Source organism: Exiguobacterium sp. s16 (assembly GCF_018618115.1).
Classification (GTDB): domain Bacteria; phylum Bacillota; class Bacilli; order Exiguobacteriales; family Exiguobacteriaceae; genus Exiguobacterium; species Exiguobacterium mexicanum_A.
Window position 1 is genome coordinate 111667 of sequence record NZ_JACSLM010000004.1, and the last position, 57671, is coordinate 169337.

Sequence of the window (57671 nt, forward strand, 5' to 3'; positions counted from 1 at the left end):
GTCCCGGCAGTTCGATATCGAACAGCTCTTGGAAGATGACCAAGTGACCGCTTGACGAAATCGGGATCGGCTCCGTGAAGCCTTGAATCAAACCGAGCAGTAAGTAGAACAACCATATTGTCATATCGTAATATCCTCTTTTCTTTTTTACATCAATTCCATTATTTTAGCAGACCGCCTATTCCACTGACCAGCCTTTCAAAAAAAATTCGTTATTTTCAAAACTTTCATTGATTAGTCTGAAAATTAAATTTATTATAGAAGAGTACTCAACTGGTGCAACGGTGATGACCCCATTGGCCAGTTGGGTACTTTTTCGTACAGAATATGACATTTACGCCATCATAAAACTTTTTGTTTACAATTGAACCCATTTAATATTAAATTTGTAATAGAACTGTTACCATTTTTTCAAAGTGTAACCAGGGCTTTAGACCTATCGGTTTATAAAATCGGTTTAAAAAAACTTGAAGAATGCACTTATAAATTGTAAAAACTGGCCGATAGTATGATTGTAGAAGCAACTTCGTCATCTTTGTCGGTTCAGATATGAGTCCATGGAAGGAGGAACCATCATTGAGTCAAACGCTATCCACTAAATCCCACCACTTGTCCACCGAGCAGCAGAGGATGATTCACTGTATCCGTCTACTCGGCGACTTGTTGAAGGAACGTCCACGTCGCTCTGTGTATCGTCGCTTCGCGATGGAACAAAGCTGGCCATCTCCCGAGTCGATTATCCGACAGTTCGGGTCATGGGCCGAGGCGCTCGCCATCGCCGGCTACGAATGGCATGGAGAGGCGACCGTCGACCTCCCGGATAAAATGCCGAAGTACACGCGCGAAGATATCATCGAGACGCTCGCCCTCTACTCGCGTGACATGGGATCGATTATCACGCTCAAAAAATATCAGGAATGGCGCAAGCTTCATCCGAAAGCACCGAGCCATTACCATATCGTCAAGACGTTCGGCTCGTGGCATGACGCCTGTGCCGAGGCCGGACTTGAAGCGAGTGTGACCTATTCCAAATCCGAGCTCTCGAACGCACTCCGTGAAGCGATTCACGAGATGGGCTTCTCTCTTTCCTTCGAGGCGTATCGCGAATGGGCAAAACGGAACAACAAACCATCCACGAAAGCCATCCTTCATCGTTACGGCTCGTGGTCGGCTGCGATTCACGCGGTCGAGTCAGAAATCTTCAATCAGAAATTATAATCTTTCATTCATAAGGAGGACGCCGGGTATCCGGTGTCCTCCTTTATTTTGTAGGTGTACCGTTGTCGCTCGTCCTTTCGGCGCCCACGCTTTCTGCAGGCAATCCCGGAGCCGCATCGCTTACGCTGCTGGGTCTCCGTCGGATTGCTGTCCTGCAAGAGTCGGGGCGCCGAGGGACGAGCGAATCGAATTCGATTTAACATTCGTTCAACGGCGCCTAGGCCGGTGCCCGAACTCCTAGGGGAGAGCGATGCAAGGATGACCCCGTAAAGCGCGGCACGCGCTGCGGAGGCATCCGCATCGCCCCAGGAACGGAGGGCATCGGCCCAAGCATCGTTCATGTTGATCAGACAAAAAAGGAGAACACCGATGAGCCGGTGTTCTCCTTCATCATTGAATCCGTTCCGTCGACGTGTCGCGATAATGGGCGACACGGTCACGGCCGTTGAATTTCGCACCGACGTACATGGCCCGGTCTGCGTGACGCAGCAACGTGTCGAGGTCCTCATACTCGTGAATCGTCTCGATGCCGATGCTCGCCGTCACCTGGACGCGAATTCCTTCCGAGCCGAACGGATGAGTGCGGAGCGCTTGGCGAATCTTCTCCCCCGTCACGATGGCAGCAGCCTCATCCATGCGTGGGAAGACGAAAACGAACTCTTCGCCGCCGTAACGCGTGACGAGATCCCCGCTTCGGATGAGACGCGTGAACAACGTCCCAGCCTCGATCAACACCTCATCGCCGAACGCGTGACCGTACGTGTCGTTGATCGCCTTGAAATGATCGAGGTCGACCAAGAACACCGACAACGGATACGATGCGACATCGTTCAACCGCTCTTTCGCCCATCGCTTGAGCGCCCGCTGGTTCGGGAGACCCGTCATCGGATCGGTCAAACTTTCATGTTGGAGACGGTTCCGTTCGTCGATCCGTTCGAGCGACCAGGACAGTGTCTTCAACAGGCGATGGAGCTCGACGGCGATCGCCCCGTCGTAAGCCCCGTTCGCCGTCGTCGAGATCATACAGCTGACCGCGTTCGTCGTGCTCGACACCGGTTGGATGACGAGTGCCGAATGATGGAGCTCGGTTTGATGTGCCTGCAGGTCGGGATGCCACTCATGAAGCGAATCATACACAAAGTATGGTTCTTCCGCGTCGCGGTGCCGTTCGAGTGTGTAGGCGTCGGCGACGGGGGTGGACGTACGGCCGCTGATATCATAAAACGTCCGGTGCCCGTCCCGATTGACTTGGAGCCAGCCGCGCTCGAGCTCGACGACTTCCCGGAGCCCGTTCCAAAACTTCTCGATGAGCAGTTGCTCGTTGTCGACGCGGTACAGTTGCTCTTTCAACCGTTCGACTTGATCGATCTTCGACTGCGTCTCTTCGGTCTCCGTCGCTTTCGATAATCCCATCTTGAGGAGCGACAGGATGAGGAACGTCGCCATCAGCCCCGTGTATCCGAACAGTTGGAACGCCTCGATGGCGACCATCGTGAACAACAGCTCGAGCGAGATGACGAGCCAGTCAAAACGGAGCAAACGCCACATGATCGGGAGCGGGATCCGTTCCCCAATCAAGAACCGCGATAGCAGGAAACTGAAACCGAGGACGAGGAACAAGACGGCAAAGAACCCAATCAGCGCCGTACCTTGTTCGAGCAGATGAACGTTCGGTCCAATCTGTCCGCCGAGCCGCAAATAGACGAGCCCCGGCAAGACGAGGAGCATCGCCTCGATCAACGTATTGAGCGGATAGAAATGCAAAAAACGCCGACGTCCGACTTTGTTCGTGAACGTCCGGGCTTGAAACGTGAGTAAGAGGAGCTGTCCCATCAACAAGGCCGGCAACAGGCCGTACAAGAAGAACGTCATGAAGACGAACATCTCATGGAACGTAAAGTGAAGGTGCCGCCGCTTGAGCGGGTTCATGACGAACAGGGCGCCGAGCGTGAAGATGAACCAAAATAACGACCAATCAAACGTACCGATGCCGAGCCACATGTAGGCGAGGATTCCCATGAAGACGAGCGACCACGAGAACCAGCTTCTGATGAGGTACTTCCGAAATCGCATCGTCTCCCCCCTTTTCTTTATCATTCCTACATAGTATGAAGGGTTTTGGTGGAAGATTCCAGCCGTTGTTTGAAAGTTGTGACAATGAAAAAAGATCGCGACTCACGTCACGATCCTGTCATCACTTTGCTTTTAAGAACGAAAAACCGATCGAGCCTGACCCCGTGTGGGCCCCAAGGAGCGGTGCGAGTGTGTCGACCCGAATTTTGGCTTTGTCGCCGAGCTCACGTTTCCACGACTCGGCCAGTTCTGGCACGTTCCCGTGGAAAATCGAGACGTCCGTGCATTCACCCGAATCGATGACTTGACGGAGCGCTTCGAACAACTGGGCTTGCGCCTTCTTATACGTCCGAACCGTTTGATACGGAACGATAAGACCGTCTTCGAAGCGAAGCACCGGCTTCAATTGCAACATATTCCCGATGAGCGCTTTCGACTTCGAGATACGGCCGCCTTTTTGCATTTGCGTCAAGTTTTGCAAAATCAATTCGATGTGGACGTCCTCGACTCGTTGTTTCATATACGCTTCGACGTCCTCGAGCGTATCCCCACGCTCGACGCGTTCAATCAACTCTTCAAGCATGAGCCCCATCGTGTAGATGCCGGCCCGTGAGTCGATAGCGAGCAGTTTGAACTCGGCGATCTCTGCACCTTGAACCGATGCCGAATACGTCCCGCTCAAGTCCGACGACAAGTGGACGGCGATGCCCATATCATATTGATCTTTGATGCTCTCATACAAAGTGACGAAGTCGCCGATGGCCGGTTGGCTCGTCGAGACGCGTTCACCTGCGTCGATCCATTCGTACACAGTCTTGGCATCGACCTCGACCCCGTCTTTATACGGCTGGTCGCCTTTGACGACATAGAGCGGAACGATATGGATGTCCGGGTGGTGTTGAATCGAATCAGGAAGGACGACCGTGCTGTCCGTAATATAAGCAATTTTCATGTGTTAGCTCTCCTTCAATCTGAATTAGTACCTGGTAATATTATTTTATCACAGGTGAAGCGGTTTCACTATTTTTTCAAAATTGAAATCCTATGAAGTTTCACATATTCCCGTCCGCGATGTGCTCGAAACGGGTAAAAGATAACATCGGACAAAGGAGGAATCGGTATGATTCACATTCAGCACGTCAATAAAATCTATAAGACCGGGGATGTCGAGACCGCGGCGTTGAAAGACATCGATTTGACGATCAATGACGGGGCCTTCGTCGTCATCCTCGGCCCGAGCGGGAGCGGCAAGAGTACGCTGTTGAACGTCATCAGTGGCCTCGACACGGTGACGTCCGGGACGATCACGTTCGGTGACACCGTCTTGACGGACTTATCGTCCGAGCAGATGACAGCGTTTCGACGCGACCATCTCGGCTTCATCTTTCAACAATATAATCTACTCCAAAACTTGACCGTCTACGAGAACGTTCAAATCGGGGCCGATTTATCGACCGACCCGCTCCCAATCGAAGAGTTGTTGGATCAAGTCGGGTTAGCGGCTGCCCGTGACAAATACCCGTACCAATTATCGGGCGGCGAGCAACAACGCGTCTCGGTCGCCCGGAGTCTCGCCAAAAATCCGTCCATCATCTTCTGCGACGAACCGACGGGCTCGCTCGATGAAAACAATTCAAAACGGGTGCTCGAACTGCTCGAGCGCTTGAACGAGACGTACAACAAGACGGTCGTCGTCATCACGCACAACACGGGCATCAGTGAGATGGCCGATGACGTCATCAAAATGAACTCGGGACGGATCGTGGAGTACACGCACAACCCGGTCCGAAAAGCCGCTCGCGACATCCACTGGGGGTGAGACAGATGCTGTATAAAAACGTATGGAAGACGCTCGCCGGCAAATGGATGCAGCTCCTTGCCATCGCCGTCATCATCGTCATGAGCTCGCTCACGTATACGATGATGTTTTATGGCATCAGCGGCATCGAAGTGCCGACCGAGGAGTATCTCGCCTCATCGAATCAAGAGGATTTTGCCGTCGAGATGCTGAACCGGGTCACGGAAGAAGAGGCGGCCTTGCCTGAGTTGGCGGACTTCATCGCCTCCGGCCGCTACACGCTCTCGGACTTGCAACGTGTCGACGAGGCGGCGTTCGATGACTTGATCGCGGCACGCATCGACGCCGTCGAGGGCGAGATGGACGGCGCGACGCTTGAGCTCCGCGCCTCGAAGCTTTTGACCTACCCGTTCGGCTCGAGCGAACACCGCGGACTCGTCTTGAAAGAAGCGGACACGATCAACGTGTCTTATCTCGAGGCTGGCAAGCGGCCTGAGCAAAACGATGAGGTCGCCATCAATGCGAAATACGCCGAGAAGAACGGGATTGAAATCGGTGATTCGCTCGACCTCGGTACCCCTTTCACGGTGAGCGGATTCGTCTTGTTCCCTGACTACACGCTCCCGCTGTTTGATGAGAACTTCTTCAATTTGGATCCCGGCACGCAGACACTCCTTTTGATGACGGACGCGGCCTACGACGAGGTGATTGGAACCGAATCGTTCCGCCTTGCCGGTGTCACTGACGGGACGGTCGTGACCGACGTCGAGCTCCCGTTCGTCATCTCGGTCATGGAAACGGAAAACATCATGCGCAGCGGCGCCATCTATAGCGAGATCTCATCTGGTAAAGCGATGGCGCTCGGCTTGAGCCTGTTCATCGTCTCGATTGCCGTCATCATCGTCGCCATCCTGATTTCGAACATGCTCGAGGCCGAGCGCGGACAAATCGGACTCTTGAAAGCGATTGGTTACAACCGCCGCCAAATCGCGGTCCCGTACCTAGTCTTTATCTTATTGTTCGCGACGCTCATGCTCGTCATCGGCTATTTCCTCGGGCTCTACTTCGCCGAGCCGCTCAAAAATCTATATCTCGACTTTTATCTGTTGCCGTCCATCACCATCGCCCAAAGTCCGCTCGTGTTTCTCACGGCCGTCTTCGCCCCGCTCCTGTTCTTCGCGCTCGTGGCGGGGGCCGTCATCTATAAAATCATGGGCGAGAGCGCTCTCGCTTTGCTGTCGCCTCGAGACAACGCCTCACTCAATCGACTGAGCCGCATCGTCAGCCGTCTGCTCCGGAACGCCCGCGGCAAGACGAAATTCAAATATTTATACGCCGTCAAAAGCACGGGCAGTTTCATCATCTTCTTTTTCGGTATCCTGTTCTCGACGCTCCTCATCGTCTTCGCCCTCATGATGAACGGGGCCGTCGACCGGATGACGGTCGGCGAGTTGAACGAGGCCGACTATGAATATGAGGCGTACACGACGACGCAACCCGTGCTCGAAGATGGACAAGAGCCGTTCCTCACCTACCCGTTTGCCTTCGCTCAAGACAACCTTGTCACGTTGAAAGGGCTCGATGCGACGAACACACTCTATCCTCTCGAAGACGAAGACGGGAACGAACTGGTACCGAAAGCGGATGAGATCATCGTCAACGCCTCACTCGCCTTGAAGCTCGGCCTCGAGACCGGGGACACGCTTGACATCGAACTCGACAACGAGACGTTGTCGTACCCGATCGGAGGTATCGCCGACGAATATGCGGGCGATGTCGTCTACCTGCCTCGGGTAACGCTCAGCGAACAATTATCGGGCGGGACGACACGTGATTTGTTCAACGGGATTTATGCGACCGAACGGCCGGACGAGACGGACTATCCGACGGTCATCTCACGAAGCGGTCTGATTGAGCAGTCCCAATCGATCAATGAGTACATGAACTTGATGATGAACGTCATGATTGGCGGATCGGCCTTGATCGCCTTCAGCATCCTGTTCGTCTTGACCGCACTCACGGTCGAGAAAAATTATTACGTCATCTCGCTCTTGAAAGTGATGGGCTACGACCGGCGCGAGGTCCGCTCGATGATTCTCAATAGCTACTTCATCTACGCGCTCATCTCGGCCCTGCTCAGCATCCCGATCGCCCTCGTCATCTTGCGGGTCATCATCGTCGTGTTCGCGGAAGATTATGGACTCGTCTTGCCGCTCGAGTTCGAGTGGATTTATCTGCTTTACACACTCGGTGCGGTGACGCTCCTCTTCTTCGCAAGCACGTTCATCAGCCGTCGCAAGATCGATCAGATTCCGCTCCAAGAAGTATTGAAGACGTATCAAGAATAATTTTTCGCCAAATAGGGCATAATAAGAGAAGAGACCAGGCCTCTCCCTGTGAGGGGCCTGACTATTTGAAGAAGAGGATGATTCTTATGAACCGTACACAAGTATTGCTCGCCATCCCAGGAAACTGGTCATCGGCCGAGGCAGTCAGCGAACAAATCAGTTTACATAGCGAAGGCTACACGATGGCTGGCCTACTGCTGTTAGAAGATGAGACCGGAAAAGCGTTCACGGTCGAAGTCGTCGAGCGCGACCCGGCTCTCGCCGAAGCGATGATTCATGCCAGCTCGGGCGGTTTCACGCCGAAAATCGCGAAAGGGCTTACCCGCCACACGCACATCGTCTATTTGATCGTCGACGTCAATGACGTGACGGACATCGCGGCGGCCCGCCGTGCGGCCAATGCGATCTTGAACGCCGGCGGACTCGGCGTCATGGTCGAGACGGCTGGTGTCGCCTACTCGAAAGACGAATGGCAAGAGTCGAAAGAAGAAGACCTCGCCCTCGACTACTCGCTTCTCACAGCCATCACGGAAGAAGAAGACGCCTACGTCTCGTGGGGCATGAAAGCGTTCGGTCACGCCGACGTCGCCGTACCGGCCACGCTCGAAATTGAAGACGCGATTCACGTCGTCCATTCGTTCAACTTCCACCTCATCTCGGGTGGATCGATGTTCGGGGACGGGGACAGCTTCACGTTCGAAGACGGCAAGACGTTCACGGTCGAGATGGGTGAAGACGAGCGGACGTCAATCGACAACTTGCTCCATAACCCGTTCGGCTTGATTTACCTCGTGCCGCAGACAACTGAAGGTTGAACATGGTGATCGATTCGGACTCCCGTCCAAATCGATCTTTTTTGATTAATCGATTATAATCGATTATAATTAATCTATACAAATAATAGATTAGAGGTGAATCATATGAAAGAGTCGCCTACGGTTGAGTTCAAGCGAGAACTTACAGACGCTGTCGTTCACGAAGTGATTGCGTTCGCCAACACGCAAGGTGGTGTTCTTTATATCGGTATAGAAGATGATGGTACCGTCCTCGGTGTCCCTAACGCACATCAACAACTCGAAGCAGTATCAAACAAGCTACATGACAACATCCAACCAGCTATTCTAGTCCATTTATATTTAGAAGTGGTTGAGCTCGACAAAAAAGAGGTCATAAAGATAGCTGTGGCCCGCGGAACGAGACGCCCTTATCATTTGAAGAGAAAAGGCATGAAATCGTCGGGTGTTTTCATTCGGTACGGTACGTCTGTCACAAATGCCTCTGAAGAAAACATCCGCCAAATGATTATCGAATCAGATGGGACGAACTTTGAAACGATGCGTAGTTTGAAACAGGAACTGACTTTCGAGGAAGCTTCTAACTTTTTTGCTCAAACGAACATCAAATTTGGTGTCGAGCAACAACGTACACTTGGCCTGATGACAGATGATGGCTATTACACAAATTTAGGGCTCCTTCTTTCTGACCAATGCGAACACTCAATCAAATGCGCCCGCTATTTAGGGAACGACAAGCTTGAATTTCAAGATCGTAAAGAATTTAGTGGCTCCATTCTCGCACAAGTCGAATCCGTCTATGAATACCTTAGTCTGAACAATGCCACGTCAGCACGCTTCGTCGGTCTAAAACGGCTCGAGACCGAAAGTTATCCTAGTCCTGCTTTGCGAGAAGCTCTTGTAAATGCCGTTACACATCGCGATTATAGTTTTAGCGGTAGCATCTTGATTCATTTATTCCAAAACCGAATCGAAATCGTCTCGGTGGGCGGACTCGTGAAGGGCTTAACGATCGAGGATATCAATTTAGGTATTTCTCAGAGCCGTAATCCAAAACTAGCCAATGTATTGTATCGTCTGAAATGGATTGAAAGTTATGGTACCGGGTTACAACGAATCAAAGAAAGCTACAAAGAAAGTCTCGAACGACCATTCTGGACTACGAGTCCGAACGCCTTTGTCGTGACGTTGCCTAAACAACAGCTAACGACACCAGACTCTGACGAAAACGAACTTGAACAATGGCTTAGTCAACAGTCCGAATTTACGACAAGAGAACTCGAAGCCTATTTGAATAAAAGCAAAGGGACTGTCCGAAAACTGATCGAACAGTTGATAGCTGAACGAAAAGTGACCCGTGTCGGAAACGGTCGAACGACGCGCTACCGTACGTTAAACTAAACAAGAGCTCACAGACTTTCGTCTGTGGGCTCTTGTTTTGGTTGCGCCGGCATGTCGAGCGGCAAGAAATAATGTGCGCGCCCTTCCCACCCGAGTTGATCACTCAACAGGTCGAACGACGTCCGGAAGAAGGCTTGGATGTCATCTGCCCGACTCACGTGCTCAATCGACAAAAAACATTCGCTCATCTTGGCGTCGTAGTAGGCGTCCACAGGTTGAAGCCGCTCCGAGCCGAGGTCGGTGTATTGAAACGGATACGGCAAGATGAAGAACGTCGGCACGTCGACGGACTCGTCGCCGAGCCAAAAGCCGAACTCGATCATGTGCTCGTCGAACGCCGCCTTCTCGATTACCTTGTCCTCGGGGAACGGCTCGAATTTTCCGTAGACGATGAGCGATGACACGTCGAACGTGCCCCAAAACAAGGCCGGCTTCACTTTCCGGCATCGGAGCGGGGCGAGAAACGCCGCTTGTTCCCGCGCCGCGTACTGGAACAGGCGCACCCCTTTCAGGGCCGTCGATGTGTCATAGGCGAGCGGGGTCTCATCGCGGTCGAGCCACCTGATGTCGTGCATCTCTTGCGATTTCGGGTTAATGGTGACGGTGATGCCGGATGCATGGAGTGCGTCGACCATCGCCTCATAATAGGACTTGATTGGCTTCCCGTCCGTCAGCGGAATCACGGTCGTAGCGGTTTCGACCTGCACCGTGATGACCGAGGCCGCGACGTCGACGTCGATCTCGAACAACGTCCCCCCGCTCCAGAGCGGTCCCGTCGAAAATCCATTCACGGTGAGCGGTAACGTGACGTGGGCCCATTGCGGCTCTTGCGGGGCGAGACCGAGTTTGATTTTGCCTAGAATTTGCGACACGAGATGGAGCGTGAGCTTCGTGTCCGCCCATTCGGAGTGGCGTATGATTTCCATCAGCGTTTCCTCATTTCTTCATTCGAACAAGTGACGCAGCTACTCTCCTGATTCCCTGTCCTCGACGCAAACAACCAAAAAAATCCACAGACGAGTGTCTGTGGATTCAACCGCGCATCTCTTGGAGACGCTCGAGTTGATGGGTCAGCTCGCCGATGGGGACGAACCGGGCCCGGCGGAGCGTCTCTCTGCCGTCGAGGAAAAACAGGACGACCGGGACGGTGAAAATCGAGTAGGCACCGGCGATCTCCGGCACCTGATCCGAATCGATGGCGACCGCCTCGATATCGGGGAACTCCGTCAACATCTCCTCGACTTGCGGTTTGAGCGAGTGGCAGACGCTACAGGTCGGATGCGAGACGTAGACGAGCAATTGGTCTGTATTCGCGATCCGGTCGTGTAACGCCGAAAGTGTGGTGACAGCTTCCATCGAACTCCCTCCTTTTTTGATTACGCGTCGAGCCAAAGCACCCCGACCGTCTCAAAGCCGGCGTGGACCGCAATCGATGGGCAGAAGCGCGTCTTGACGACTTCAATGTCTGGCAATTTCGCCTGGATGAGCGCGACGAGATTGTCTTGCATTTCCGGAGCGAGTGCCGTCTGGACGAAGACACGGTTGTGGTGAATCCCGTTCGCGGCGTGGCGGCGTTCAAGCTCGGTTACCATCTCGGCGTACGCTTTTTTGAGCGACCGTGCTTTTTTGAACGGGATGACTTTTCCGGTCTCATCGAGCGTGATGATCGGTTTGATGTTCAAGATGTTAGCAAGGAACATCTCACCAGACGAGACGCGACCGCCGCGGCGCATCGTTTCCATGTTCCCGATAATCATGAAGAAGTTCTTCTTGTCGCGCCACGCTTCGAGCAAGGCAACGATCTCTTCGGCTGATTTGCCTTCGGCCTCGGCGGCGAGCCCGAGTCGGACGAGCTCTTGCTGCGCTTCGAGCGCCGCGTGCGAGTCGACCGTGTATACTTTGAAGCCGGCTGCTTCGGCCGCTGCGCTCGAGTTTTTCACCGTCGAGCTCAACCCGTTCGAACAGTGGACGGCGATGGCACAGTCGTACCCCTCCTCTTTCAAGCGCTCATAGCGCGCGATGAAGTCGCCAAAAATCGGTTGCGACGTCTTCGCCTCTTTCTTTTGGTCGATCATATAGCGGTGCAAGTCCTCGAGTGACAAATCGACTTCGCTATAGCCGCTACCGTCGACGATCAATTGAATCGGAACGATATCGACACCGAGCCGGGCCGCCTCTTCCTTCGAGAAATTGGCCATGCTGTCGGTAATCCATGCGATTTTGGTCATAACAAAAATCCTCCATTGGTCGTTCAATTTTTTCCTAATTCATTATACCTCATTTTTCGGATTCGTTCCTTTTTGACTGATTTGGCCGAAAAAAGACAGCGAGACTCATCGTCGCACTGTCTTCGGCTTCGACTCATCGTGTCGAAATCAACTTCGTATGGGCAAACTCGTCATGCGGCAACTCCGTCTCTTTTCCTGCCTTGATCTGTTGGAGCGCCTTCAAGAGCGGCAGCCCAAGCGTCGCCGGATAGACAACGTCTTTATAAAGCGTTCGCTTCACGACTTGCTCGAGCGAGAGCGGGCGTCCGTCTCGGCTCACGACTTTGATGCCGACGACTTGGTCGCCGATCGTCTGCCCATTTTTGTTGAGCAAGAAATACACTTCTCCGGCGATCGTCACGAGCGTCGGCAAGTAATACCGTTTCACATCTTTTCCGGGAAACAGCTTCTTCCGAATCATCTTCTCGACGAGTTTCGCCGGCGTTTGAAAAATGAATTGATCGATTTGACTGGCAACGGCGCGTTTCCAAATTGGGACTGCCACGTTCATCATCCTCTCGTTTCGGGTCTAGCCTTTTGATTCCTCTTTTGACTTCGCTTGAAACGCAGAAAACGGACAACCCGAGCGGGCGAACAAGTTCGGCGTCACAATTTCGTCATTGTAGTGGCGATGGAACACGTGCGTCGCGGCCGGTGACATGGGCGGGATGAGCCATCCCCATTGCCCGGTCACCTCACGACCTGCGTCCTGTTCGTTCTTCTCGAACCGTTTGAACTGCTTCGCCGCCGTATGGTGATCGACGATCGTCACCCCGGCCCGCTCGAACGACTGTAGGACGGCGACGTTCAACTCGACGAGGGCCCGGTCGCGCCAAAGCGTCCGCTCTTTCGATGTATCGAGCCCGAGCGACGTGCCGACGAGGGGCAATAAATTATAGCGGTCCGTATCGGCCAAGTTGCGCGCCCCAATCTCGGTTTCCATATACCAGCCGTTGAACGGGACCGACGTGAAGCGCAAGCCGCCGATTTCGAGCTCCATATCGGCGATGGCCGGGACGGCGTGCCATTTGACCGTTCGTCCGTCGAATAAGTCGTACGCCTCGTGTCGAATCTCGACTTCGAGCACCGCATCGTCCGGCAGTTCATAGAGCTGGACCTCACGTCCGTCGGTGATGAGAAGCGGCAGGACGTCAAACGCGGTCCCGGCCCCGACCCAGCCGAGCCGTTCGGCTTGCCTCGTGATGGACAGCGAGAGCGGGTCACCAACGATCCCATCTTCCGTCTCATATGCCGCATAGCGGATGAGTTGCGCGTTCAGCAAACGGAACTCGTTCGGGAGCACGGTCATCGTCGAACGGATTTTCCCGTCGTTCGTCGCGTAGCGCAGATGGCCGACGAGCGCCTCAAACACCTCGTCGAACGTCGTCACGCCCCGGGCGTCCCGGACAGTGAGCGTCTGCCAAAACAGCCGGCCGATGCATCGGTTCGAGTTGCGCCAGGCGAGTTTCGCACCTTCCATCAACTCGTCTGTCGTGAGCGTGTACGTCCCGGTCTGCTCCAGCTCGACGGCGATCGCCTCGAGCCGATCTGTATAATCGCCTTCTAGTTGTGAGAAAAAGTGTCGGATTGCCTGCATGTCCATGTTGTCGATCTCCTCTATGTAGTCTGTCCCTCTCATCTTAGAGAAAATCGCTACGGGTTTCTAGTTTTAGCGTACAGAGAAAGCGAGCCGGTGTCGGCTCGCCTTCAGTCTGTCTGATCGATCAAGTCTTTCGCTTTTTGAATCGTGAACCCTCGCGGTTTTTCGCTCTCTAAAGCGGTCAATCGCTTCTCGAGTTCGACCGTCTGTTCATACGACGCCTCATATTGGTAAAGCCCGTTGGCGAGCTCGGTCAGCCGCGTCACTTGAATCGGTAGCGGTGCCATCCCGTCATCTAACAAGATGACGAGGCTCAGGTCACTGTCGACCGGCAGGCGGATTGACGCGTAAAAGGCAATCGTCTTGAAGCCGCGCCGCATGATGACGATCGGTGATGTGCCGACCGCGACGTCTTGGTCGCGCAGGCGTGTGATCGTGATACCGGCGTGAATCAAGCGGCTCGAGGACGGAATTGTCTCGACATATTCCTCGATCGGGGTCAGCGTGCCCGCCTCGAGCGCCTGTTCGAACTCCGGCTCTTTGAGCGGACGGCTGAAAATGAATCCTTGGATGACGTGGCAGCCGAACTCGCGGAGGCGGAGCAAGTCGTCCATCATCTCGACGCCTTCGACGACGACGTTCATCCCAAACTCCTCGGCGATGAGGAGCAGGCTCCGAATGATGCCTTGGGCCTTTCGGCTTTGGTTGACGTTATGGGCGAACACCCGGTCGATTTTAATCGTCTGAGCGCTATACGCCTGCAAATAGGCAAGCGACGAGTACCCTTTCCCGAAATCGTCGAAGGCGATCGGGATGCCGAGGTCGTTCAATCGTTCGAACGCTTGTGTGATCTGTTGGGCGTCTTCTAATAGCGACGTCTCCGAGATCTCGACCTCGAGATAGCTTGCCGGGATGTGATAACGGGAGAGCGTGTCTTCGAGCACATGTTCGAAATGTTCTTGGTACAAGTATTTGGCCGATACGTTGATCGAGATCGGCACTTTCTTCGGAAGCGTCATCAAATACCGGCACACTTCTTCAATCAACCAGTTCGTCAGTTCGAGGTGCAGGCTGCTCTCCTCGGCGAGCGGGATGAACTCGGCCGGCGAGATCGAGCCCCACGTCGGATGCGTCCACCGCATGAGCGCCTCGGCCCCGACGATCTGCCCCGTCCATGCGTTCACTTTCGGCTGATACATCAAATAAAATTCTTTGTTTTGAAGGGCACCGCGCATATCCCGCAACAGTTCATACCGCTTCAACGATTCGATGTCCATTTGTGACGAGTACAGTTCCAGTTGGGCCCCGATTTTCTTATCGGCCCGGTTCATGGCGATACAGGCGTGCTTAATCAATTCGCTCGCCTGTGTGCCATCCTCCGGATATCGGCTCACCCCGATCGAGATACGAGCGAACAAGTCGTACACATCGACGCGGAAACGGTGGGTCGAGAGTGTGCCGAGCTTCTTGCCGAGCGCGAGCACTTCCGGGTCTTCCAAGCGCCGTGGCAACACGATGAGCACGTTATCCGCATCGAGATGTCCAAGGAGCGCGTCTTTCGGCAAGAGACGAATCAATTGGTTCACCGTCGCGACACGCCACTCGTCGCCAAGTTCGTAACCGAACGTATGGTTGATCTCCGCGATCCGGTTGAACGACAGCGAGAACAACGTGAACGGATTGCGCTTCCGAGTCAAATGATACACCGATTCGGTGATCGATTCGCGATTCGGCATGTTCGTGATCGGGTCGAGCGAGGCGAGACGCCAAATCTCTTCTTGCTGCTCTTTCAACTGCGTGATGTCTTTGACGAGCGTCCGGAATCCGACGACATGGCCGCCTTCAGAAAAAATGGGTTCCCGATTCTCTTCAATCCATTTGACGTTCCCTTTGGCGAAAATACGGTACGAGAACGTCGACGGTTTGCCGCTCAGCGTCACTTCCCGCGCCTGCTTGATTTTCGGGACGTCGTCCGGGACGACGACTTTTTGCCAATAGTCCGGATGGGCATTGAATTGATCTTCCGTATAACCAAAGATGAGCGAGAAGCCCGGCGTCAAAAACTTGAATTGCTTCGATTCGAAATAGCGCTCAAAAATGACCGAGTCGACGATTTCACACAACTGCCTCACTTTCGATCGTTCCTTCGTCAGTTCTTCTTCGGCTGTGACCAAGTTCGTCACGTCGAACATCGCCCAGGTGACGGCTTTTCGGTCTTTCGAGACACCGACCTTCACAATCAACTCCAAATACTGTTTCATCTTCGGGTTGAAGGCGCGCAGTTGTGTCTCATACTCGAATTGCGAGTGATCGTGAAGCAACGTCTCGATCGCCGCCGCGAACGCGCCCCGGTCGTCCTCATGAATCAGGTTTCGGAAGTCCTCCCGCTTCATGTCGGCGAGCTGTCGCTTCGTCAAACCGAGCAGGTTCCCAGTCTGCGGGGAATGATAGAACGTCCCGGTGTCGAGGTCGAGCTCGATCAAAATGAGCCCAGGGATTCGCTCGAACAGCACCCGGCTCACTTTCATCCGATTGTAGCGTTCCCGCAACTCCGTCTGCGTCGTCAAATCTTTGACGACCCCGTAAAGGCCCGTGATGACCCGTCCGGTATAGAGTGGCGTGTTCGTGATCGACAGATGAATCGAGCGTCCGTCCGCATTACGCGCTTGCAATTCGTAATGCACCGTCTCACCTTGGAGCGACCGCTGATGGAATGCTTGGACCCGTTCACTTTCGGCCTTCGGCAGCCAAGAAGCCGGATGGACGAACCGCTCTTCTTCCCCGTTGAACAGAAGCGACAGTTTTTCATTTGAGTCGACGAGTCTCAAGTCACAGTCTAGGACGTAGACGGCGTCCGGATACTGATCGAGCAGCAACGGGTCGATATTGATCCGTTCCCCACGTTCCAATTGTTCAACGTTTGATTCCAATGCATGCTTCCATTGTCGGAAGAAGCCCATTTCCACCACTCCCCGGTGTGACGAACGTCACACGAATATCGTATTATCTTGATTATATAAGATGAGGCCAGACGGATACGCTTCTGTTTTTGAAAATAAGGGGAACAATCTCTCTTTTGTACATATTTTCAAATTAATGTCATTATTTTAAGCGCTAAAAAAGACCACGCACTCGATTGAGCCGTGGTCTCCCGTTTTAGCGTTGTTTCACGACGACCGAGCCGTAAGCCGGTACATCGATTGAGCCCGAGACGCGTTTAATCGTCTTCGTGCCCGCTTGTTTGCCATCGACGATGAGGTTCCATTGCCCGCTCGGCAATTTCACTTTGACCGTCTTGGCGTTGGCGTTGTGCGTGATGAACAAGTCTTTCTTCTGGCCTGGCGCTTTGTCATCGATCGAGTAGCTGATGACGTTCGCTTCGGCTTTGTAGAATTTCAAGTTTTTCTTCACGTCCACCGCTTTCGTCATGCGAAGACCTGGGTTGTCTTTACGCATCTCGATCAAGCCTTTCATGTACTGGACGTCCGCCTTGCGGTCAGCGGCCCGTTTCCAGTCCATTTGGTTGATGCGATCCGGTGATTTGTACGAGTTGTGGTCGCCTTCTTTCGTGCGCATGAACTCTTGACCGGCATGGATGAACGTCGTTCCTTGGCTCGTCAAGAGAATGCTCGACGCGAGACGATGCATCTTCGTGCGGTCCGCTTCCGACGTTTCTGGGTTCGTGAGTTCGAGCTTGTCCCAGAGCGTATGGTTGTCGTGCGCTTCGACGTATGTGATCGCTTGCGTCGGTTCTTTCGTGAAGCCTTTGATATCGGCGCTATAGTCGATTTCGCCGACGATTCCCGTCTTGATGCGGTTCTCAAGGCCGGCTTTACCATTGATGAAGCCGTTGTCCGTGTCGACGAAGACACTGCCTTTCAAGCCGTCGCGGATGTTGTCGTTGAAGTGTGCGACGCCTGGCATCTTATACGCGTTCTTTTGGTTCGCTTTCTTCGCCGGGTCGAGTGGCGTGCTGAGGTCCCATCCTTCGCCGAAGACGAGGATGGATGGATCCACTTTGTTCAACGCCGAACGGACTTGGTTCATCGTCTTGACGTCATGGATGCCCATGAGGTCGAAACGGAACCCGTCCCAATGGTATTCTTTTGCCCAATAGACGACCGAGTCGACGATGAGCTTCTGCATCATCTTGCGTTCCGACGCGGTGTCGTTGCCGACGCCCGTTCCGTTCGCGAAGTCGCCGCCTTCAGTGTAACGATAGTAGTATCCTGGGACGATCTTGTGCAAGTTCGACGCCTGCGCATCGAACATGTGGTTATAGACGACGTCCATGACGGCGCGCAAGTTGTTGTCATGGAGCCCTTGGATCATTTGTTTCATCTCGCGAATCCGGACTTTGGCGTCATACGGGTTCGTCGAGTATGAGCCTTCCGGCGCGTTATAGTTTTTCGGGTCATAGCCCCAGTTATACGATGCATCCGGTTTCGTCTCATCGACCGAGGCCGTGTTGTAGTCGTATACCGGAATGAACTGGACGTGCGTGACGCCGAGGTCTTTCATATGGTCGAGGCCTGTCTTCGTCGCTGTCTTCTTGCCGTTGACGAGGAGACGTGTCCCCGGCTCGACGACGCCGAGATATTTGCCTTTGTTGGTGATGCCTGAGTCATACTTGTCTGACGTGACGTCAAAGATCGACAAGTCGCGGACGTGCGTCTCATAGATGATGGCATCTGTCCGTTTCGCCAATTTCGGTTTCATCGAGTTCCAACGTTTCGGCTTCGTCTCGTTCAAGTCGACGACGACCCCTTGGTCCCCGTTCACACCGACCGCCGTCGCGTACGGGTCGACCGCGCGGACGCTGCCTGACGCGTGCTTGACGTTGTACGTGTAGCCAATGCCATCCAAGTCGCCGCGTACTTCAGCGACCCACGTGCCGCGCTCGCCACGCTTCATCGAAATCGTCTTCTTCAAGTCTTTATCTGAAGCAGGACGCGTTTTCGGCATGTTCCATAGTTCGAGCTTGACGTCTTGAGCCGTCGGGGCCCACAGGACGAACTGTGATTTTGAGTGCTTGTACGTCACGCCGAGCTTGCCGTCATAGGCGTACTTCGCATCGAACTCCGGTGAACGGAGGACGTCGCCCGCTTGGAGCACTTTCTCTCCGAACGTCGGATGTTTCGCCGTGATGACCGCCGCCAAGTCGATATCGGCACTGAAACGGACCGTGACCGATTTGTCGCCTGATTTCTCAACCGACTCGACCGTCGCACCTTCGACCGTCAATTCGCTCAAGAACTTCTCATCGATGACGCGGTTGAGCGTGAGCTCCGCTTGACGGAACGTGTCCGCTTCGAATGAGACGATTTTCGGTGAGCGATCAATCTCTGGTTCTGAGTAGTAGATCGTCGAATCGCCTTCGACGAGCCAAATCTCTTTCGCTGTACTGAGCGCGAACCGATCTTCCCCATCTTTTTCGGCCCATTCCCCTTTTTTCGTGACGAGCCCGATGAGTTTCTTCGCGTCCGGGTTCGCGAACTTCACGTTCGCCACGCCACCGTATGCGTCCGTCTCATCGAAGTTGATGCTTTGCCCGTCGCCACCGTCTGGCCATGTCCAAAGACCCCAGTCGGTATATGTATTGTCGTAACGGAAGTAATGAACTTTCATATCCACGTCCGTTGCTGCCGTCTCCCCATCCGGGTTCGACGTATAGATCTTCGAGTCGCCTGACTTGATCCACACTTCGGCAACGCCGTCTTTGATCATATCGCTCGTGATGAAGCGGTCGTTCTCAGACCCTTTATCTTTCTCCCAGTTGTCCGTACGGACGATGAGACCGAGCTTTTCTGGTGAATCGACCGGGAATTCGTAGGCCGCCACCTTTCCGAAGTCGTCCTCGCCGTTGAAGGCGAAGGCTTTATTCGGGAAATAATCTGGGTTATTCGCCCAAAGCCATAAGTTCCAATCCGTTTGATTGTCCGGGGCCTCCTGATAGTGAACGACGACGAGCGTCGATTTGCCTTTATCGAGAGCGGACGATGACATCGGAAACATTGAGAACACTAGTGCAAACGTTAGCACAACTGCCCATGCCTGTTTCCATCGCTTGTTGACCATGTGGGTCCCTCCTTGTAGCATTAATTTAGGAAAACGCTTACACAAAAATTGTAAACGTTTCCTTTTCGGAATTCAATGTTTTTCTAGACAAACACCTAACGCCTTCCACTTTGCGCCATCGGTTGGGAAACCCCCTCTATTTTCCATTTGAAAAACGATTGCATTATTGGCCGATTGGACTGTATATAGAAGTTAGGGGAGGAATTTTAAATATATGTCACTTACGAACCTCATTAACAACTTGATCGCCAACGCCAGTCTGTTGCTGGTCGGCCTCTATATCATCTCGCGCCTCACGAAGCTGGGCGTGACGACGAAGCTCCCGCTCCGGCGTCAAGTCACCATCTCCTTCTTACTTGCCGGGCTGTCGATTGTGATCACCCTCCACGGCGTGTTGTGGAACGCGCAAGCCGACTTTCAATACGGGTTTGTCCCCATCATCATGTCGGCGCTCTACTTCGGCCTGCCGGGTGTACGCATCACATATGTCGCGAGCATTCTCGTTCTGCCGTTCATCTTGACCGAGACGCTTTTGTTGATTGCGTTTCTCGACTACACGCTCGCCGCATCGGTCGCTGTCGCTTTCCTATGGTTCCGCGAACGAATCAAGCCGGCGCGGGACATCCGAATCGTCAATGCGATCAGCCTCGGATTCATCTCGTTGTTCTCATTGTTAAACGTCAGCAATTATAATCAAATCGAAACGTATGTGATGACGCTCCTCGCCTTCATCACCATCGGGTACTCGGCCGGATTCCTGCTCCATATCGTCTACGGGGGCATCCATAAAATCCAACGCTCGGAACGGCTCATCTCGAAATATAAAGAAGCGGCCTTCACCGACGCATTGACCGGACTTGGCAATCGCCGCCGCTTCGAGGAAGAAATGAAGCGCGTCGACGAAGAAGTGATCAATGGAACGCAAGACGTCGCCTTGCTCTTCCTCGACATCGATCATTTCAAATCGATTAACGATACGTACGGCCATGATGCCGGTGATGCCATCTTGATCGAATTAGGCAACCGGTTGACGAAAACCGCCCGGACCGATGACATGGTCTGCCGCAACGGCGGCGAAGAATTCTCGGTTTTATTGGCCGACTGCACGTTGTCGCAAGGGTTCGTCATCGGCAAACGCTATTTGCGGCAAATCGCCGAAACGCCGTTCTTATTGCCAGACGGATCGTTCATTGACGTCACCGTCTCCATCGGCATCGCCAGCACGTCAGAGTCCAAAATCGCCACGTCGAGCCAACTGATCAAAAAAGCCGACGTCGGCTTATATGTCGCCAAACGGAGCGGACGCAACCGACTCGGCAAGTGGAATGAAAAGAAAGCGAACTAACCCCTGATGCGTGGCATCAGGGGTTCATTATAGTTTCTTCCATTCTTCTAACGCCTCTAAGTACCAACGATAGCTCAGCTTGAACGTTTCGTCCTTCTCATGCAACACCCGATAATATCCTGTTCCCCGCACTTCTCAGCACACAAAAAACGACGCCCGAGTGATTCGGACGCCGTCTGTGTTAATTCCCGTACTTTTTAAAGAGTTGATAGTTCTTGTTGCCGCCCGACAAGTTATAGACATCAGTGAACCCGAGGTTACGGAGCACGTTTTGGGCCGCGTTCCCCGTCACACCGCCGTTGCAATAGACGACGGTCGGTTTGGTCTTATCGAGGTCGTTCGATGCCGCACGTAAATCACCGAGCGGGATGTTGACGGCACAGTCAACGCACGCCTTCTCGAACTGCGAGGCTTTGCGTGTATCGATGATTTGCATGTCCTCACCCGCATCAATCCGCTTTTGCAGTTCGGCCGGCGTGATGAGGCGGGCCGCTTTGTCCATACTGTTCGCGAGCACCATGCCCGTGTACATGACCGGGTCTTTCGTCGTCGAGAACGGTGGCGCGTACGCGAGATCGAGATGGAACAAATCATCGACTTTCGCCTTGAACGTAATCGCCGTGACGAACACGTCGATGCGTTTGTCGACACCTTCGAACCCGACGATTTGAACGCCGAGCAATTGGCGTGTCGCCCGGTCACCGATCGCTTTGATCGTCATGTCTTTCCCGCCCATATAGGCCGGCTTATCCGGTTTCGTGTTATGGAGCACTTCGATGTCGTATCCGAGTTCGCGTGCCTCACGTTCCGATAGACCGGTCTGCGCGACCGCTTGGCCGAACACTTTGAAGATGCCCGTCCCGAGGATGCCTCGGTGTTCGAGGTCGCCGCCCGTGATGAGGTCACCGAGAGCGCGCCCCATCTTGTTCGCCGTCGAACCGAGCGGACGCCAAATCGGTTTACCCGTGACGAGCGAGAAGCTTTCGGCGACGTCGCCGGCCGCATAGACGTTCTTCACGTTCGTCTCCATGCGCTCGTTGATGGCGATCGCACCCGTCTCCCCGATCGTCACCCCGATCGCCTTGGCGAGTTCTGTGTTCGGACGGACGCCGACCGACAAGATGACGAGGTCGGTGTCGATCGTCTTGCCGCTCTCTGTGACGACGCGTTCGACGTGACCGTCACCGATGAGTTCCGTCACCGTCTCACCGAGCATGAGCTCGATGCCGTTCTTCTCGAGGTGATCTTCGACCCGGCACGCCATGTCTTTGTCGAGCGGCGGCATCACTTGTGGGAAACGCTCGATGATCGTCACATCGATGCCGCGCAATTTGAGCTGCTCGGCCATCTCGAGGCCGATGAAGCCGGCGCCGATGATCGTCGCGTGCTTCGGATTCGTTGCGTCGACGAAGTTGCGTGTCGCTTCCGCGTTCTGGATGTTACGGATCGGGAACACGTTGTCCGAGTCGACACCCGGGATCGGCGGGATGATGCTCGAGGCGCCTGTCGCGAGGACAAGGCGGTCATAGCTGTCCGTGAACGATTCTCCTGTCTCGAGGTTCTCGACCGTGATCGTCTGTGCGTCGGCATCGATTGCCGTCACGTTATGTCGTGTCATGACGTCAAGTTGATAACGTTTTTTGAAGAACGCCGCGTCACGAGGCGTCAAATCGTCGCGTGACTCGACTTCGCCGCCGACGTAATACGGGATGCCGCAACCTGAGTACGAGATATCGTAATCGCGATCGTAAATCGTTATCTGTGCGTCTTCATTGTTACGACGTGCTTTTGCCGCGACCGACGTACCGGCGGCGACTGAACCGATGATGACCAATTTCATAAAAAACACTCCTTAACTGATTTAGGCGAGAATTCTCCCTCCTCTAAGCGTCTGGGGCGAAGCCCAGCGTAGGTGGGAGATGAATCGCCCGTCCCTTACACCTTCGGCCACCGCTGTGACGAAACGACGAACAAAAGTTCGTGATTCCGTCAGATTTCCTTGCCCCCTCCGCGGGTATCGGAATGGGACGAGCTTCATCCTGGCACCGGGCAAAGGAGGGACGGACATGCTGAAGGGCTATAAATACCGGCTCCACCCGACGGCGGCACAGGCCGAGTTCCTGATCCGGACGATCGGCTGCGCCCGCTTCATCTACAACAAGCTGCTCGAGGACCGCATCGCCATCCACGAGGAGGCGAAGGCGAGCGGCGGGCCGAAGCGGAGGCCGCCGACGCCGGCCTCCTACAAGCCCTTGTTCCCGTTCCTGTGCGAGGCGGACAGCCTCGCGCTCGCGAACGCGAAGCTGCACCTCGACACGGCGTTCGCGAAGTTCTTCGCCGGGACGGCCGGCTTCCCGGTGTTCAAGTCGAGACGGAAGGCGCGCGCCTCCTACACGACGAACAACCAACACGGCACGATCCGCATCGAGGAGGACCGCGTGCGGCTCCCGAAGGTCGGGTTCATCCGGTTCACACAGCATCGCGGCTTCGACGGGGAAATCCGCTCGGCGACCGTATCGATGACGAAGACGGGCAAGTTCTTCGTGTCGCTCCTCATCGAGCAGGCTGACGAGCCATGGGTCCCGGCCGAGCACACGATCGGAATCGACCTCGGTTTGGAACACTTCGCCGTCATGACGAACGACGATCTCGTCACGGAGAAGATTGCGAACCCGCGCAACCTGAGAAAGGCCGAGGCGCGGCTGAAACGAGCGCAGCGCGCCCTCGCCCGCAAGAAACCGGGCAGCAGGAACCGCGAAAAGGCCAGGCTCATCCTCGCGAAGAAGCACGAGCAGGTCAGGAACCGCCGGCACGACTTCCTCCACAAGCTGTCGCGACGCATCGTCGACGAGAACCAAGTCGTCGTGGTCGAGACGCTCCGAACGAGGGAGATGATGCAGGACCGCCGCCTGGCAAAGTCGATCGGGGACGCCGGGTGGGGCGAGTTCGTCCGGCAACTCGAATATAAATGCAGGTTCTATGGACGGACACTGATCAAGGCCGACCCGTGGTTCGCCTCGACCCAGGTCTGTTCGAGCTGCGGCGAGAACGGCGGCAAGAAGGACCTGCATATCCGCGAGTGGACATGCAGCGCATGCGGCGCACACCACGACCGCGACGTCAACGCGAGCCTCAACCTGCTGCGTCTCGCCGACCGGAACACCTCAGGGCAGGGACTCCCCGACGAGCTTGGCAAATAACCGTGGCTGGTCGAAGCACGGTCTTCCCAAGAAGCTCCCACTTCAGGTTGCGAAGCAAGCAAGTGGTGAGTAGTTCACTAAAGTAGTAGGCTGATATATAGTCCGAGCAACGTGATGGCGAGCGTCGGGATCGTCAAGATGATTCCGACTTTAAAGTATTGACCCCAACCGATTTTAAGCCCTTTCGTACGGAGCACATGGAGCCAAAGCAACGTCGCGAGTGACCCGATTGGTGTAATCTTCGGACCAAGGTCGGAACCGATGACGTTCGCATAGATGAGCGCTTCCCGAATCTGACCGGTCGTATTCGTCAAATCGATGGCGAGCGCGTCAATCATGACGGTCGGCATATTGTTCATGACCGATGACAAGATGGCGGCCAAGAAGCCCATCCCGAACGTGGCGCTGAAGGCGTTCACGGCGAACCAGTCGATGAAGTTGGCGAGCACTTGCGTCAGTCCCGCGTTTTGCAGACCGTAGACGACGATATACATCCCGAGCGAGAAGAAGACGATCGCCCATGGCGCCCCGCGTAGGACGGACCGGGTCGGCACGGCCGGTGAACGGTTCGCCATGATGAGGAAGAACAACGAGATGACGCCTGCGACGAGCGAGACCGGGATGCCGATGATGTCACTCGTGAAATATCCGATGACGAGAAGTGCGAGCACGACCCACGACAAACGGAACATTTTATGGTCTTTGATGACCGAGGCCGGATCGACGAGTTTCGATAAATCGTATTGCTTCGGAATGTCCTTTTTGAAATACAAATACAAGACGAGCAAACTTCCGGCTACGGCGAATACGTTGACGAACACCATCCGCGCCGCATATTCGGCGAAACCGATGCCGAAGAAGTCGGCCGAGACGATGTTGACGAGGTTCGAGACGACGAACGGCAGACTCGCTGTATCGGCGATGAACCCGGACGCCATAACGTATGCCAACACGACCGCGTCCGGCAGCTTGAGCGCCCGCACCATGGCGAGCACGATTGGTGTCAAGATGAGAGCCGCTCCGTCGTTGGCGAACAACGCCGCGACGAGCGCACCGAGCAACGTGATATAGACGAACAGCTTCACGCCGCCGCCTTTGGCGATGCGGGCCATATGTAAGGCAGCCCATTCAAAAAATCCGATCTCGTCCAAGATGAGCGAGATGATGATGATGGCGATAAATGTGAACGTCGCGTTCCAAATGATGCCCCACACGGTACCGACGTCGTCCAAATTGACGACCCCGGTGAGTAAGGCGATGACCGCCATCCCCATCGCCGAGTAACCGATGCCGAGGCCTTTCGGTTGCTTGATGATGAGGAAGAGCGTCACCAAAAAAATCAAACTAGCAATCCACTGCACAATGAGTTCCTCCAATAATTCTCTATTTGTTTAGCACGTCTGTTGTAAGCCGCGAAGCACGAGGCTGACGCCGTCTTCTGTCGACTCGACGTCGAGCGTAACGTTCTCCGCCATCGCTTCGGCATCTTTCGCGACGGCGAACGTGAGTCCGTCAAAATCTTTCACATCATCTGTCGTTTCCGGAGCCGCGACGACGAGACCGAGTGTCGGGCCACAGCACCCGGCTTCCGTACAGATGCGAACCGATCTTATTTCCTCTTCAATCAGTGCATCTTTCATAAAATCGATCGCTTCATTCGTAACGTTCATGTAACTTCCTCCTTGAGTAGTTGTGACAGTGCCGGATAACCGACCGGCAGCTGTTCTTGCCATGCGAGTAACGTCGGGCGCGGATAGGCGTTCACACGCTCGAGCCAAGGCGCCTCGCTTGCGACTTTCGCCGTCAGCAGCTTGCTCGTCACGTCGAGCGGTGTGAACGATTGGTTGACGACCCAGGCGAACGGTTGAATCTCAGCCCGTTTTAAGTCAGCGACGAGCCGCTCGGCTTCATACACTGGGGTCGCTTCAGGAAGCGTCGTGATGACGACGTGTGTCTGTTTCGGGTCGCGCAGTTTTGGTAACAGCTCGCGGACCGCTTCCGGGACGACCCCGGTCGACCGTTCGAGTTCGCGGTGATAGCTCTCGGTCGCATCCAAGAGGAGAAGCGTGTGACCCGTCGGCGCCGTATCGATGACGACGAAGCGGTCTTTCGCTTTCGCCACTTGATCGGCGAAGGCGCGGAAGACGGCAATCTCTTCGGTGCACGGCGAGCGCAAGTCCTCTTCGAGCATCATGCGCTGCTCGTCGTTCATTTCCCCCGCTTCCCGGAACACATCCATCCGGTACTTCTCAATCTCAATTTTAGGGTCGATCGCATCGACGGTGAACGTATCCGGGACGTCCAACCCGATCGTAAAGGCGACATGCGCGGCCGGGTCCGTCGTCGTCAAATGGACGGCGTGCCCCCGCTCACTGAGCGCGACGGCGACGAGCGAGGCGAGCGTCGTCTTGCCGACCCCGCCTTTCCCCATCGTCATGATGACGTTTGGTCCGTCCATCTCGATTTCGTCGACGAGACGATCGATGGATCCGTAACGGTTCGTGTCATAACGTGTGTCCGGGACGGCGACCGTCTCTCCGTTCACAAAACGCCGGAGCGCCGGGACACCGACGAGGTTCTCATAGGCATATGGGAGCGTGAACGTCTCGAGGTTCGCGACGCCGTCTGGAAGTTCGCGGAGCGCTTGTTGTTGACGCTCGATGAACCGTTTCGTATAGTGGTCCGTCCCTTCTTCGACTGCGACGATGCCGTTGATGACGAGTTGCATCCGTTCGATCCCGATCGCGTGAAGTTCGGTCGCGGCTCGCGCCGCCTCGACGAGCGTCGACGTCTCGGGACGGGCGACGAGCAACAGCGTCGTTTCCTGGCTGTTGGTGAGCGTCTCGACGGCCCGTTTATACTGCAGTTGCTTGTCAGCCAAACCAGCGAGCGGACCAAGGCAAGACGCACCGGTCGTGTTCGTCTCTAAAAATTCATCCCACGCACTTGGCAACGTCAATAACCGTAACGTGTGACCGGTCGGTGCCGTGTCGAAGATGACGTGATCGTACGTCTCACGTGCCGACTCGGACGTCAACAGCTCGGTGAACTGGTCGAACGCCGCAATCTCGACCGTACAGGCACCGGACAGTTGCTCTTCCATCGACTGGATGGCCACGTCCGGCAACACGCCGCGATAAGGGCCGACCATACGTTCCATGTATTGTTGCGCTGCCTCTTCCGGGTCGAAGTTCGCGATGAACAGACCGGTTTCCGGGACGCGACGCGGTATCTCGTCAAGCCCCATCTCAAACACGTCTTGAAGGTTGCTCGCCGGGTCGGTCGAGACGAGCAAGACACGTTTTCCTCGGTCAGCGAGCGTCAAGGCGAGGCTCGACGCCGTCGATGTTTTGCCGACACCGCCTTTCCCGGTCAAAAATACGTAACGGGTCGGCTCGATTATCGTGAAGTCAAAGCGATTCATCATGACGCGCCTCCTTATTTTTTGAGCGTGATGCGCACTTTCGGTTTCTCGCCGTCTTGCGTGGCGAACGCCTCGACCGGGAGTTCTGTCAATCGGGCGATCTCCTCGTTCGTCATATAGGCACCTCGTTTGACGATTTCACCGTCGACGACCGTGAGCGGAAGCGTCTCGAGGCCGTTCGCGATTTCAGCTTGGACGTGGGCGTTCTCGACGAACCGATTCGGCTCGGAGGCGAGGTTATAACGGGCCACATCAAAGCCGCGTTGTTTCAATACGTAATGGATGGTGGCGATCCGCGTCAGTTCGGGATCGATTGACGGACCACACAGTCCGGTCGGGCAGCACATGGCTGGTTCGAACACTTCAAGTCTCATCGTTGACTCCTCCTTAAATCGCACACTCAGCGTCACAGTCACAACTCGCATCGACCGTCTCGATGTTGTCGAGCAACTCGACGACGATCGCATAGAACGGGCTCGTCTCATTCAACCGATAGTGAATCCACTGCTTGTCGCGGCGTTCTAACAATAGCCCCGCTTGGCGCATCATCTTCAAATGACGGCTGATGGCCGGCTGCGAGATGTCGAAACAGTCGACAAAACTGCAGGCGCACTGCTCTCCTGCCTGCATTTGCTTGAGCATCGTCAAGCGGGTCGGGTCGGCGAGCACTTTGAGCACTTTACTTAAATCATCTACCGTATGCATCGTCATTCTCCTTCTCTGTATAACAAATCCGTTATATAACCTTTACGTTATGAAATTACCATAGTTTTTCATTCGAGGCAATTGTCATTTCAGAAAAAGTTCGGTATGATGAAACACGTTGTGAAACCATGTGTCGGTCGAACGACTTCTTTCATATAATGCGGCGTTTGATCTTCGTGAGACTCGGAGATCAAAGTCAAAAATATATAGAGAGGTGTGTTCTTTTGGAAAAATTGAATACGATTAAACAAGATTGGCTCGGCAACGTCCGGGCTGACGTCCTAGCTGGCTTCGTCGTCGCGCTCGCACTCATCCCTGAGGCGATCGCGTTCTCACTCATCGCGGGAGTCAACCCGATGGTCGGACTGTATGCCTCATTCATCATCGCCATGGTCATCTCGATCGCGGGCGGTCGTCCGGCCATGATTTCGGCCGCGACCGGTGCGATGGCCCTCGTCATCGTCTCGCTCGTCGCAGACCACGGACTCGAGTACTTGCTTGCAGCCGGGATGTTGGCCGGAGTGTTCCAAATCGCGCTCGGCTATTTCGGCATCGCCCGATTGATGAAATTCATCCCGCGCGCCGTCATGGTCGGCTTCGTCAATGCGCTCGCGATTTTGATTTTCCAAGCGCAATTGTCGAACTTTGAAGGCGAGAGCTGGATCATCTGGGCGCTCGTCGCCGGTTCACTCGCCATCATCTTCTTATTCCCGCGTATCACGAAAATGATCCCGGCCCCGCTCGTCGCCATCGTCGTCATGACGGTGCTCGCTATCACGCTCGGTCTCGATACGAAAAACATCGGTGATATGGGAACGATTTCAGCAACGCTACCGGAATTTTTATTCCCGAACGTCCCGTTGACGTTTGACACGTTGATGATCATCCTTCCTTACTCGATCTCCCTCGCATTCGTCGGATTGATTGAATCGCTGTTGACGGCACAAATCGTCGATGACATGACAGGTACGGACTCGAACAAAAATCGTGAGTCGCGCGGTCAAGGGATCGCCAACATCATCGCTGGTTTCTTCGGCGGGATGCCAGGTTGTGCGATGATCGGCCAATCGGTCATCAACGTATCGTCTGGTGCTCGCGGCCGTCTGTCGACGTTCGTCGCCGGACTCGCGTTATTCATCATGATCATGACGATGAGCGATGTATTGATGCTCATCCCGGTCGGCGCTCTCGTCGGTGTCATGTTCTTCGTCTCGTATGCGACGTTTGACTGGGGCTCGCTTAAGGCGATGCGTACCGCTCAAAAATCGGATACGGTCGTCATGCTCGTGACGGTGCTCGTCACGGTCGTCACCCACGATTTGTCACTCGGTGTATTCGCCGGGATTTTGACGGCAGCGATCCTCTTCGCCGCAAAAATCTCGAAAGTCGAACTCGATCGCAGTGTAGACGCCGATCGTGCCCGTTACATCGTGAACGGTCAGCTCTTCTTCGCTTCGACATCTGAGTTCGTCAATCAGTTCGATGTGACCGAAGACGCCGAAGCCGGTGTCAAACACGTCACGATCGACTTCTCGAACACCCATCTTTGGGACGACTCGGCCATCGGTGCCATCGATAAAGTCGTCTTCAAGTATCGCGAAGTCGGGATCGAGCCGGAACTATTGAACTTGAACAAAGATTCAGAGAAACTGCTCAATACGCTCGCGCTTCACTTGAAACAACAAGAAGCAAACGCTGGCCATTGATTTGGTCTCTACGGGAGTGGACATTCGCGTTCACTCCCATTTTTTTATCCATGGCTCTACAAAATCGCATATACTAAAAATAGATTGTGTGAAAGAGGAGGACGTTTCAATGGGAAAGGTATTTTTAGCGGCAGACGGGTCTGCCCACTCGAAGCGGGCGCTTGAGAAAGCGATCCAGCTCGCCAAAGCATCAGACGCATCGATCGACATCGTCCATGTCGTCAGTGCCAAAGAATCGAAAGAAGCCGCGCTCAACTCGACCGGAAAACTCGATCTCGAAGCGAAGCGAAAATTGATGTTACAACCGCTCTTCGATCAAATCGTTGCAGCCGGGCTCGAATATGAATATATCGAACTTCGCGGCGAACCCGACGTCGAGCTCGTCAAATACGCGAACCATCAGCCGTACGAGTACGTCGTCGTCGGTTCACGCGGACTGAACACGTTCCAAGAGTTCGTGCTTGGCAGCGTCAGTCATAAGCTTGCCAAACGCGCTCTCGCCCCGGTCATCATCGTCAAATGATGGTCACCCTTTCTTTGCGGAGAAAGGGCTTTTTTTCTGTTCCATACAGGAAATAAGTACTAGATGTGGAATGGGATAGTGAACTCATTTATGAAGGAGGAACATACTTGGATATTGCCAACGACTCAAATTTATTGCTCATTTTATTGCCGCTCCTCATCCTACAACTCATCTTGCTCGTCGTCGCCTTGATCGATTTACTGAAGCGACAAGAAACGAACGGACCGAAATGGGTGTGGCTTCTCGTCATCCTGTTCATCAACATCCTCGGCCCGATCGTCTACTTCTTATGGGGACGGACGAAGCGATGAACGTCACCAAACTGACGAAACGATTCGGCACGTTCACCGCGCTCGACGACGTCAGCTTCTCGCTCCGACCGGGTTGCACGTCGCTCCTCGGTGAGAACGGGGCCGGAAAGACGACATTGCTCAACATGATCGCCCGCGTGACGACACCGACGTCGGGTCAAATCGTCGGCCACGACGCCATTCGCATCGGTTATTTGCCGCAGCGGCCAGCGCTCTATCCATCGCTCACCCCGGTCGAGACGATCCGTTATGCGGCCGAATTGACCGGGGTAACGGGTGTCGATCCGGTCAATCTGCTGAAACGGGTCGGACTCGAGCCCGTCGATCGGCCAGCAGCGCACTTGTCCGGTGGCATGCGGCAACGGCTCGGCATCGCTCAGGCACTCGTACATGACCCGGAGTTGTTACTGCTCGATGAGCCCGTCTCGGCGCTCGACCCGCGCGGCCGCCGGGAAGTGCTCGATCTCTTAAGCGACTTGAAGCGGGAGCGGATGATTCTCTATTCGACGCACGTGCTCCCTGACGCCGAGGAAGCGAGTGACTGGGTGCTCCTGCTCCGGCAAGGGCGCCTGCTCATGGAAGGGACGGTGACCGATTTGCTCGGTTCGAAGTCCTCGATCCAAGTCCGTCTGTTCAACGACGTCTTGACGGAAGAGGAATGGCGGACGCTCCCCGGTGTCAGTCACGTCACCCGCTCCGGGACGACATGGGAACTGGAGACGGACGCGAAAGACGTGACGGAACGAGCGATGCTGCAGCTGCTGCTGGAGCGCGGTCTAAGACTCCAATCGCTCCATGTCGGGCATCCATCGCTCGAGTCACTCTTTTTGGAGGTGAACGCCTGATGAAACTGGCCATCTTCAAACAAGAGTGGAAAGAGTCATGGCGCAATAAACGGATGATTTGGGTACCGATCGCCTTGATGTTGCTTGCGGCGATGCAACCGCTCACGCTCTATTTCCTCCCGGACATCTTGGCCTCGGGCGGCAACTTGCCGGACGGTGCGGTCATCGAGATCCCGACCCCGTCACCGGAAGAAGTGCTCATGTCGGCGAGCGAACAGTTGCGGCAAATCGGACTGCTCGTCGTCCTCTTGTCCGCCATGCATACGTTCAGCCACGAACGGTCGCTCGGAACGCTCGCCTGGCTCAAATCACTGAAAATCCCAGCCACGCGAATCGTCCTCAGCAAATGGGGACATTACTCGCTACTCGCCGTCGTCGCGATCGGACTTGCCCAACTGAGTGCCGCCTACTACACGATCGTCTTGTTCGATTCGTTCGATGTCACCGACTTCTTGCTCGCGACCGGACTGCTCATGCTCCATTTCGTCGTCCAGCTGTCGATTTTCTTCATGCTTGCGGCGTTGCTCGAGAGCGGACTCGTCGCCCTCGTCATCACGCTCGGTCTCCACTTCATCATGTCGCTCCTCCTCGGCTGGCTCGAATGGGATTGGATGCCATGGCGGCTCGGCTCGTTATCGGCCGAAGTGCTCATGGGCGAGAGCTTACTCGTTTGGCCGATTGTCAGCGGCATCTTATTAATCGCCGCCACGTTGTTCATCGCCTCGAGACGGCTCTTATTCATCAGCCGTTCATCTTGAGTTGCAAGCATCATGTGAAAGCCATCGGAAAATTCCGATGGCTTTTTAGGTACAATGAATCAAATTAAGAAATATAATTTCCTATTTATGTTACATATCATTGAATTAAAAATACAAAATGGTACACTTTCGAGTAAGTAGTGAAGCGCTTACATTTTAGAGGAGGAACTGTTATGAAGAAATGGATTGGCGGTCTCGCCGCCCTCACGCTCGTCACGTCATCAGTCGTATTGCTCGATGCCGATGCCAAGTCTGTCCCGAAAAAGCCGAAAGTCGAGCTCGGGGTCGACCGGTTGATGGACAATCCTGAAATCTTGGCGGGTAAACGAGTCGGACTGATCACGAATCCGACCGGGGTCGATGCCAACATGACGAGCATCGTCGACTTGTTCCACAACTCCGATGATTTCGAACTGACGGCACTGTACGGACCGGAGCACGGCGTCCGCGGTGATGCACAAGCCGGATCGACGATCAGCTCATACATCGATGAAGTGACGGGGCTTCCGGTGTATAGCCTGTACGGCGCGACGAAGAAACCGACGGCCGAGATGCTCAAAGACGTCGATGTGCTCGTCTTTGACATTCAAGACGTCGGCACCCGCTTCTACACGTACATCTACACGATGGCGTATGCGATGGAAGCCGCGGCCGAGAATGACATCCCGTTCGTCGTCCTTGACCGGCCGAACCCGCAAGGCGGGCTCCGCGTCGAAGGACCGGTGCTCGACCCGGCCTATTCGAGCTTCATCGGCCTCTATCCGATTCCACTCAAGCACGGCATGACCGTCGGTGAGCTGGCACGCTTGTTCAACAAAGAATATCAGCTTCAGGCCGACCTCGAAGTCGTCAAGATGAAGGGCTGGAAGCGCTCGATGCTATATGAAGATACGGGACTTCCGTTCGTCATGCCGTCCCCGAATATGCCGACGACGGATACGGTCAACGTCTATCCGGCGACCGGTTTGTTCGAAGGGACGAACTTTTCGGAAGGACGCGGCACGACGAAGCCGTTCCAGTTGATTGGTGCCCCTTACGTGAAGGCGCATGACTACGCCAAGACGTTGAACGAACTCGAGCTTCCGGGCGTTACGTTCCGCGCTGCCTCGTTCACGCCGACGTTCTCGAAGAACGCGGGCAAACTGTCGCACGGCGTCGAAGTGTATGTCACCGAGCCATCGAAGTTTGAAGCGGTCAAGACCGGCATCGCCATGGTCAAGACGGCGCACGACCTGTATCCGGACGACTTCGAGTTCCTCGCCAACGACTTCATCACGAAACTGACTGGGAACGCCTACGTGAAAGACATGATCCTCGCCGGTGAGTCGCTCGAGGCGATCATGGACAAAGTCGACGCCGAGCGCGATGCGTTCTTGCCGATTCGGAAAGAGTATTTGCTGTACAAATGACAACTAGGCAGGCTCAACGGAGTCTGCCTCTTTTTGTAATCAAATGGTAATACCCATCATCGCCCTATTCAATATATTATATGGTTATATTATCGAAAAAGGAGCTTCCCATTTTGAAAAAACCTGCCTCAGTCTTGCTCGCTGCCGCCTTGGCGACTGCGTTCACATTTACCCCGCCGATACCGCTCACCGTCAATCCGACGACGGTCGAGGCGTCTTATCGTGAGACGGCCGTCAATACGAAAGGTTCCGTCACGGGAATCAGTCAAATCAACGTCCGGAAAACACCATCAAGCTCAGCGACAAGTTTAGGTAAACTTGATCGGAACGGCACGATGATGGTCCGGACGTCGTTCACGACGAACGGGGCCCGATGGTACAAAATCCAATGGGGCACAGGTTACGCATACGTTCCGGCCGCATACGTCAAGCTATCGACAGCCGAAGTCGCGTTCACGAAGACAACGTACGTCGCCCCGTCGAGCGTCTACTTGAAGTCGCGTCCGCTCACGACCTCGCCGAACGTCGTGTTCCTCCGCCAAGGGATGAAGCTCGAGACGATCTCGTATCGGTACACGGGCACGACGCGCTGGTATAAAGTACGCGTCGGGACGAAGACGGGTTATATCTTAGCGAAGCACATCACGTTTAGAGCACCGGCGAGCGGGGTCTTGGCCGAGACGAATGAAGAGCGCCAGGCGGCCGGTTTGTCAGCGCTCTCCGCGTCGAGCGAGGCGAACCGCGTCGCCCAAGTCCGGGCCGACGAGATGGCACGGACGGGACAGTTCTCGCACCAGCTCCGTGAGAACGGAAGCCCAGGGAATACGCTCGACGCCTACAACGTCAGCTATCGCAGTTGGGGTGAGAACATCTACATGGGATCGAGCGACCCCACGCAAGCCGTCAGTGCCTGGATGAACTCGACAGGTCATCGCGCCAACATCTTGAACGGAAACTTCACCCACCTCGGTGTCGGCGCCGCCAAGAACGCACAAGGGTCGACGATTCACGTCCAAGTCTTTTTGACGAAATGAAAAACCGGGAAGTCGCATTGATCGCGATTTCCCGGTTTTTTTAGCGGCGTTCGTCTTTCAGGCTTTCAAGGTTTTGTTGGGCCTGGCCCGTCTTCTCTTTGGCCGTCCCTTTCACCTGGTCTTTTTGTCCTTCACGTTTGAGCGATTGATTGTCCGACGCTTTGCCGACCGCTTCTTTCGCTTTGCCTGCCGCCTTATCGATTAAGCCATCGACTTTTTTGTTAAGTCCGTCTTTCATGTGAATCTCCTCCTCGTGATATCATGTCTAATTCATGTACCACTGTGAGAAAAACTCAAACATAATGCTCTTTGACGAGCACCCGGAAACGCGGTCGAACGGTCAGCTCGATCGTCGTCACCGTGCGGTTCCGATCCTCGTTCATGACGATCAACAGCTCGCCGTGGTCGCGCCGATCCTCAAGCACCTCGACTTTCCCGACCGTGCGGAGGAGCTGATAATAGAGCAACTCCCCCGTCGCGTCTTTCACGTTCACCTCGAACTCGTGATAACTTGGTGAGATTTTGAAGTAGAACGACTCTGCCCCGTTCGAGAAACGGAACACCGACTCGTCGTAATAAAACGGGAGTGTCGTGTCCATCCGTTTCGGCTCGACCGTACAAAACAACGCCCACGCCATCTCGTCCGGAAACTTCTCACTCGACTCTTCTTTATTGAACTGCCACTTTTTCATCGCGATCCCCCACTTCGACTTCCATTAATTGTCTGAATAATTAGACTATTATATTTCATTCGGCAACGGGTTCGGAAGTTCCTGCAAACGGGAACAAAACCTTGTACGCTATTTCACGTTCTGGAGTTGAAAGGAGTTGCGTCCACGTGTCCATCATCGCCCTCGATCACGTCACAAAACGGTTCGGTGAGACGATTGCCTTGAATGATTTTTCACTTCACGTCGAGGCCGGCGAACTGTTCGGCCTGCTCGGACCGAACGGGGCCGGCAAGACGACCGCCATCTCGGTCATGCTCAACCTATATCCGGCCGACAGCGGTTCAATCAAAATCTTCGACCACGCGATGCCGAAGGACGAACTGACGATCAAACGGCGCGTCGGCATCGTCCCGCAGCACGTCTCCGTGTACGATCAGCTGACCGTCTTTGAAAACATCCAATTTTTCGCTGAGCTATATGGCTTCAAGCCGTCTGAAGCGAAACAAAAGACCGAGGCTGCCCTCGACTTCGTCGAACTCACCGCGCATCAAAAGAAACGTCCGCCGGAACTGTCCGGGGGGCTCCTTCGTCGTCTCAACATCGCCTGCGGCATCGTGCACGAGCCCGAACTCATCTTCATGGATGAACCGACCGTCGCCATCGATCCACAGTCGCGCAACACCATCCTCGAGAACATCCGCGAGTTGAATCGACGCGGGGCGACGATCATCTACACGTCCCACTACATGGAAGAAGTCGAAATGCTCTGCGACCGCGTGGCCATCGTCGATGAAGGGCGGATTATCGCCGAAGGGACGCAAGACGAACTGAAAGACCAAGTCATGACGCTCGAGACGGCCCGCATCAAAGTCGACGCTCTCACCCCAGGCCTCCTCGAACGTCTCGAATCGCTCGAGCGAGTGAAGAAAGTCGATTACGAGGAACCGTTCCTCGAAGTGTCGCTCGAGAAAGACACCCCGCTCGCCCCGCTCCTTGACGTGCTCCATGACGAACGGGTCCGTTTCACCTCAATCACCGTCGACCGTCCGTCCTTGAATACCGTCTTTCTGGCTCTGACCGGCAAGACACTTAGGGAGTGAGTCCGATGAAACTATGGACGTTCATCAAATACGATGTCAAACAGCAACTGCGTGATCGCTCGACCATCTTTTGGATGCTCATCTTCCCAATCATTCTCATCTTCGGACTCGGCACGATGTTGTCGGCCATCTTCAACAGCAACTTCTCGCTCCCGGTCACGGACGTCGCCTACGTCGAACAGTCGACCGACGACTATCGAGTACCGCTCGAGACGTTCCTCGCCGACGATGACATAAAAGAGTTTATCCGTCTCGTCCCGTATGACAGTCTGGCCGCGGCCGAGACCGGCGTGAATGACGGTGATGCCGACGTCATTCTCCACTTGGACGGTCCTGACGTGCGCTTACTGTACGAGGAACCGTCGACGATCGAGTTCGATGTGCTCGAGGCCGTGCTCCGGCAATATACGGACGTCGCCAATCAGCAAATCACACTCGCTGAGACGGGTGTCTCCGCCCCGTTTACGCCTGAGTCGTTCATCGACAGTGAGAGCGTCGACTTGTCGGGTCGGACCCCGACGTCACTCGAATATTTCACCGTCACGATTTCCATCATGACAGCGCTGTTCGGTGCGTTCTACATCACGGGCATGCTCAGTGAGGAGCAACCGATGACGGGGAGCTATCTTCGGATCCAAGCCGCTCCCGTCAAACGAATCGAATATCGCCTGGCCCGCAGCTTGAGCCGATACACGCTCATCTTCCTGCAACTTGTGCTCGTGTTTTGGTTCAGTCACTTCGTGTATCGCAGCTTCTCGCTCGACTACGTTCACTTCAGTCTATTGTTCCTATCTTGGCTCGCCCTCGCTTTATACGGTACGGCGTTTGGTTTCTTCATCTCAAGCTTACCCCGTATCTCGCGCGCGACGAAAGACGCGATTGTCAACGGGTTCGTGGCCATCATCATGATTCTCTCTGGCGGCTATGTCCCTGGTTTCGACCAAGTGACGCTGAGCGTCGTGCCGTGGGCTAAGTACGTCTTCATGCCGATTTTCATGCGGGAAGGGATGCTTCAGGTGCTCTTGCGCGGCGGAGACACGTCCGTGTTTTGGCAAAGTCTCGGTTGGCTCGCCATCCATCTGTTCGTCTTTGCCGGGATCAGCCTGCTGCTATGGAAAGGGGTGAACCGCCGTGGTGCTATTTAGACATGTCGCCAAGCGTATGCTTCGGAAAAAAGGGCTATGGGTGTTCACGTTCGTCTCCGTGTTCGGGTTCGCCCTCATCCTGTCGTTCCTCAGTTCGACGTCCGCCTTGAACGCCTCGATTGGCATTCTCGACCGCGACGGCGGAACACTCGCCGGTCGCGTGATTGAAGAAGCGGGACGGTTCGGAGAGGTGACACCGCTTGAGACCGATGAGACCGACGAGGCGTTGCTACAAGGACAAGATATCGTCTTAGTGATTCCGGACGGATTCTCCGAGGCGCTCTTGGATGGCGAGACGCCGCGATTGTCGTTCAGTGCGACCGAAGGGAGTGATGCCGCGTTGATTGAACAAGCGCTCAATTCACACTTGTCCCGTGAGCGACAACTATTGATCGCAAGTGAGTTTGACGAGGAACGGTTCACCGAGCTCGCCGAACGTGAGACGGAAAACGGCTATACCCTCTCGAGCGAGCCGTTCCAACAGAGCGTGGCGACGACGGCGCGGACGCAGGCGTTCCTCGGCCTCTTGTCGTTCGTCATGATGTCGGCGTTCCTTCAGTTCATTCCGTTGTTCGTCGCCGACGACCGGGACGAGAAGATTTATTCGCGCTTATTTGCGGCCCCGGTCACGCCCCGGCGTTACATCGGTTCGCTGTTCGTGTCGTTTTGCGCGGTCGGGCTGCTCTACGTGCTCATGTTGCTCGCCTTCAGCGCTGTCCTCTATCGACAGGACATACTCGCGCACCTACCTGTCCTCACGCTGTTGTTTATCGTCTATTTATTCGTCTGTCTCGCCATCGGTTCGCTCATCGCCATCCTGGCGACGAACCGGGAGAAAGCGAACATTTGGCAGACGTCCGTCACGATGGCCGCTGCCATCACCGGCGGCGCCTTCATCAGTCTGACATGGCTACCTGATACGCTCCAGGTCGTCGGACGCTTCTTGCCGACGTACTGGTTCAATTACGGGGTCGCCCAAATGTACGAGGACCATTTCCCACTTCAATCCGTCCTCATCATGCTCGGGATGGCGCTCGCTGTCTTTCTCCTCAGCGCCTGGACGTTGAAGAAACGGCCGCTCACATGAAAAAGGAGAGCCGCGACGGCTCTCCTTTTTATAATGCTTCAATCACCTCTGCAACGTCGGCACGACTTTCTTGAAGAACACCTCGACGAGTTCGGGGTCGAACTGTCGGCCTGCTTCTTCTGCGATGACCGCGAGCGCTTCGTCGAGCGTCTTCGCTTTCCGGTATGGGCGTCCCGTCATCATGACGTCGAACGTGTCCGCAATCGAGATGATGCGTGACGCGAGCGGAATCTGCTTTCCGCTGATGCCTTTCGGATAACCGTTCCCGTCCCATCGTTCATGGTGGGCGAGCACGATTTCCGACAGTGGACCATACTCCGGCACCGTACTCAAGATGTTGTAGCTCACTTCGGGATGACGTTTGATTTCACGCCATTCGGCCTCGGTCAACGTGCCCGGCTTGTCTAAAATCTCATTGCTGATCGCGACCTTGCCGATATCATGCAGTGTCGCCGCCGTGACGAGTTCGTTCACATCGGCACTCGTGAAGCCCATCGCCTGTCCGAGTTGCCGCGACAGCTCGGCGACGCGTTGCGAATGTGCTTCCTCTCGCGGGATTTTCTCATAAAGCGTTCGCATGATGAGCTGAATCGAGTAATGCCTCCGACTTTGTTTTTCAGACACTTTATGGTGATACATCCGGTCCTCGGCCAAATTGAACACTTCCGCGATGGAGAGCGCGTCATCTTCCTTTACCGCTTCCCCGAACGATGCCGAAATCGGCAGCCCTTCGATCGATTTGGCGAGGAACAGTTGGCTCAGGCGATCGGACAAGCGGTTCGCCTCTTCAAGTGACGTATTCGGCATGATGATGACAAACTCATCCCCACCGATTCGAGCGACCGTATCCTTCCCTCGAATTTCACGTTTGAGCGTCATCGTCGCCTCGATCAACAAACGATCCCCGACGAGATGACCGAACGCGTCGTTCGTCAGCTTCAACCCATTGACATCGACGACGATCAAGGCGAGCGGATAATAGTCCGGCTCGTCGTACGTGATGAGCGCCTCATCGAAGTAACGGCGATTCTTCACCCCGGTCAACTGGTCGTGATAACTCAAATACTCGATTTCCATCTCATATTTCTTCTTCTCGGTCACGTCACCGATATAGCCGTGCCAAAGGACGTGCCCTTCATCAAGCTTCTCTGGACGCGACGATCCTAAAATCCACGTCGTCCGGCCGTCGGGCGTCAGGACACGAAACTCCGCATCCCAAATCGTCAAGTTCTCGTACGACGTCTCAATGCTCGCCATCACGTTCGGATAATCTTCGGGATGGATTTTTGAGAACACGAGACCCGGGTCTTGTTTCATCTCCTCGAACGTAATACCAGTCAGCACCTCGAATCCTCGGCTAAAGAATGGGAAGTGGAAGCTGCCGTCCGGGCGCCGCTCGAACTGATAGATGGCACCGGGCACTTGATCGGACAGCTTCGTGAGCAATCGGTCCCGCTCGGCGAGTTCTTCCTCGAGTTGGACGCGTTCCGTCACGTCTTTGGCGACGGCGTAAATATAGTTGCCTTGGACTTTTGAATGCCACTCGATTGATCGATAGTCTCCATCGATCGTCCGGTATCGGTTGACGAAACGGAAGATGTCCTTCCCTTCTTCGAGCAAGGCGAACGCTTCATTCGTCTTCTCGACGTCATCGGGATGAATCAGGCTCGTGAAGTCCATGTTCTCGAGTTCTTCGAGCGGAAACCCGAGTACACGCTCCCACGCCACGTTCAAATGGAAAATCTCATGATTGGTCAGGGACATGATGCACTCCAAGTCGACGGTCGCGAACCCTTCGAACATCGACTCTTTTGCATCCCCGATTTGCCGGTCCGCTTTCGTCATCTGTTCGAGGATGTGCACGATATACAATTCGACGAGCCCAAGGCGGCTCGCCTCTTTATTTCCTTGCATGACAATCGTCAAATCCCCGTAAAAGACACCGTCCTTCTCGATTTTAAACAAGACGACTTGGCCAAGGTCAAAAATCCGTAAAATATTTTTGATCAGTCGTTTCGGCAACACCCCGTCGACGAGCGGTAAAATGTCGTCGAACACGATTGGGCTCGGTGCCTCGAGTAACTTGGATCGTTTCGAGCTCATCGGCCATTTGCGGCCGACCGGATGGAAGCCTAGCACATCGAGACTGCGCTCGAGCAGTTCATCAATGCCCGAGAGCGCCACGGTCGAGTACGTCTGTCCATCATCGTCGACTAAATTGAGCGTCACGGCCTTGGCACCGGTGAACCCTCGAATCTGGTCGAGGAAATGTTGGTTCATCAACAATTCTCGTCCGGTCGTCACGAAGCGGTGCGACACGTTGACGAGTTGTTTCAGCGCATTGTTCTCTTGGACGTGCGGTGTGATGTCGTGGAACAGCGTCGACACATGACCCGGACGCTCGCTAAAGACAGACAGTTCATACCAGGCCTTGTTGCGACGTGAGAAATGTTCGAACGTGATGGCTTCGCCACTGCCGACGGCCCGCGCGACTTGGACGATCCATTCCCGTTCGCTGTATTCAAAATCTTTCAACTTGTCGGTGATCCGTCCACCGAGAAACTGTTCGCGCTTTGCTTTCATGATGCGCTCGAACGCTTCGTTCACTTCATGAAACTCGTAATCGACGGGCTCCCCCGCCTCATCGTAGAGCACTTTAAACTCGACGTAGCCTTGGGGCATATGGCGCAACAAGGATTGAAATTTGGTCTGGTCTAAGTCTGCCACGTCGGTCCCTCCTCCGTTCAATTCTACTTTTCAGTTTACCTCATTTCTTACAAATTCCCTATATTTTCCGAATCGATTCTCACCAATATGCGCACATTAAGTTTTTGTAAATGACACCTCTCGGCTTGCACCTCCCCATCTCGATTGTTAGTATGATTACGAAAACCGATATCGAAAACCGATTTTAAGGAGATGATGCACGTGGAAGACCGCGTTCTTCGAAAACTGTTTCTCGGTTTTATCCATATCCATATCTTGCACCACGCCTCTGAACACCCGGTGTACGGAGCATGGATGGTCGAGGAGCTCCGCGAGCACGGCTACTCGATCAGCGCCGGCACGCTCTATCCGATTTTGCACTCGATGGAACAAGACGGTCTGCTCGTCCGGACGAACGAGCTCGTCGAGGGTCATATCCGGAAGAATTACACGACGACCGAAAAAGGCCTCGTCGTCTTGGCGGAAGCCCGTCAAAAAGCGTATGAACTATTCAAAGAAATTAAGGAGTGAAGCACATGTCCAACCAACGCGTAACGTTCAAAACGTTACTTGAGATTTTATTCGTATCAACCCGGCTCGGCCTGACCTCGTTCGGCGGACCGGTCGCCCACCTCGGCTATTTCCATGAGGAGTACGTCCGCCGTCGCAAATGGATGGACGAACGCGCCTATGCCGACCTCGTCGCCCTCTGTCAGTTCTTGCCGGGTCCGGCGAGCAGCCAGGTCGGTATCGGCATCGGTATCGTCCGTGGCGGCATCCTCGGCGGGATCACGTCGTTCATCGGGTTCACGGCCCCGTCCGTCATTGCCCTCATCTTATTCGCCCTATTGGTATCGGGACTCGACGTCTCAGACGCGGGCTGGCTTTATGGATTGAAAGTCGTCGCCGTCGCCATCGTCGCCCACGCCATTCTCGGAATGGCCGGTAAATTGACGCCGGACGCGAAGACGCGGACAATCGCGTTCTTCGCACTCGCCGGAGTCCTGTTATGGCAGACGACCTATAGCCAAGTGCTCGTCATCTTGCTCGCCGGACTTGCCGGGTTCTTGCTGTTCAAACCGCAAAACCTCGACGTCAAGTCGGCTTCGTTCCCGCTCTCGAAACGACTCGGGGCGACGCTCCTCGGCCTGTTCGGGGCGCTCCTCGTCATCTTGCCGATCTTACGGGAGACGATCGAGAGTCAATCGGTCGCCATGTTCGATAGCTTTTACCGCGCGGGGGCCCTCGTCTTCGGCGGCGGCCACGTCGTCTTGCCGCTGCTCGAGCGTGAACTCGTACCGGCCGGTTTCTTAAGTGAAGAGGCGTTCCTCGCCGGTTACGGGGCCGCCCAAGCCGTACCGGGACCGCTCTTCACATTCGCGTCTTATCTCGGGACGGTCATCAATGGCGTGCCGGGAGGTCTGCTCGCCACGCTTGCCATCTTCTTGCCGGCGTTCCTGTTGATCCTCGGCGCCTTGCCGTTTTGGGATGCACTCCGTCGCAACCCGAAAGTCGCCGGTGCGCTCATCGGTGTCAACGCTGCCGTCGTCGGGATTTTGATCGCCGCCTTCTATCAGCCGATCTTCACGAGCACGGTGAACGGTGCGGTCGACTTCGTCTTCGCTGCTTTCTTGTTCGCCATGATCGCGTATTGGAAGATGCCGCCTTGGGCGCTCGTCATCGTCGGCGTCATCGGTGGGATGATGATTGGTACGTTATAACACGAAAAAGGGACTTCTTCGCGAAGTCCCTTTTGTCATGGCCGCCATTTCCAGCGCATATAGTTGATGAACAGCTTCACGTACGCCAACTGTTCACGGACGACGTACTTCAATTTCGTTGCCGTCGGCGTTCTCGCATACAGTGCGTCGATCGAGAGCCCAAAGTACAGGCGTCCGACGAGCCGGGCCCGCCTCACATGAAAGTCGTTCGTGACGACGGTCAGACCAGACTCTCCACTCCAAATCGAACGGCTGAACAGAAAGTTCTCATACGTCGACGTCGACTCCGCCTCGATATGGATTCGCGCCGCATCAATGCCACGTGCCATCAACTCCCGGGCAATGACGCGCGCTTCCGCCATCCCTTCATCGGGTCCTTGCCCGCCAGAGGCGATCAGCTCGACGTGTGGATATAGGTTCGCATATGCGGCCGCCGCTTCAATCCGGTGCATCAAGGCCTGGGACGGTTGAATCCCGTTCACTTTTGCACCGAGGACGAGGACGTAGCGATACGTGCCGTCAGCGTTTCTTTGTGCCATCTCTCTCACCTGCCTCGGGATGATTATAGCAATCTTTTTAAAATCGAGGGACAACGAAGGACCGATGGAATTTCCACCGGTCCTTCGTTATAGCCGCCAAGTCACATAAAGAACTTACCAATCGGATGTGATTTCGCTTTGTCGAGTTGTTGCTTCAACGTCTCGATTTCTTTAGCCAAACCTTCTTTCTCAGATTCAAGTTGCTTCACCGTCGTTTCAAGGGTGGACACTTGCTTGTCCTTGTCACGATTCGAACGGTTCGCCGCAATTAAGTCACGTTTCACTTGGTTCGTGTTCTTACGGGCTTGATCTCGTTCTTCTTTCGTTTGCTTACGGAGCGCTTCTTTCTTATCGAGCTTCCCTTCTAACAACTGGGCCGCCCGGTAATAGTTGAGCTGTTCGTAACGGCTGTACGGATACACCGCCTCCACTTCGACAGCAGGCCCGCCATCGGCGATCACTTCTTGAAGCAATTGCTCCAGACGAGTTTGGGGGACCACGTCTCGGAATTCTTGGTCGACCAACTCGGCTGAGAATGTCGAGAGTTCAGCCCGGTACGACTCGTCCTGTAGGCGCTTGATTTCATCACCAATCGAGCCGCTCTTATAGCCGTCATACTTTTTCCCGATACCGCCAAAGTTAATTTTAGCAGCGTCACGCCATGACTCTGGAGTGATCAAGCCGTGGTAGCCTTTACTGCCGACGGCAATCGTTGGCTTTCCGACAGCCATGGCTTCTAGTGCCGCTCGACCTGGAGCGATAATAAAGTCGGCTTCGCTCATCGTCTCTGGAAGCTCTTCCTGACTGAGCCAGCCGAGCCATTCGATTTTTTGGTTCGTCCCTTCAACGGTCTCTTTATACCGAGCCTCGTACTTCTCGCGCTGAGTCCCGTCTCCAATCACATACCAATCAATCGGCATTTGTTGGACGCGCTCATCTTTCAAACCGTCTAAAAAGACGTCTAAAATAAACAGCTTATCTGGGTCAATGCGGGATGAGAACATTCCGACGAGACGTTCTTTCTTACGCGCTGGTTTTTTCGGTTGGAACAAATCCGATACCCCGTTCAAGATGACTTCTACTTTCGGGGCAATCTGTGGACAATGCTCCACCAAATACTCCGCGATCTTATCAGACACGGCAATGACTTTTGAGATACTCGTATGGTACTGATCGATGTCATCGTGATACATCCCATGAATGACGAGCACGAACGGAATATTCTTTGCCTCCGCCACCGCTACACCGAGTTGGCGCGAGTTGAACGGGTGGGCATAGACGACGTCGAACGGCAATTCAATCAACTGCTCGATCACGTCTTTGACATTCTCGTTCGTATAGTCCGTCTCGATGACGGTCCCGCCGAGCGAGCGAATCTCATCCGCAAACGGACCTGGTTTCGAGACGACCGTGATATCGTGTCCATGTTTACGTAAATGGCGGACCGACGCTAAAATGTGAAGGTGCAGCCCACCCATCGCCGAGTGGAAAAATACAGGTAACAGAATCCTCATTTGATTGATCCCTTCTCAATTTCGTGTGATATACAGCTTAGAACGAATCTTCGTAATCCCCAGACATCCCGGAGATGCGGTCGTTATGCATGAACAAGACGAGGTCGACATCGTTCTCTTCGACGTAGTCCGTGATATCGACTTTGCCTTCCGCGTAGCGGACGTCAATAGCCGACACCGTCCCGAACGATTCACCGAGGAAGCCGAGCACCGGGTTGGCGTACGAATCCTTCAAGACGAGCACGTGCAAGTCGTTGACTGGATCTTTCTGCTCGATGCGCAGCTGTCCATAGTTGTCCTTCATGAACACTTTATAGAAGTCAGAGAACCGCGCCGTCTCTTCGGCTTCTTCGCGGGCGATGACAGAGTGGCCGCAGTCATCACCGTTCCGGCAGACCTCGGTCGTGAAGCCATCTTTCGGTTCCAACCATTCCAAGTAGTCGAGTCTCTCGACGTACGGGAGTGAGATTTCACGGGCGTGCGAGCCGAAGTACGGTTGGTCGATCTTGTACGTCTCCATATCGGACGCCTCAAGTTTCGGTACATCCTTATAGTCTTCTTGGAGCCGCTCGATGATTTGTTGATACCCAAGGAAAGCCCCGTGGACGTTCCAATGGTGGTCATTGTAGAAATAGATGTCTTCCATCGGTTGATTGAAGATTGTCTCGCCGAGGTCGATGAGTTCGAACTCGGCCCCTTCGACCGCGTCATGTAGATTGCCGCGGCTCTCCAAGTCCCCGCTCATGACGTAATCCGGAATCAACTCATTTTTAGAGGCGAAAGCCGGTTTACTTGGAGCTGAGGCGAAGTAGACCGGGACGTCCTGTTCTTGCATCGCCTCCCCGAATTCCGGGAACAGGCGCTTCATGTTGTCAAACCCGCGCACCGGCTCGTCCGGACTGATGAGCACATCATTATCGAGGGCGAGCACCCCGTTATTGACTTGTTGTCGGAAAACGTTCTTTTGGAAACCGGCCTGGAGCCCCATCCAACGGTCACGTTGGAACACTTGGTCACTCGAATAGGTTTCAAACGCTTCCATATAGGAGCCATCGCGCACGGCCTTGACCGATGCTTCCGGTTGTTGTGCGAGTTCACGCCCTTCTAACACGGACACTTCCCGATCTTGACCGAACCAATACGTGGCCAGACCGAGAAAAAGTACGCCTAGAAACACACCGAGCAATAGAAAGTCAGCGAACCAGGACTTTTCGAGCCCTTTCGGTTTTTCTTTGATCGGGCGTGGACCAGGCTTTCGAGAATCTAACGGCTTCTGCATCGTATTGCTCCTTTCTCTTTAGAAGCGGAAGTAGATAAATGGATTGAACGTGCTCGACACGATATACGAAATCGATAAGAAGAAGAGCACGGTCACGCCCGTCACACGGACGAGTCCGACGATGCGACGAGTCGTCATCGATTTCGTCTCATCGAGTTCTTGGCTCAATAGTTTCCCGACGACGATGCGCGGGATTGGCGTTGCCCCTATGATGGCGATCGTGAGGACGACACCGTATTGAACCAAGTAGTAGAGCGCTTGTTGGTCGAATAGCGGACCGCCGTGAAGACCGAACATCGCCTGTAAATAACTGATCGCATATGGGAAATCGTCGGCTCGGAAGAACACCCAACCGATGATGACGACGAACAGCGTGAACGATAGCGATAGCCAAGACGGCATCGCTTTCAACCATTTCCCAAGAAATGCACGTTCGAGCATGATGAATACCCCATAGTATACACCCCAGGCGATGAACGTCCAGCTCGCCCCGTGCCATACACCGGTCAAGAGCCAGACGATGGCCAAGTTACGATACGTCTTCCACTCGCCTTGGCGATTTCCGCCGAGCGGGATGTAGACGTAGTCTCGGAACCAGCTTCCGAGAGACATGTGCCATCTGCGCCAAAACTCCGAAACGGAACGTGAGATATACGGGTAGTTAAAGTTCTCTAAGAAGTGGAACCCAAACATGCGCCCTAGCCCGATGGCCATATCCGAATAACCTGAGAAATCGAAGTAAATTTGGAGCGAATAGGCGATGACCCCGATCCAGGCGAGTGTCGTCGACATCTCGCCGGCCGGCATGCCGAAAATCTGGTCGGCGACGTAGCCGGCACTGTTCGCTAAAATCATCTTCTTTCCGAGACCGATGACGAAGCGCTGAATCCCAGACACGAAGTCATCAATCGTCTCGCGCCGGTCGACAATTTCATCGGCGACCGTCTGATAGCGGACGATCGGTCCGGCAATCAATTGCGGGAAGAACGAGACGTAAAGTGCCAAGTCGAAAATGTTGCGCTGGACTTGACCGTCTTTGCGGTACACGTCGATGACATAACTCATCGCTTGGAACGTGAAGAACGAGATGCCGAGCGGGAGCGGGATTTCCGGGTCGTTCAGCGAGAAGCCGAGGACGCTGTTGACGTTCTCGACGAAGAAGCTCGCATATTTGAACACCCCGAGCATCCCTAAGTTCCCGAGCACCATGAGCGTCATCCATAACTTGATTTTCTTTTCATGTTGTCGGTCACGATCGACGAGCCGTCCGAAGACGTAGTTCATCACAATCGACGCGAGCATGATCAAGACGAATCGCGGTTCGCCCCATGCATAGAAAAACAGACTCGCGGCAAGCAAAATCATATTTTTGACGGGACGCGGCGAGATGAAGTACAAACCGATGACGATCGGCAAGAAATAGAATAAAAAGACGGTTGAACTAAATAGCATCTGAGTTAGTCCCTTCCTACAAGATTACTCCTCAAACGAGAGATATAAATCGTCGAGTCGAATGGTCCGGGGCTCCGTCGTCTCAATCACATACTTGTAAGAGAGTTTGAAATACTCCGCACCTTCGACTTGAGGAATCGACTCCTCGATCTGGTTGACGCCCGGGTTGAGCGTCAACTTGAAGCGTTTGTTCGAGACACGTTCCTTATCTTTATATTGCATGAAATACATCTCGAGCTTCACGGTCGCATCGCTGAGCACGTGAATCTGTGTATCGAGGCCAATTGTCTTACAAGGGTCCATCTTGGCGTCGGGTAAAAACATTTGTGACGGCGGGATTTCAAATTTCAAATCGAACAGTTGCACATAAATCGAGTCGGACTCACTCTCCGGCATGAACGTAACTTCTGTCTTATACCCTTCTTCACGCATCCGTAAATGGTCTTTTTGAAAGCCGCGCGGATAATAATGATAAATCGCAGGGCGAATTCGTTTGACTGCCATATCGTTTCCTCCGTTTATAAGAAAAGAGTCGCCGTACGCATGTACGAGACAACTCTTATTCTTTTACATTAAGTTATTAGAAATCCGTTGCCAAAATGGCGTCGACGATGCGTCGTGACGCTTCCCCGTCACCGTAAGGGTTCGAGGCTTTCGACATCTTCTCGTAAGCCGTTGCATCCGAAAGAAGCTCATCAGCGAGACCGAAGATGACTTCTTCCTCGACACCAGCGAGTTTCAACGTACCAGCGGCCACGCCTTCCGGACGTTCCGTCGTATCACGAAGGACGAGGACCGGAACACCGAGTGACGGTGCTTCTTCTTGCACGCCGCCTGAATCCGTGAGGATCAAGTGCGAGATTGACGCATAGTTGTGGAAATCGAAGACGTCGAGCGGCTCGATCAAGTGAACACGGTCGATGTCGTGCAAAATCTCGTTAGCGAGTTCACGGACGACCGGGTTCATATGGACCGGGTAGACGACTTCGATATCATCATACTTCTCGATCAAACGACGGACGGCACGGAACATGTTGCGCATCGGCTCGCCGAGGTTCTCGCGACGGTGGGCCGTGAGCAAGACGAGACGGCGGCCTGATTCACGGATTGAGTCGAGCAACTCGTTCGTGTAGTCTTCACGGACCGTCGTTTTGAGTGCGTCGATGGCCGTGTTGCCCGTGACGAAAATCTTGTCTTCCGGTTTGTTTTCACGAAGCAAGTTCTCTTTCGACGTTTCCGTCGGTGCGAAATGAAGGTCGGCCATCACGCCTGTGAGCTGACGGTTCATCTCTTCCGGGAACGGTGAGTACTTGTTGTACGTGCGAAGACCCGCTTCGACGTGTCCGACCGCGACTTGGTTATAGAACGCCGCGAGCGATGCCGCGAACGTCGTCGTCGTGTCACCATGGACGAGGACGATATCCGGTTTCGTTTCAGCGATGACTTCACCCATGCCTTTGAGCACGCGTGACGTCACGTCATACAACGTTTGTTTGTCTTTCATGATATCCAAGTCGTAGTCTGGCTTGATTTCAAACAACTCGAGCACTTGGTCGAGCATTTGACGGTGTTGCGCCGTGACGACGACGATCGGTTCGACCCCTTCACGTTTCTTCAACTCGAGGACGAGTGGTGCCATTTTAATCGCTTCCGGGCGTGTCCCGAAGACAGTCATTACTTTTTTCATCGATTCGCTAACTCCTCTTCTGTGAGCGGCGGCAAGATATACGTCTCGCCGAGCTCTGTAGATTCGACAACGGTTGTCCGGCGTTTCAACTTATCCGCTTTAAACGCGTCTTGTTGGTCTTTCGATAAGTTACGGAACCATCTTAAAAACTTGTTGTATTCACGTGCGACTTCTTCGACCGGTCCGTATTCGCGGACCTCGCCGAACTCGAGCCAAAGTCCGAGCGTACAGAACTGCCGGACTTGTGACACGGAGTGGCTGATGAAGAAAATCGTCTTGCCTTGATCCTTGAACTCGTTCATCTTCGTGAGACACTTGTCGGTGAACGTTTGGTCACCGACCGAGAGCGCCTCATCGATGACGAGGATATCAGGGTCGATATTAATCGAAATCGCAAATCCGAGACGCGACTTCATCCCGCTCGAGTATGTCTTGACGGGTTGATAGATGAAGTCACCGATATCGGCGAACTCGACAATCTGTGGCGTCAGCTCGGCGATTTGTTGTTTCGTCATCCCGAGCATGAGCCCTTTCAATTCGATATTCTCCATCCCGCTCAAGTTCCCGTTCAAGCCAGACGAGATCGCGATGAGCGCCGTCTTGCCTTTTAACTGGATTTGACCGTGGGTGGGCGGCATGACATCCGCGAGCAGGTTCGACATCGTCGATTTTCCTGACCCGTTGATGCCGATGATGCCGACGACTTCGCCCGGCGGCACTTCAAACGTGACGTTCCGGAGCGCATAGAATTGCTTCCCGTTCGTTTTATTGAGGAAAATCTCCTTCAATTTGTCGGTCGGCTTGTTGTATAACGTATAACGTTTTGACACGTTCTCAAATTTAACTTGATACATGATAGCCTCCTCAAATGTAATCGATGAAATATCGACGGAAGCGCATATGGATCATCGAACCAACAAAGAAGAGGACGAGCACGATCGCCCAGTAGTAGAGACCATACGCCCAGTTGTTCGCGAGCCAATCGGTACCGAGGAACATCGAACGATAGCCTTCAATCAAGTAATACAATGGGTTGACTTGAAGAATATCTGCGAGACGGCCGGTCGGAACCCAAAAAATCGGCGTCAAGTACATGAGCATTCGCATGAGCGATTGCAATAAGTTTTGTAAGTCGCGCACGATGGTCGTCAGTGCGGACGTGATTAACGCTAGCGAGTAAAGTAAGGCAAGAGCACTGATCGCCAAGTAAATGAACCAAAGCGAATGCAGCCCCATCGGATAGCCGAACGCCCACATTAACACGTAGGATACCGCCACTAAAATGGCATGGCGATAAAACAACGATAACAGGACGTACGCAGGAATCGTTGAGATTGGAAAGCTCATCTTAGAAACTAACCCAATCTTCGAATAGACAGACCGAGCCGTGGAAGTGATTGCCGCGGCAATAAAGAACCAGACGACAATCCCCGCAACGAGCCATGGCAGAAACGGCACGCCATCAATCGGCCTGCCGCTTCGAATACCAAATCCAAATACAAACCAATAGACTGCGATTTGCAGCAATGGCGTGACGAATTCCCATAAAAATCCGAGGTACTGCATTGAATAGTTGCTCTTCGTCTCATACGTCGCGAGACGCATGATCAGATACTTACTCGATTGCAGTTCTGAAAGAATAGCTTTCGCGGATTTAAACATGTGAATTCACCTTGAATCAACGTACGAGATTCGTTTCCTTTGTAAATTTGTACAAGTTGCCGTAGTTTACGACAGCCACATCGTCGCCAGCCGGCTTCACGATGTTGCGCGTGTCAAAGATCATCGGACGACGCATCGCTCCGCTAAGTTCAGCGAAATCGAGTGTCTTGAACTCGTTGTGGTCGACGAGGACGAGGACGAGGTCCGCATCTTGAATCGCTTCTTCTTTCGATACGAGGTCGAAGCGGCTCGATGTCGACTTCTCGACGTGACCGTCATGAACCGAGATGTTCACGCCGCGGTCGAGCAAGAGCTCACAGATGTCGACGGCTGGGCTTTCACGCATGTCGTCGACGTTTCCTTTGTACGTCACGCCGAAGACAGCAACTTTCGCGTCTTCGATGCCCGCAACGAGCTTCTCGACGTTGTCGGCCACGTAAGCTGGCATCGAGACGTTCGTCTCACGCGACAAGTTGATGATTTGAGCGAGGTCAGGTGACTTCGCGACGATGAAGTACGGGTCGACCGCGAGGCAGTGACCACCGACGCCAGGACCTGGGCTATGCAAGTTGACGCGCGGGTGTTTGTTCGCCATCTCGATGACGTCGAGGACGTTGATGTCGAGGTCGTTACACACTTTAGCGAGTTCGTTCGCGAGGGCGATGTTGACGTCGCGGAACGTGTTCTCCATGAGTTTCGACATTTCAGCCGTCTTCGCATCCGTCTTGACGATCTCGCCTTCGACGAATGTGCCGTAGACGCGTGCGCCAGCTTCCGCACAGGCAGGCGTGATGCCGCCGACGATACGGTTGTTGTGCACGAGCTCATGCAAGATTTGTCCTGGAAGGACACGCTCTGGGCAGTGAACGAGGAAGATGTCTTCGCCGACGACGAATCCAGCTTCTTCAACGATCGGCTTGACGAAATCGTCCATCGTACGTGGCGCGATTGTCGACTCGACGATGATGACGTTGCCTTTCTCGACGAATGGAAGGACTTTACGTGTCGCGTCCAAAACGTAAGTGAGGTCGCACGACTTGTGCTCGTCATCATTGTTTGGTGTCGGTACGGCGATGATGAAGGCGTCCGCTTTCTCCGGTGAGAGTGACGCACGGAATTTACCTTTTGCGACGACGTCGGCTACGACTTCGCCAAGACCTGGCTCTTCGATGTGGATTTCGCCACGGTTCAATTTATCTACGACGTTTTGAGAGATATCTACCCCAACGACGTCGACGCCGTATTTAGCGAAGACTGCCGATGTCGGCAAACCAATATACCCAAGACCTACTGTACATACTTTCATTTGTAGTAACCTCCAAGTGTGTGTGTGCCCTGCGATTTCTCAGTGCGAGCATGTCCATCATTTTATTTCAGTTTCGACAATAAAACAATACTCATTATACTCTTGAACAAATCAGCCGAGCAATTACATTTTAATGACAAATCAATGTTTTTCCGTTTCGGACAACGCCTCTAGTATAAGCTGTTCCAGCTTTTTAGCAAGTGTTTCGACCGCGAAGTGCTCAAACGCATAGGCTTGAAGCGGTTTTGCAGCTTCGAGCAAACGGTCTGAATCGTCGGCGTACGAGCGAATGATGTCGACGGCGTCGGACACATTTTCGAGCAATAAGGCGTCCGGATAAATCGTCTCGCTTCCCGTCCAGTGACGGATGAGCGGATACGTCCCCGACGTCATCGCTTCGGCCGGAGCCAAATGGAAGCTCTCGAGATCGCTCATCGAGAGGACGAAACCGATCTTTTGCAACCATTCCGGCACGTCGTCGCCGTGGCCGTCGAACTGGACGCTCGATTGGAATTGCGGCTCTTCGAGACGGGCGAGCAACTTGTCGTAATACGCCCGCTCCTCTTCCCGCTTGTTGATCCAGTAGATCTCGTTCGGGTGATGTCCTTTAATGAAGAGTTTATAGCGGCTGTCTTGTTGTAACAGCTGCTCGAGCAAATCGAGCGCCAAATCGAGCCGTTTCAGTTTCGGGTTGACGCCGATCATACCGAGGTGGAACGTCAAATCTTGTTTCACTTTCGGCTGCGCCAAACGCTTGCCGTCGACGGCGTTATAAATCATCGTCATCTTATGGCGCGGAATGCGGAACAGACGGTACATCTCTTCGAGCATATACGGCGAGACGAGGATGATTTTGTCGATATTGTGCAAATTGTATTGGCGCGGGAACGGTGTCTCTTTCTCTTGACGGTGAATCCGGACAATCAGCTTCTGGTGCGGCAGCTTATGCTCCGAGTACCAGACGGCGTTGCCGAGTCCCCACTCACAGAAGATGATGTCGGCCTGCTCAAGACATGCCTTACTATGGTTGACGTTGTGAATCTTATGGCCATCCCATTGGTCGACGAGCACGTTGAAGCGCGGGTTCTCCGAGAACTGCTTCATGAACAGCTTCAAGAACTTCAAGTCATGACCGGCGAAGACGATCGTCAACTTCTTCATCGCCCACAACTCGTCGCGCAGACGCGCGTACGTGTTCGTGAACGTGTAGTACTGGGCCATGTCGTATAGACGCTTGGCGGCCTCACGGTAGATGCCTGCGTCCGTGAGTGCGAGGCGTGCCTTGTCGATGAATTCCGTCTCCGAGTTGACGAAGAGCGGATAGTCGGCACCGAGAATGAGCTCGTGCATCGGGTTACGATTGAGCAGTACCGGTTTTCCGAGCGCCCCGTATTCGAGCAGCTTCGTCGACAGCTCGAGCGAGGCGTCGAGTTCCGGATGGCGCCAAGATACGCCGACCGCACTCGACTCGATTAACGTCTCGACGTCGCGGCGCGGGATGCCTTTCAACCACGTCACACCCGGGTCGTGACCGAGCCGATGTGTCACGTCTTTGCGGAAGTTCGGGTTGTTCGGGTCTTGATTGAACTTGTCCCCGGCGACGTGAAGCTCGGCCGCCGGATGTGTGCCACGCAGTTTCGCGAACGCCGTCAAAATCTCGCTCGAATACCAGAGCGGGGCGAATTTGCCGGTATAGACGAGGCGGTCGTTCGGTTTCGTGAACGACGGCGTCGCCTCTTTCACGTTCGGAATCATCGGATTCAAGATGAGGAACGGACGCTCTGTCGGAAGGAACGTCTCAAAATAATCTTTCATCGCCGACGTCTGGCAGAGCATGCGGGCCGAGCGCGAGGCGATTTGTTTCAAGCGGGCCAATTCTTCGTCCGACGCCTGCGTATGGTCGTGCGTGAAATCCGTGATATACGTCCACGTCTTCGCCATCGTGTCTTCATATGCTGACAAGTTGTAGGCGAGCTGGAAGCCGCGGATGAACGCCAAGTCGTACGACCCGCTCATCATGAGCTCATGGATGAGCTGGGCCGCCTCAGACGGCTCGAGCACTTTCTTCTCGTAATAAGGTTCGTCCTTCTTCGGTGACGTCTCGCTGAACACGTCGAGGAAACGGACGTTCGGCAACTCACGAATCGACGCCGTCACTTCCGGCTTCACGATCGAGCGTTTCAATAAGATATCGACGTGAATCGACGGGTCTTGTTTCAACATGTGAACGACGGATGTCAGCCAAATGGCCGACCCGTCGATCAAGTTCAAGTTCACGTCCCCATAGACGAGGACGCGGAGCGGTGCTTTCGTCATAACGTTACCTCCTGGACCATTGCGTCGGAGAGATTAGCTCCGCCTTTGACGTATTGATACGGGTCGATGCTGAAGATGCGCTCCCCGGACTGGGCCAGTTCTTGGAGTGACGCATCTTTCGTCAACACGTCGAGTGCCTCTTTCACGCTATAGAAGCGGAGTGCCGCCGGTTTGACGAGCGAACGTGTCGGCACAGCGTCGAACACGTAGCGATAGCTCGCATCTGTGTCTTGTTTCTCGAGCGTCCCGTCAAACGTGTAATGGTCGCCTTTCGTCAAGATGTTGGCGTCGGCATAACGCGCCGCCAAGATATAGTCGGACACGTACGACGGGCCGTAGTAGTCTTCCCGGTTGACGTACGCCATCCATTCGAAGCCGTCCAAAATCTCGGACAAGGCGTTGTACTGCGTCAAATAGCTGAGCATGAACGTCGAGATCTCCTCGGTGTTGTACTCGTTATAGACGTCGATGTAGCCGTCGAACTTGTCGAGGAACACGACGAGATGCGTATGGGCATAGTCTTGCGCTTGATAGATCGACACGACCCGCTCCATCTCTTCTTTCGAGCGGACGATGGCGACCATGGCGACTTTGGCGTGATCGACCCGATACGGGATGCCAATCGCACCGACGACTTGGGCGAGTCGTTGCGTGTACGTGTGATACGTCAACACGTGACGCATCCCGCGCATGGCGACGTCCTCATAGAAGGCGTCATCCGTCAACAGCTTCTTGAACGTCTCGTCGAGCATGGCATCGCCCTCATCGAGGAAGACGTAATCGCCGAGCATCTGCTTGACGCCAATCGAACGCGTGCTGACGACCGGTGTCGCACAGGCGAGTCCTTCGAACACACGACGCGAGAACATCGTCGGCGAATCGTTGACCGAGTTGACGTTCAGCATGACTTTGAAGCCTTTGTATGCTTTCGCGATCTGGTTATATTTCAAACTGCCGCGAATCGAGTCACGGAACTGCTCCGGGAATTGGAGCTGGTCCGTCTCGCCGCGTTGGTTCATCTCATAGTTGCGGTCATAGATGACGAGGCCGTAACGGTTCGCTGCGGCGAACAGACGGTCCATATCTTGCCGACGCGACTCGTGACGGTTCGCGTAATACGAGCCCGCGAACGACGCGTACGGTTCACGCGTACCCGGCAAGCGAATCGGATTGTGCTCTTTCGGTTGCGCGGCGAACGGGAGCGCGCCGACGCGGTCGTGACCGCAGTCGCGGATATAATCCTCGACCCGGTTCTCGTCAGTCGTGTAGACGTAGTCAAACCGTTTGGCTGTCTCGATGAAGCGATCGTAGTGGATCGGGTCTTCCTTGTTCCAGAACACGGTCGGGATGTTGTTATGACGGCACCATTCGAGCAGGCCGTCGAGTTCTTCCCACGTGTTCGTGCCGTATTTGACGATTTTCTTCTCCCACGCCCCGGCGTTCCCTTTCCACGCCGACTCGACCATCAAGAAGTCAGGTTGTTCATCGGCAAGGACGGCCGTCCAGTTGTCCGGTGTGAACGTGATCAAATCACATTCCGGACGGTACGATGCGGTCGTGAACTCATCGAAGATGGCCGCGACTTTCAGTTCGTGCAGCTCACGCGGCACGGCACGGAAAAGACGGGCTTCACGCACGTCGAGCCATTCCGGGCTGCGCGTCCGGTCGCTGATGATTTCCTCGGTGACACGAATCCGGTCGATGACCGCTTCCCCGTCCCCGTCGACACGAAGCGCGAAACGGAGGCGACGCGCCTCTTTCTCGAACTCAAAGATTTTCTCTGAACCGAGTTGGACTTGCTGCATATTCAAGCGGCCTTCCGTCGAATACGTGATGATATAGAGGACGACGTTCGTCCCTTCGCCCATCTCCCCATCGACCGTGACCCGGTAACGACTGTTCGATTTGACGTCGAACAAGAAATCGACCGGCAACAGTTTGAAGCTGTTGTTCGTCTCGGCATACGAGATGTAACGGCGATTGCCTTCCCCGGTCTTCAATTTGACGACGAGCTGGTCGTGCTTATGTTTCAGTTTGATCGTATCCGGCGTCGGCACCGTCCACATCGACGGTTTGAGCGACAAAATTTCTTCGCGACGGACGCTCTTCTCGCGGACCATACCGAGCTTCAATCCATGGAGCTCACCATGACCTGAGAAACGGACGAAATAGCGGACCGTTGTATGGCTCGGTGTCAGGCGGATAATGCCGCTCAGCCCGAGCGGGACCTCGATCATCTGGTCTTGGCCGTCCGCCGTGTACGTGACGACGAACAGGGAAGCGTTCGCCGTGCCGGTCACCGCTCCTTTTAAATAGAAACGATAGACGTCATCGTCCATGTCCCCGAGCGGGAAATCAATGGCACGTTTCGTGTTCACGTGCGGGAGCGCCGACTCGCCGACGCCGAAATGGACGTACTGGCTGCCAACGCCGTGAAGCAACAGTTTATCGTCCTCGAAGTCGACGACGCGGTTGATCGCCGAGATCAACTCGAGCTGTTTTGGTGTCAAATCGATGCGATAGTCGAAATCAGCGTCTTGCATATGGTAAGCCATACCTTCGACATCCCAAAGCGAGACACCGTTGACGTTCAACTCGATGACGCTATAAGAGCCTTTCCCTTCCGTCTCGATGGCGAAGCGGACTCGC

48 protein-coding genes and 1 pseudogene (2 of these 49 only partly in view) are annotated in these 57671 nt (G+C 54.4%); 19 read left to right on the forward strand and 30 right to left on the reverse strand.

Annotation, left to right across the window (positions count from 1 at the left end; genetic code table 11):
• Nucleotides 1-124: the 5' end (the start) of an undecaprenyl-diphosphate phosphatase gene (locus KNP86_RS09485; protein WP_034778775.1), read on the reverse strand. Its footprint begins 689 nt before the window's first position; only the first 124 of its 813 coding nucleotides appear in the window; the start codon lies at nucleotides 122-124; the stop codon falls past the left edge of the window.
• 452 nt (nucleotides 125-576) lie between these two features.
• On the opposite strand from KNP86_RS09485, the gene KNP86_RS09490 reads away from it, so the two are divergent.
• Nucleotides 577-1218 carry a homing endonuclease associated repeat-containing protein gene (locus tag KNP86_RS09490; RefSeq protein WP_233004553.1) on the forward strand — a complete coding sequence of 214 codons (642 nt, stop codon included), beginning with the start codon at nucleotides 577-579 and terminating at the stop codon, nucleotides 1216-1218.
• Nucleotides 1219-1608: 390 nt separating this feature from the next.
• Here KNP86_RS09490 and KNP86_RS09495 read toward each other — a convergent pair whose 3' ends face one another.
• Both KNP86_RS09495 and KNP86_RS09500 read right to left on the reverse strand, forming a co-directional pair.
• Nucleotides 1609-3291 (reverse strand): GGDEF domain-containing protein, encoded by a 1683-nt coding sequence (locus KNP86_RS09495; RefSeq protein WP_214754010.1) that lies wholly within the window; start codon nucleotides 3289-3291, stop codon nucleotides 1609-1611.
• A 121-nt stretch (nucleotides 3292-3412) separates the two neighbouring features.
• Complete coding sequence (locus KNP86_RS09500; RefSeq protein ID WP_214754012.1) at nucleotides 3413-4243, reverse strand: DegV family protein; 831 nt, start codon at nucleotides 4241-4243, stop codon at nucleotides 3413-3415.
• Nucleotides 4244-4411: 168 nt separating this feature from the next.
• Between KNP86_RS09500 and KNP86_RS09505 the strand changes: the two genes are divergently transcribed.
• From KNP86_RS09505 to KNP86_RS09520, 4 genes are all read left to right on the forward strand, one after another.
• Complete coding sequence (locus tag KNP86_RS09505) at nucleotides 4412-5110, forward strand: ABC transporter ATP-binding protein (protein WP_214754014.1); 699 nt, start codon at nucleotides 4412-4414, stop codon at nucleotides 5108-5110.
• A gap of 5 nt (nucleotides 5111-5115) precedes the next feature.
• Complete coding sequence (locus tag KNP86_RS09510) at nucleotides 5116-7437, forward strand: ABC transporter permease (protein WP_214754016.1); 2322 nt, start codon at nucleotides 5116-5118, stop codon at nucleotides 7435-7437.
• Nucleotides 7438-7523: 86 nt separating this feature from the next.
• Nucleotides 7524-8252 carry a DUF4261 domain-containing protein gene (locus KNP86_RS09515; protein ID WP_034778786.1) on the forward strand — a complete coding sequence of 243 codons (729 nt, stop codon included), beginning with the start codon at nucleotides 7524-7526 and terminating at the stop codon, nucleotides 8250-8252.
• 105 nt (nucleotides 8253-8357) lie between these two features.
• On the forward strand, nucleotides 8358-9632 hold the full coding sequence (locus KNP86_RS09520; RefSeq protein WP_214754018.1) for an RNA-binding domain-containing protein: 1275 nt from the start codon (nucleotides 8358-8360) through the stop codon (nucleotides 9630-9632).
• An 8-nt stretch (nucleotides 9633-9640) separates the two neighbouring features.
• Here the strand turns inward: KNP86_RS09520 and KNP86_RS09525 are convergent, their stop codons facing one another.
• The 7 genes from KNP86_RS09525 to pulA all read right to left on the reverse strand — a co-directional run bounded on the left by KNP86_RS09525 (nucleotide 9641) and on the right by pulA (nucleotide 19577).
• On the reverse strand, nucleotides 9641-10558 hold the full coding sequence (locus KNP86_RS09525) for a DUF5996 family protein (RefSeq protein ID WP_214754020.1): 918 nt from the start codon (nucleotides 10556-10558) through the stop codon (nucleotides 9641-9643).
• 106 nt (nucleotides 10559-10664) lie between these two features.
• Nucleotides 10665-10988, reverse strand: a complete 324-nt coding sequence (locus KNP86_RS09530; RefSeq protein WP_214710921.1) for a thioredoxin family protein — start codon at nucleotides 10986-10988, stop codon at nucleotides 10665-10667.
• A 20-nt stretch (nucleotides 10989-11008) separates the two neighbouring features.
• Nucleotides 11009-11860, reverse strand: a complete 852-nt coding sequence (locus KNP86_RS09535; protein ID WP_214754022.1) for a DegV family protein — start codon at nucleotides 11858-11860, stop codon at nucleotides 11009-11011.
• Nucleotides 11861-11993: 133 nt separating this feature from the next.
• A complete protein-coding gene (locus tag KNP86_RS09540) occupies nucleotides 11994-12410 on the reverse strand; it encodes an RDD family protein (RefSeq protein WP_251130483.1) in 417 nt (138 codons plus the stop codon).
• Between the two features lie 18 nt (nucleotides 12411-12428).
• Complete coding sequence (locus tag KNP86_RS09545) at nucleotides 12429-13502, reverse strand: nitric oxide synthase oxygenase (RefSeq protein ID WP_214754026.1); 1074 nt, start codon at nucleotides 13500-13502, stop codon at nucleotides 12429-12431.
• Between the two features lie 104 nt (nucleotides 13503-13606).
• On the reverse strand, nucleotides 13607-16459 hold the full coding sequence (locus KNP86_RS09550) for an EAL domain-containing protein (RefSeq protein WP_214754028.1): 2853 nt from the start codon (nucleotides 16457-16459) through the stop codon (nucleotides 13607-13609).
• Nucleotides 16460-16655: 196 nt separating this feature from the next.
• Nucleotides 16656-19577 (reverse strand): type I pullulanase, encoded by a 2922-nt coding sequence (pulA, locus tag KNP86_RS09555; RefSeq protein ID WP_251130484.1) that lies wholly within the window; start codon nucleotides 19575-19577, stop codon nucleotides 16656-16658.
• A 214-nt stretch (nucleotides 19578-19791) separates the two neighbouring features.
• Here pulA and KNP86_RS09560 point away from each other — a divergent pair, with 214 nt between their 5' ends.
• Complete coding sequence (locus tag KNP86_RS09560; RefSeq protein ID WP_214754030.1) at nucleotides 19792-20922, forward strand: GGDEF domain-containing protein; 1131 nt, start codon at nucleotides 19792-19794, stop codon at nucleotides 20920-20922.
• Between the two features lie 181 nt (nucleotides 20923-21103).
• Here the strand turns inward: KNP86_RS09560 and KNP86_RS09565 are convergent, their stop codons facing one another.
• On the reverse strand, nucleotides 21104-22762 hold the full coding sequence (locus KNP86_RS09565; protein ID WP_214754032.1) for an FAD-dependent oxidoreductase: 1659 nt from the start codon (nucleotides 22760-22762) through the stop codon (nucleotides 21104-21106).
• Between the two features lie 226 nt (nucleotides 22763-22988).
• On the opposite strand from KNP86_RS09565, the gene KNP86_RS09570 reads away from it, so the two are divergent.
• A complete protein-coding gene (locus KNP86_RS09570) occupies nucleotides 22989-24122 on the forward strand; it encodes an RNA-guided endonuclease TnpB family protein (RefSeq protein WP_214754034.1) in 1134 nt (377 codons plus the stop codon).
• 77 nt (nucleotides 24123-24199) lie between these two features.
• On the opposite strand, the gene KNP86_RS09575 is transcribed toward KNP86_RS09570, so the two are convergent.
• The 5 genes from KNP86_RS09575 to KNP86_RS09595 are packed head-to-tail and all read right to left on the reverse strand — an operon-like array spanning nucleotide 24200 to nucleotide 28251.
• A complete protein-coding gene (locus KNP86_RS09575; protein ID WP_214754036.1) occupies nucleotides 24200-25483 on the reverse strand; it encodes an arsenic transporter in 1284 nt (427 codons plus the stop codon).
• Between the two features lie 30 nt (nucleotides 25484-25513).
• Complete coding sequence (locus KNP86_RS09580; RefSeq protein ID WP_214754038.1) at nucleotides 25514-25792, reverse strand: Fe-S cluster assembly protein HesB; 279 nt, start codon at nucleotides 25790-25792, stop codon at nucleotides 25514-25516.
• On the reverse strand, nucleotides 25789-27549 hold the full coding sequence (arsA, locus tag KNP86_RS09585; protein WP_214754040.1) for an arsenical pump-driving ATPase: 1761 nt from the start codon (nucleotides 27547-27549) through the stop codon (nucleotides 25789-25791). Before arsA ends, KNP86_RS09580 begins: the two co-directional genes overlap by 4 nt.
• 11 nt (nucleotides 27550-27560) lie before the next feature.
• On the reverse strand, nucleotides 27561-27920 hold the full coding sequence (gene arsD, locus KNP86_RS09590) for an arsenite efflux transporter metallochaperone ArsD (RefSeq protein WP_214754042.1): 360 nt from the start codon (nucleotides 27918-27920) through the stop codon (nucleotides 27561-27563).
• Between the two features lie 13 nt (nucleotides 27921-27933).
• A complete protein-coding gene (locus KNP86_RS09595) occupies nucleotides 27934-28251 on the reverse strand; it encodes an ArsR/SmtB family transcription factor (protein WP_052090154.1) in 318 nt (105 codons plus the stop codon).
• 224 nt (nucleotides 28252-28475) lie between these two features.
• Between KNP86_RS09595 and KNP86_RS09600 the strand changes: the two genes are divergently transcribed.
• The 7 genes from KNP86_RS09600 (at nucleotide 28476) to KNP86_RS09630 (ending at nucleotide 34837) form a co-directional block, all read left to right on the forward strand.
• On the forward strand, nucleotides 28476-29957 hold the full coding sequence (locus tag KNP86_RS09600; RefSeq protein ID WP_214754044.1) for a SulP family inorganic anion transporter: 1482 nt from the start codon (nucleotides 28476-28478) through the stop codon (nucleotides 29955-29957).
• 109 nt (nucleotides 29958-30066) lie between these two features.
• Nucleotides 30067-30480, forward strand: a complete 414-nt coding sequence (locus KNP86_RS09605) for a universal stress protein (protein WP_034778808.1) — start codon at nucleotides 30067-30069, stop codon at nucleotides 30478-30480.
• 107 nt (nucleotides 30481-30587) lie between these two features.
• Complete coding sequence (locus KNP86_RS09610) at nucleotides 30588-30791, forward strand: PLD nuclease N-terminal domain-containing protein (RefSeq protein WP_082665716.1); 204 nt, start codon at nucleotides 30588-30590, stop codon at nucleotides 30789-30791.
• On the forward strand, nucleotides 30788-31636 hold the full coding sequence (locus KNP86_RS09615) for an ABC transporter ATP-binding protein (RefSeq protein ID WP_214754046.1): 849 nt from the start codon (nucleotides 30788-30790) through the stop codon (nucleotides 31634-31636). The genes KNP86_RS09610 and KNP86_RS09615 overlap by 4 nt, the downstream gene beginning before the upstream one ends.
• Nucleotides 31636-32394, forward strand: coding sequence for an ABC transporter permease (locus KNP86_RS09620; RefSeq protein ID WP_214754048.1), 759 nt, complete (start codon nucleotides 31636-31638; stop codon nucleotides 32392-32394). The genes KNP86_RS09615 and KNP86_RS09620 overlap by 1 nt, the downstream gene beginning before the upstream one ends.
• 173 nt (nucleotides 32395-32567) lie before the next feature.
• Nucleotides 32568-33803 (forward strand): exo-beta-N-acetylmuramidase NamZ family protein, encoded by a 1236-nt coding sequence (locus tag KNP86_RS09625; RefSeq protein ID WP_214754050.1) that lies wholly within the window; start codon nucleotides 32568-32570, stop codon nucleotides 33801-33803.
• Nucleotides 33804-33916: 113 nt separating this feature from the next.
• Nucleotides 33917-34837, forward strand: coding sequence for a CAP domain-containing protein (locus KNP86_RS09630; RefSeq protein ID WP_214754052.1), 921 nt, complete (start codon nucleotides 33917-33919; stop codon nucleotides 34835-34837).
• A 40-nt stretch (nucleotides 34838-34877) separates the two neighbouring features.
• On the opposite strand, the gene KNP86_RS09635 is transcribed toward KNP86_RS09630, so the two are convergent.
• Together KNP86_RS09635 and KNP86_RS09640 are read right to left on the reverse strand one after the other, a co-directional pair.
• Complete coding sequence (locus KNP86_RS09635) at nucleotides 34878-35075, reverse strand: CsbD family protein (RefSeq protein ID WP_034778818.1); 198 nt, start codon at nucleotides 35073-35075, stop codon at nucleotides 34878-34880.
• A gap of 55 nt (nucleotides 35076-35130) precedes the next feature.
• Nucleotides 35131-35529: a hypothetical protein gene (locus KNP86_RS09640; RefSeq protein ID WP_058764353.1), complete on the reverse strand. Its 399-nt coding sequence runs from the start codon at nucleotides 35527-35529 to the stop codon at nucleotides 35131-35133.
• Between the two features lie 146 nt (nucleotides 35530-35675).
• Here KNP86_RS09640 and KNP86_RS09645 point away from each other — a divergent pair, with 146 nt between their 5' ends.
• The 3 genes from KNP86_RS09645 to KNP86_RS09655 are packed head-to-tail and all read left to right on the forward strand — an operon-like array spanning nucleotide 35676 to nucleotide 38840.
• Complete coding sequence (locus KNP86_RS09645; RefSeq protein ID WP_034778822.1) at nucleotides 35676-36608, forward strand: ABC transporter ATP-binding protein; 933 nt, start codon at nucleotides 35676-35678, stop codon at nucleotides 36606-36608.
• 5 nt (nucleotides 36609-36613) lie between these two features.
• On the forward strand, nucleotides 36614-37753 hold the full coding sequence (locus KNP86_RS09650; RefSeq protein ID WP_251130486.1) for an ABC transporter permease: 1140 nt from the start codon (nucleotides 36614-36616) through the stop codon (nucleotides 37751-37753).
• The gene (locus KNP86_RS09655) at nucleotides 37740-38840 is read left to right on the forward strand and encodes an ABC transporter permease (RefSeq protein WP_214754056.1); all 1101 of its coding nucleotides are present in this window, start codon (nucleotides 37740-37742) and stop codon (nucleotides 38838-38840) included. The genes KNP86_RS09650 and KNP86_RS09655 overlap by 14 nt, the downstream gene beginning before the upstream one ends.
• 42 nt (nucleotides 38841-38882) lie before the next feature.
• Here the strand turns inward: KNP86_RS09655 and KNP86_RS09660 are convergent, their stop codons facing one another.
• Nucleotides 38883-41567: an HD domain-containing phosphohydrolase gene (locus tag KNP86_RS09660; RefSeq protein ID WP_353048168.1), complete on the reverse strand. Its 2685-nt coding sequence runs from the start codon at nucleotides 41565-41567 to the stop codon at nucleotides 38883-38885.
• A gap of 201 nt (nucleotides 41568-41768) precedes the next feature.
• Between KNP86_RS09660 and KNP86_RS09665 the strand changes: the two genes are divergently transcribed.
• A complete protein-coding gene (locus KNP86_RS09665) occupies nucleotides 41769-42077 on the forward strand; it encodes a PadR family transcriptional regulator (RefSeq protein WP_058764359.1) in 309 nt (102 codons plus the stop codon).
• Between the two features lie 5 nt (nucleotides 42078-42082).
• Nucleotides 42083-43267, forward strand: coding sequence for a chromate efflux transporter (gene chrA, locus KNP86_RS09670; protein ID WP_214754058.1), 1185 nt, complete (start codon nucleotides 42083-42085; stop codon nucleotides 43265-43267).
• 35 nt (nucleotides 43268-43302) lie between these two features.
• On the opposite strand, the gene KNP86_RS09675 is transcribed toward chrA, so the two are convergent.
• The 11 genes and pseudogenes from KNP86_RS09675 to KNP86_RS09725 all read right to left on the reverse strand — a co-directional run.
• Nucleotides 43303-43806, reverse strand: coding sequence for a YdcF family protein (locus tag KNP86_RS09675; RefSeq protein ID WP_214754060.1), 504 nt, complete (start codon nucleotides 43804-43806; stop codon nucleotides 43303-43305).
• Between the two features lie 101 nt (nucleotides 43807-43907).
• A complete protein-coding gene (locus KNP86_RS09680) occupies nucleotides 43908-45320 on the reverse strand; it encodes a glycosyltransferase (RefSeq protein WP_034778835.1) in 1413 nt (470 codons plus the stop codon).
• A gap of 37 nt (nucleotides 45321-45357) precedes the next feature.
• Complete coding sequence (locus KNP86_RS09685; RefSeq protein WP_214754062.1) at nucleotides 45358-46599, reverse strand: DHHW family protein; 1242 nt, start codon at nucleotides 46597-46599, stop codon at nucleotides 45358-45360.
• Nucleotides 46600-46617: 18 nt separating this feature from the next.
• On the reverse strand, nucleotides 46618-48051 hold the full coding sequence (locus KNP86_RS09690) for an MBOAT family O-acyltransferase (RefSeq protein ID WP_034778837.1): 1434 nt from the start codon (nucleotides 48049-48051) through the stop codon (nucleotides 46618-46620).
• Between the two features lie 24 nt (nucleotides 48052-48075).
• Nucleotides 48076-48555 carry a hypothetical protein gene (locus KNP86_RS09695; protein WP_034778840.1) on the reverse strand — a complete coding sequence of 160 codons (480 nt, stop codon included), beginning with the start codon at nucleotides 48553-48555 and terminating at the stop codon, nucleotides 48076-48078.
• 76 nt (nucleotides 48556-48631) lie between these two features.
• Nucleotides 48632-49738, reverse strand: a complete 1107-nt coding sequence (gene wecB / locus KNP86_RS09700) for a non-hydrolyzing UDP-N-acetylglucosamine 2-epimerase (protein WP_034778842.1) — start codon at nucleotides 49736-49738, stop codon at nucleotides 48632-48634.
• A gap of 80 nt (nucleotides 49739-49818) precedes the next feature.
• Nucleotides 49819-50595: pseudogene (gene tagH / locus KNP86_RS09705) on the reverse strand (teichoic acids export ABC transporter ATP-binding subunit TagH); the annotation flags it as partial.
• A gap of 7 nt (nucleotides 50596-50602) precedes the next feature.
• On the reverse strand, nucleotides 50603-51400 hold the full coding sequence (locus KNP86_RS09710) for an ABC transporter permease (RefSeq protein WP_034778846.1): 798 nt from the start codon (nucleotides 51398-51400) through the stop codon (nucleotides 50603-50605).
• Between the two features lie 16 nt (nucleotides 51401-51416).
• Complete coding sequence (locus KNP86_RS09715) at nucleotides 51417-52706, reverse strand: nucleotide sugar dehydrogenase (RefSeq protein WP_214754072.1); 1290 nt, start codon at nucleotides 52704-52706, stop codon at nucleotides 51417-51419.
• Nucleotides 52707-52847: 141 nt separating this feature from the next.
• The gene (locus tag KNP86_RS09720) at nucleotides 52848-55022 is read right to left on the reverse strand and encodes a glycosyltransferase (RefSeq protein WP_214754074.1); all 2175 of its coding nucleotides are present in this window, start codon (nucleotides 55020-55022) and stop codon (nucleotides 52848-52850) included.
• Nucleotides 55019-57671: the 3' portion of a CgeB family protein gene (locus tag KNP86_RS09725; RefSeq protein ID WP_214754076.1), read on the reverse strand. It continues 419 nt past the right edge of the window; 2653 of the gene's 3072 nt are visible here — the last part of the coding sequence; the start codon falls outside the window, past its right edge — the gene reads right to left on this strand; the stop codon is at nucleotides 55019-55021. The genes KNP86_RS09720 and KNP86_RS09725 overlap by 4 nt, the downstream gene beginning before the upstream one ends.

Bases quoted from the DNA above. Each gene is read 5' to 3' on its own strand.
- KNP86_RS09710 (WP_034778846.1), bottom strand. From the start codon at position 51,400: ATGTTTAAATCCGCGAAAGCTATTCTTTCAGAACTGCAATCGAGTAAG.
- KNP86_RS09570 (WP_214754034.1), top strand. From the start codon at position 22,989: ATGCTGAAGGGCTATAAATACCGGCTCCACCCGACGGCGGCACAGGCC.
- KNP86_RS09605 (WP_034778808.1), top strand. From the start codon at position 30,067: ATGGGAAAGGTATTTTTAGCGGCAGACGGGTCTGCCCACTCGAAGCGG.
- KNP86_RS09720 (WP_214754074.1), bottom strand. From the start codon at position 55,022: ATGACGAAAGCACCGCTCCGCGTCCTCGTCTATGGGGACGTGAACTTG.
- KNP86_RS09565 (WP_214754032.1), bottom strand. From the start codon at position 22,762: ATGAAATTGGTCATCATCGGTTCAGTCGCCGCCGGTACGTCGGTCGCG.
- KNP86_RS09530 (WP_214710921.1), bottom strand. From the start codon at position 10,988: ATGGAAGCTGTCACCACACTTTCGGCGTTACACGACCGGATCGCGAAT.
- KNP86_RS09520 (WP_214754018.1), top strand. From the start codon at position 8,358: ATGAAAGAGTCGCCTACGGTTGAGTTCAAGCGAGAACTTACAGACGCT.
- wecB (WP_034778842.1), bottom strand. From the start codon at position 49,738: ATGAAAAAAGTAATGACTGTCTTCGGGACACGCCCGGAAGCGATTAAA.
- arsD (WP_214754042.1), bottom strand. From the start codon at position 27,920: ATGAGACTTGAAGTGTTCGAACCAGCCATGTGCTGCCCGACCGGACTG.
- KNP86_RS09675 (WP_214754060.1), bottom strand. From the start codon at position 43,806: ATGGCACAAAGAAACGCTGACGGCACGTATCGCTACGTCCTCGTCCTC.
- KNP86_RS09540 (WP_251130483.1), bottom strand. From the start codon at position 12,410: ATGAACGTGGCAGTCCCAATTTGGAAACGCGCCGTTGCCAGTCAAATC.
- KNP86_RS09650 (WP_251130486.1), top strand. From the start codon at position 36,614: ATGAAACTATGGACGTTCATCAAATACGATGTCAAACAGCAACTGCGT.
- KNP86_RS09615 (WP_214754046.1), top strand. From the start codon at position 30,788: ATGAACGTCACCAAACTGACGAAACGATTCGGCACGTTCACCGCGCTC.
- KNP86_RS09620 (WP_214754048.1), top strand. From the start codon at position 31,636: ATGAAACTGGCCATCTTCAAACAAGAGTGGAAAGAGTCATGGCGCAAT.
- KNP86_RS09535 (WP_214754022.1), bottom strand. From the start codon at position 11,860: ATGACCAAAATCGCATGGATTACCGACAGCATGGCCAATTTCTCGAAG.
- KNP86_RS09515 (WP_034778786.1), top strand. From the start codon at position 7,524: ATGAACCGTACACAAGTATTGCTCGCCATCCCAGGAAACTGGTCATCG.
- KNP86_RS09695 (WP_034778840.1), bottom strand. From the start codon at position 48,555: ATGGCAGTCAAACGAATTCGCCCTGCGATTTATCATTATTATCCGCGC.
- KNP86_RS09690 (WP_034778837.1), bottom strand. From the start codon at position 48,051: ATGCTATTTAGTTCAACCGTCTTTTTATTCTATTTCTTGCCGATCGTC.
- KNP86_RS09495 (WP_214754010.1), bottom strand. From the start codon at position 3,291: ATGCGATTTCGGAAGTACCTCATCAGAAGCTGGTTCTCGTGGTCGCTC.
- KNP86_RS09625 (WP_214754050.1), top strand. From the start codon at position 32,568: ATGAAGAAATGGATTGGCGGTCTCGCCGCCCTCACGCTCGTCACGTCA.
- KNP86_RS09595 (WP_052090154.1), bottom strand. From the start codon at position 28,251: ATGCATACGGTAGATGATTTAAGTAAAGTGCTCAAAGTGCTCGCCGAC.
- KNP86_RS09580 (WP_214754038.1), bottom strand. From the start codon at position 25,792: ATGAACGTTACGAATGAAGCGATCGATTTTATGAAAGATGCACTGATT.
- KNP86_RS09680 (WP_034778835.1), bottom strand. From the start codon at position 45,320: ATGAGGATTCTGTTACCTGTATTTTTCCACTCGGCGATGGGTGGGCTG.
- KNP86_RS09640 (WP_058764353.1), bottom strand. From the start codon at position 35,529: ATGAAAAAGTGGCAGTTCAATAAAGAAGAGTCGAGTGAGAAGTTTCCG.
- KNP86_RS09525 (WP_214754020.1), bottom strand. From the start codon at position 10,558: ATGGAAATCATACGCCACTCCGAATGGGCGGACACGAAGCTCACGCTC.
- KNP86_RS09715 (WP_214754072.1), bottom strand. From the start codon at position 52,706: ATGAAAGTATGTACAGTAGGTCTTGGGTATATTGGTTTGCCGACATCG.
- chrA (WP_214754058.1), top strand. From the start codon at position 42,083: ATGTCCAACCAACGCGTAACGTTCAAAACGTTACTTGAGATTTTATTC.
- KNP86_RS09685 (WP_214754062.1), bottom strand. From the start codon at position 46,599: ATGCAGAAGCCGTTAGATTCTCGAAAGCCTGGTCCACGCCCGATCAAA.
- KNP86_RS09635 (WP_034778818.1), bottom strand. From the start codon at position 35,075: ATGAAAGACGGACTTAACAAAAAAGTCGATGGCTTAATCGATAAGGCG.
- KNP86_RS09545 (WP_214754026.1), bottom strand. From the start codon at position 13,502: ATGGACATGCAGGCAATCCGACACTTTTTCTCACAACTAGAAGGCGAT.
- KNP86_RS09560 (WP_214754030.1), top strand. From the start codon at position 19,792: ATGTCACTTACGAACCTCATTAACAACTTGATCGCCAACGCCAGTCTG.
- KNP86_RS09510 (WP_214754016.1), top strand. From the start codon at position 5,116: ATGCTGTATAAAAACGTATGGAAGACGCTCGCCGGCAAATGGATGCAG.
- KNP86_RS09505 (WP_214754014.1), top strand. From the start codon at position 4,412: ATGATTCACATTCAGCACGTCAATAAAATCTATAAGACCGGGGATGTC.
- KNP86_RS09550 (WP_214754028.1), bottom strand. From the start codon at position 16,459: ATGGGCTTCTTCCGACAATGGAAGCATGCATTGGAATCAAACGTTGAA.
- arsA (WP_214754040.1), bottom strand. From the start codon at position 27,549: ATGATGAATCGCTTTGACTTCACGATAATCGAGCCGACCCGTTACGTA.
- pulA (WP_251130484.1), bottom strand. From the start codon at position 19,577: ATGGTCAACAAGCGATGGAAACAGGCATGGGCAGTTGTGCTAACGTTT.
- KNP86_RS09500 (WP_214754012.1), bottom strand. From the start codon at position 4,243: ATGAAAATTGCTTATATTACGGACAGCACGGTCGTCCTTCCTGATTCG.